Origin of the sequence: Brevundimonas sp. UBA7664, assembly GCF_002483305.1 — a bacterium.
Lineage (GTDB): Bacteria > Pseudomonadota > Alphaproteobacteria > Caulobacterales > Caulobacteraceae > Brevundimonas.
On sequence record NZ_DLHQ01000045.1, the window covers coordinates 116,919 to 162,656 of the forward strand.

At 70.0% G+C, this 45,738-nt stretch carries 48 protein-coding genes; 27 read left to right on the forward strand and 21 right to left on the reverse strand.

The annotated features are described in order from the left end of the window. Positions 1–102 precede the first annotated feature (102 nt). Together B2742_RS10770 and B2742_RS10775 are read left to right on the forward strand one after the other, a co-directional pair. On the forward strand, positions 103–513 hold the full coding sequence (locus B2742_RS10770; RefSeq protein WP_292066076.1) for a hypothetical protein: 411 nt from the start codon (positions 103–105) through the stop codon (positions 511–513). A gap of 31 nt (positions 514–544) precedes the next feature. Next, the gene (locus B2742_RS10775; protein WP_292066077.1) at positions 545–1,003 is read left to right on the forward strand and encodes a hypothetical protein; all 459 of its coding nucleotides are present in this window, start codon (positions 545–547) and stop codon (positions 1,001–1,003) included. Here the strand turns inward: B2742_RS10775 and metC are convergent. Continuing rightward, positions 996–2,168 (reverse strand): cystathionine beta-lyase, encoded by a 1,173-nt coding sequence (gene metC, locus B2742_RS10780; RefSeq protein ID WP_292066079.1) that lies wholly within the window; start codon positions 2,166–2,168, stop codon positions 996–998. The genes B2742_RS10775 and metC overlap by 8 nt on opposite strands. 89 nt (positions 2,169–2,257) lie before the next feature. Between metC and B2742_RS10785 the strand changes: the two genes are divergently transcribed. Together B2742_RS10785 and B2742_RS10790 are read left to right on the forward strand one after the other, a co-directional pair. Next, complete coding sequence (locus B2742_RS10785; protein ID WP_292066083.1) at positions 2,258–3,385, forward strand: amino acid ABC transporter substrate-binding protein; 1,128 nt, start codon at positions 2,258–2,260, stop codon at positions 3,383–3,385. A gap of 28 nt (positions 3,386–3,413) precedes the next feature. Beyond that, positions 3,414–4,727 (forward strand): dicarboxylate/amino acid:cation symporter, encoded by a 1,314-nt coding sequence (locus tag B2742_RS10790; protein WP_292066085.1) that lies wholly within the window; start codon positions 3,414–3,416, stop codon positions 4,725–4,727. Here the strand turns inward: B2742_RS10790 and B2742_RS10795 are convergent. The 4 genes from B2742_RS10795 to B2742_RS10810 all read right to left on the reverse strand — a co-directional run bounded on the left by B2742_RS10795 (position 4,724) and on the right by B2742_RS10810 (position 8,902). Next, on the reverse strand, positions 4,724–5,206 hold the full coding sequence (locus tag B2742_RS10795) for a hypothetical protein (protein WP_292066088.1): 483 nt from the start codon (positions 5,204–5,206) through the stop codon (positions 4,724–4,726). The two genes, B2742_RS10790 and B2742_RS10795, sit on opposite strands and share 4 nt — an antisense overlap. Positions 5,207–5,320: 114 nt before the next feature. After that, a complete protein-coding gene (locus B2742_RS10800) occupies positions 5,321–6,157 on the reverse strand; it encodes a sulfurtransferase (protein WP_292066092.1) in 837 nt (278 codons plus the stop codon). A 30-nt stretch (positions 6,158–6,187) separates the two neighbouring features. Then, on the reverse strand, positions 6,188–7,408 hold the full coding sequence (locus B2742_RS10805; RefSeq protein WP_292066095.1) for an SAM-dependent methyltransferase: 1,221 nt from the start codon (positions 7,406–7,408) through the stop codon (positions 6,188–6,190). 33 nt (positions 7,409–7,441) lie between these two features. After that, positions 7,442–8,902, reverse strand: coding sequence for a cryptochrome/photolyase family protein (locus tag B2742_RS10810; RefSeq protein ID WP_292066098.1), 1,461 nt, complete (start codon positions 8,900–8,902; stop codon positions 7,442–7,444). Between the two features lie 111 nt (positions 8,903–9,013). Here B2742_RS10810 and kdsA point away from each other — a divergent pair, with 111 nt between their 5' ends. The 4 genes from kdsA to B2742_RS10830 are packed head-to-tail and all read left to right on the forward strand — an operon-like array spanning position 9,014 to position 13,451. Continuing rightward, a complete protein-coding gene (kdsA, locus tag B2742_RS10815) occupies positions 9,014–9,877 on the forward strand; it encodes a 3-deoxy-8-phosphooctulonate synthase (protein WP_292066102.1) in 864 nt (287 codons plus the stop codon). Positions 9,878–9,895: 18 nt separating this feature from the next. Then, entirely contained in the window at positions 9,896–11,350 is a 1,455-nt protein-coding gene (gene rfaE2, locus B2742_RS10820; protein WP_292066104.1) for a D-glycero-beta-D-manno-heptose 1-phosphate adenylyltransferase, read from the forward strand. After that, positions 11,347–12,348 (forward strand): ADP-glyceromanno-heptose 6-epimerase, encoded by a 1,002-nt coding sequence (gene rfaD, locus B2742_RS10825; protein WP_292066107.1) that lies wholly within the window; start codon positions 11,347–11,349, stop codon positions 12,346–12,348. Before rfaE2 ends, rfaD begins: the two co-directional genes overlap by 4 nt. An 11-nt stretch (positions 12,349–12,359) precedes the next feature. Then, positions 12,360–13,451 (forward strand): DUF3089 domain-containing protein, encoded by a 1,092-nt coding sequence (locus B2742_RS10830; RefSeq protein ID WP_292066110.1) that lies wholly within the window; start codon positions 12,360–12,362, stop codon positions 13,449–13,451. On the opposite strand, the gene recG is transcribed toward B2742_RS10830, so the two are convergent. After that, positions 13,448–15,535, reverse strand: a complete 2,088-nt coding sequence (gene recG / locus B2742_RS10835) for an ATP-dependent DNA helicase RecG (protein WP_292066113.1) — start codon at positions 15,533–15,535, stop codon at positions 13,448–13,450. The two genes, B2742_RS10830 and recG, sit on opposite strands and share 4 nt — an antisense overlap. 85 nt (positions 15,536–15,620) lie before the next feature. Between recG and B2742_RS10840 the strand changes: the two genes are divergently transcribed. From B2742_RS10840 to B2742_RS10850, 3 genes are all read left to right on the forward strand, one after another. Then, positions 15,621–15,926, forward strand: a complete 306-nt coding sequence (locus B2742_RS10840) for a succinate dehydrogenase assembly factor 2 (RefSeq protein ID WP_292066117.1) — start codon at positions 15,621–15,623, stop codon at positions 15,924–15,926. Next, positions 15,926–19,381, forward strand: a complete 3,456-nt coding sequence (gene mfd, locus B2742_RS10845; RefSeq protein ID WP_292066120.1) for a transcription-repair coupling factor — start codon at positions 15,926–15,928, stop codon at positions 19,379–19,381. Before B2742_RS10840 ends, mfd begins: the two co-directional genes overlap by 1 nt. Before the next feature lie 79 nt (positions 19,382–19,460). Next, on the forward strand, positions 19,461–20,864 hold the full coding sequence (locus tag B2742_RS10850) for a dicarboxylate/amino acid:cation symporter (protein ID WP_292066123.1): 1,404 nt from the start codon (positions 19,461–19,463) through the stop codon (positions 20,862–20,864). Positions 20,865–21,199: 335 nt separating this feature from the next. On the opposite strand, the gene B2742_RS10855 is transcribed toward B2742_RS10850, so the two are convergent. Further along, positions 21,200–21,343, reverse strand: coding sequence for a VOC family protein (locus B2742_RS10855; protein ID WP_292066127.1), 144 nt, complete (start codon positions 21,341–21,343; stop codon positions 21,200–21,202). Between the two features lie 102 nt (positions 21,344–21,445). Between B2742_RS10855 and B2742_RS10860 the strand changes: the two genes are divergently transcribed. Then, positions 21,446–21,793 carry an arsenate reductase gene (locus tag B2742_RS10860; RefSeq protein WP_292066129.1) on the forward strand — a complete coding sequence of 116 codons (348 nt, stop codon included), beginning with the start codon at positions 21,446–21,448 and terminating at the stop codon, positions 21,791–21,793. Here the strand turns inward: B2742_RS10860 and B2742_RS10865 are convergent. Further along, on the reverse strand, positions 21,790–22,029 hold the full coding sequence (locus B2742_RS10865; RefSeq protein ID WP_292066133.1) for a hypothetical protein: 240 nt from the start codon (positions 22,027–22,029) through the stop codon (positions 21,790–21,792). The genes B2742_RS10860 and B2742_RS10865 overlap by 4 nt on opposite strands. 188 nt (positions 22,030–22,217) lie before the next feature. Here B2742_RS10865 and B2742_RS10870 point away from each other — a divergent pair, with 188 nt between their 5' ends. The 3 genes from B2742_RS10870 to B2742_RS10880 are packed head-to-tail and all read left to right on the forward strand — an operon-like array spanning position 22,218 to position 23,514. Further along, the gene (locus tag B2742_RS10870) at positions 22,218–22,640 is read left to right on the forward strand and encodes a hypothetical protein (RefSeq protein ID WP_292066134.1); all 423 of its coding nucleotides are present in this window, start codon (positions 22,218–22,220) and stop codon (positions 22,638–22,640) included. A 21-nt stretch (positions 22,641–22,661) separates the two neighbouring features. Further along, positions 22,662–23,201: an RNA polymerase sigma factor gene (locus B2742_RS10875; RefSeq protein ID WP_292066135.1), complete on the forward strand. Its 540-nt coding sequence runs from the start codon at positions 22,662–22,664 to the stop codon at positions 23,199–23,201. Further along, positions 23,191–23,514: a hypothetical protein gene (locus B2742_RS10880; protein WP_292066137.1), complete on the forward strand. Its 324-nt coding sequence runs from the start codon at positions 23,191–23,193 to the stop codon at positions 23,512–23,514. The genes B2742_RS10875 and B2742_RS10880 overlap by 11 nt, the downstream gene beginning before the upstream one ends. Here B2742_RS10880 and B2742_RS10885 read toward each other — a convergent pair. After that, entirely contained in the window at positions 23,501–24,310 is an 810-nt protein-coding gene (locus tag B2742_RS10885) for an endonuclease/exonuclease/phosphatase family protein (RefSeq protein ID WP_292066139.1), read from the reverse strand. The two genes, B2742_RS10880 and B2742_RS10885, sit on opposite strands and share 14 nt — an antisense overlap. A 153-nt stretch (positions 24,311–24,463) precedes the next feature. On the opposite strand from B2742_RS10885, the gene B2742_RS10890 reads away from it, so the two are divergent. The 8 genes from B2742_RS10890 (at position 24,464) to B2742_RS10925 (ending at position 31,186) form a co-directional block, all read left to right on the forward strand. Then, positions 24,464–24,880, forward strand: a complete 417-nt coding sequence (locus tag B2742_RS10890; RefSeq protein WP_292066141.1) for a DUF6249 domain-containing protein — start codon at positions 24,464–24,466, stop codon at positions 24,878–24,880. Between the two features lie 26 nt (positions 24,881–24,906). Then, a complete protein-coding gene (locus B2742_RS10895) occupies positions 24,907–25,467 on the forward strand; it encodes an RNA polymerase sigma factor (protein ID WP_292066142.1) in 561 nt (186 codons plus the stop codon). Next, positions 25,457–25,870 (forward strand): hypothetical protein, encoded by a 414-nt coding sequence (locus tag B2742_RS10900; protein ID WP_292066143.1) that lies wholly within the window; start codon positions 25,457–25,459, stop codon positions 25,868–25,870. The genes B2742_RS10895 and B2742_RS10900 overlap by 11 nt, the downstream gene beginning before the upstream one ends. 78 nt (positions 25,871–25,948) lie before the next feature. Further along, complete coding sequence (gene panB / locus B2742_RS10905) at positions 25,949–26,785, forward strand: 3-methyl-2-oxobutanoate hydroxymethyltransferase (protein WP_292066145.1); 837 nt, start codon at positions 25,949–25,951, stop codon at positions 26,783–26,785. A gap of 91 nt (positions 26,786–26,876) precedes the next feature. Next, complete coding sequence (locus B2742_RS10910) at positions 26,877–27,662, forward strand: tetratricopeptide repeat protein (RefSeq protein WP_292066148.1); 786 nt, start codon at positions 26,877–26,879, stop codon at positions 27,660–27,662. A gap of 23 nt (positions 27,663–27,685) precedes the next feature. Then, positions 27,686–29,107 carry a PQQ-like beta-propeller repeat protein gene (locus B2742_RS10915; RefSeq protein ID WP_292066150.1) on the forward strand — a complete coding sequence of 474 codons (1,422 nt, stop codon included), beginning with the start codon at positions 27,686–27,688 and terminating at the stop codon, positions 29,105–29,107. Positions 29,108–29,140: 33 nt separating this feature from the next. Next, complete coding sequence (gene der, locus B2742_RS10920; protein ID WP_292066152.1) at positions 29,141–30,763, forward strand: ribosome biogenesis GTPase Der; 1,623 nt, start codon at positions 29,141–29,143, stop codon at positions 30,761–30,763. Between the two features lie 60 nt (positions 30,764–30,823). Continuing rightward, a complete protein-coding gene (locus B2742_RS10925; protein WP_292066154.1) occupies positions 30,824–31,186 on the forward strand; it encodes a hypothetical protein in 363 nt (120 codons plus the stop codon). 64 nt (positions 31,187–31,250) lie between these two features. Here the strand turns inward: B2742_RS10925 and B2742_RS10930 are convergent, their stop codons facing one another. The 6 genes from B2742_RS10930 to radA are packed head-to-tail and all read right to left on the reverse strand — an operon-like array spanning position 31,251 to position 36,349. Continuing rightward, the gene (locus B2742_RS10930; protein ID WP_292066156.1) at positions 31,251–31,646 is read right to left on the reverse strand and encodes a hypothetical protein; all 396 of its coding nucleotides are present in this window, start codon (positions 31,644–31,646) and stop codon (positions 31,251–31,253) included. A 2-nt stretch (positions 31,647–31,648) separates the two neighbouring features. Beyond that, on the reverse strand, positions 31,649–32,401 hold the full coding sequence (locus B2742_RS10935; protein ID WP_292066158.1) for an SDR family NAD(P)-dependent oxidoreductase: 753 nt from the start codon (positions 32,399–32,401) through the stop codon (positions 31,649–31,651). Between the two features lie 36 nt (positions 32,402–32,437). Further along, positions 32,438–32,782 (reverse strand): VOC family protein, encoded by a 345-nt coding sequence (locus B2742_RS10940; RefSeq protein WP_292066160.1) that lies wholly within the window; start codon positions 32,780–32,782, stop codon positions 32,438–32,440. 29 nt (positions 32,783–32,811) lie between these two features. Continuing rightward, positions 32,812–34,326, reverse strand: coding sequence for an amidophosphoribosyltransferase (gene purF, locus B2742_RS10945; RefSeq protein ID WP_292066162.1), 1,515 nt, complete (start codon positions 34,324–34,326; stop codon positions 32,812–32,814). A gap of 27 nt (positions 34,327–34,353) precedes the next feature. Further along, on the reverse strand, positions 34,354–34,950 hold the full coding sequence (locus B2742_RS10950) for a CvpA family protein (protein WP_292066164.1): 597 nt from the start codon (positions 34,948–34,950) through the stop codon (positions 34,354–34,356). A gap of 28 nt (positions 34,951–34,978) precedes the next feature. After that, entirely contained in the window at positions 34,979–36,349 is a 1,371-nt protein-coding gene (radA, locus tag B2742_RS10955) for a DNA repair protein RadA (RefSeq protein WP_292066165.1), read from the reverse strand. A 132-nt stretch (positions 36,350–36,481) separates the two neighbouring features. Between radA and B2742_RS10960 the strand changes: the two genes are divergently transcribed. Then, entirely contained in the window at positions 36,482–38,368 is a 1,887-nt protein-coding gene (locus tag B2742_RS10960) for an ABCB family ABC transporter ATP-binding protein/permease (RefSeq protein WP_292066199.1), read from the forward strand. Here the strand turns inward: B2742_RS10960 and B2742_RS10965 are convergent. The 4 genes from B2742_RS10965 to B2742_RS10980 all read right to left on the reverse strand — a co-directional run bounded on the left by B2742_RS10965 (position 38,356) and on the right by B2742_RS10980 (position 41,446). Then, on the reverse strand, positions 38,356–38,829 hold the full coding sequence (locus tag B2742_RS10965) for a chemotaxis protein CheE (RefSeq protein WP_292066168.1): 474 nt from the start codon (positions 38,827–38,829) through the stop codon (positions 38,356–38,358). The genes B2742_RS10960 and B2742_RS10965 overlap by 13 nt on opposite strands. Continuing rightward, entirely contained in the window at positions 38,826–39,425 is a 600-nt protein-coding gene (locus B2742_RS10970) for a response regulator (protein WP_292066170.1), read from the reverse strand. The genes B2742_RS10965 and B2742_RS10970 overlap by 4 nt, the downstream gene beginning before the upstream one ends. A gap of 86 nt (positions 39,426–39,511) precedes the next feature. Beyond that, positions 39,512–40,462, reverse strand: coding sequence for an acetyl-CoA carboxylase carboxyltransferase subunit alpha (locus B2742_RS10975; protein WP_292066172.1), 951 nt, complete (start codon positions 40,460–40,462; stop codon positions 39,512–39,514). 84 nt (positions 40,463–40,546) lie between these two features. Next, complete coding sequence (locus tag B2742_RS10980; protein WP_292066174.1) at positions 40,547–41,446, reverse strand: site-specific tyrosine recombinase XerD; 900 nt, start codon at positions 41,444–41,446, stop codon at positions 40,547–40,549. Between the two features lie 110 nt (positions 41,447–41,556). On the opposite strand from B2742_RS10980, the gene B2742_RS10985 reads away from it, so the two are divergent. Together B2742_RS10985 and aroB are read left to right on the forward strand one after the other, a co-directional pair. After that, positions 41,557–42,114, forward strand: a complete 558-nt coding sequence (locus B2742_RS10985; RefSeq protein ID WP_292066176.1) for a shikimate kinase — start codon at positions 41,557–41,559, stop codon at positions 42,112–42,114. Continuing rightward, a complete protein-coding gene (aroB, locus tag B2742_RS10990; RefSeq protein ID WP_292066178.1) occupies positions 42,111–43,217 on the forward strand; it encodes a 3-dehydroquinate synthase in 1,107 nt (368 codons plus the stop codon). The genes B2742_RS10985 and aroB overlap by 4 nt, the downstream gene beginning before the upstream one ends. 30 nt (positions 43,218–43,247) lie before the next feature. Here aroB and B2742_RS10995 read toward each other — a convergent pair whose 3' ends face one another. Beyond that, positions 43,248–43,655 (reverse strand): MliC family protein, encoded by a 408-nt coding sequence (locus B2742_RS10995; protein ID WP_292066180.1) that lies wholly within the window; start codon positions 43,653–43,655, stop codon positions 43,248–43,250. 40 nt (positions 43,656–43,695) lie between these two features. After that, entirely contained in the window at positions 43,696–44,181 is a 486-nt protein-coding gene (tadA, locus tag B2742_RS11000; protein WP_292066182.1) for a tRNA adenosine(34) deaminase TadA, read from the reverse strand. On the opposite strand from tadA, the gene B2742_RS11005 reads away from it, so the two are divergent. Continuing rightward, positions 44,170–45,702, forward strand: a complete 1,533-nt coding sequence (locus B2742_RS11005) for a pseudouridine synthase (RefSeq protein WP_292066185.1) — start codon at positions 44,170–44,172, stop codon at positions 45,700–45,702. The two genes, tadA and B2742_RS11005, sit on opposite strands and share 12 nt — an antisense overlap. Positions 45,703–45,738: the final 36 nt, after the last annotated feature.

The window sequence follows — 45,738 nt, forward strand, 5'->3', positions numbered from 1 at the left end:
CGAGTCCTGCTGGGCGCGCCACGGCCGGTCGAGCGCTTTTTGCGCTGTCGACGGCCTCACCAACCGCTAAGGTTCCCGGGCATGTTCTGGAGGGGACGTCCGATGCTGAGAACTATCCTGGGGATCGTGGCCGGCGTGGTGCTGGCGTTTGTGGTCATCATGGCGCTGGAGATGGTGAGCTACGTTGCGTTTCCGCCGCCTGCCGGACTCGACCCGGCCGACCCGGAAGACGTCAAACGGATCGCGGCCGCTGCGCCCATGGCGGCGAAGGTCTGGGTGGTGTTCTGCTGGTTCGCCGGCGCCCTGGCCGGCGGCTGGCTGGCGCGGCGGCTGTCGCGGACGGGCTGGGCCGGGTGGGTGATCGCGGGACTGATCGCGGTCGGCGGAATCGCCAATGTGCTGATGATCCCGCATCCCCTTTGGATGCAGATCGCCGCCGTCGCCGCGCCGCTGCTGGGCGGCTGGATCGTCACGCGGCTGCCGGTCGGCGGCTCCGCGCCCGCCGCCGGATAGAACCCGACGGCCCGCCAACCGTTGGGGGCGCATGCCGCGCGCCCTCAAGGTCTTCCGCTATTCCGACGGCTTCCACGCCTGGACCGTGGCGGCGCCCTCGCGCGCCGGGGCGCTCACGGCCTGGGGCATGAAGCGCGACCTGTTCAAGGACGGCGCGGCGGAGGAGATCGACAGCGGACCTGATCATGCGGCGGCGCTGGCGGCGCCGGGCACGCTGATCGAACGCGGGCTGTCGGTCGATGTGGGCAAGGTAGAGAAGGCGAAGCCGCCAAAGGCCCAGGCCGGATCGAGCGCGAAGGACCGGGCGCGGGTCGAGGCGCTTGAGGCTGAACTGGCTGCCCTCGACCAGGTGCAGGCCGGGGAGACGGCGGCGCTGGAAGCCGAGCGCGAGGCGCTGGAGCGGAAGGCGGCCGATCTGACGAAGCGGCAGGCGCGGAATCGGGATGCGCTGAAGACGAAGCTGAAGGCCGCGCGGGCGAAGCTCAGCTGACGGCGGCGCGCCAGGCGGCCAGTCCGGCCTCGAGGTCGGCGATCAGGTCGGCGGGGTCCTCGAGCCCGACGTGGAGGCGGAGCAGCTGGCCGGGCAGGGTCGGCGGCGATTTGCGGAAGGTGAGCTGGCCGGTTTCATGGGTGATCAGGCTCTCGAACCCGCCCCAGGAATAGCCGAGGCCGAACAGGTCCAGCGCCGACATCAGGGCATGGGCGGCAGCCTCGTCGCCGCCCTGCATGACGACGCCGAAGATCGAGGCGGCGCCCGTGTAATCGCGCGCCCACAGGGCGTGTCCGGCCGAGCCGGGCAGGGCGGGGTAGAGGATGTCGGCGACCTCGGGCCGCTCACGCAGCCAGCCGGCGACGGCCAGCGCGGACCGGGCCTGCTCCTGATAGCGCAGCGGCATCGTCCGGAGGCCGCGCAGGGCCAGCCAGGCGTCGTCGGGCGAGACCCGCCAGCCGAGGTCCTCCAGTGTTTCGGCGATGGGCCGGCCGACGGCGGGATCGGCGACGGCGATCGAGCCCATCAACAGATCGGAGTGACCGGCGACATATTTGGTCACGGCCTGGACGCTGACGTCGACACCGTGGGCCAGGGGCCGGAAGGCGAGCCCGGCGGCCCAGGTGTTGTCCATCACCGTCAACACGCCCCGCGCGCGGCAGGCGGCGGCCAGGGCGGGGACATCGAGCATCTCGAAGGTCAGGGAGGCGGGCGATTCGATCAGCAGCAGGCGGGTGCGGTCGGTGATCGCGGCGAGGATGTCGTCGGTCGAGGCTTCGGGCGCGTGGAAGGCCGTGGTCACGCCGCGCGCGCCGAGATGCCGCCGGAGGAAGCGGCGGCTGGGGCCATAGAGGGCGTCGGTGGTGAGGACCTCGTCGCCGTGACGGAGCAGGGCGGTGAGCGGCACAGTGACGGCGGCGAGACCCGACGGGACCAGCCAGGCGTCGGCGGCGCCTTCGAGTTCAGCCAGCAGGGTGCGGAGTTCGCGGGCCGCCGACAGGTCCTCGATGCCATAGACCGGCCCCTGGCTCTCGTCGCGCATGGCCGCGGGCGAATCGTTGAGCAGGGTCGAGGCGCGCTCGACCGGCGGGGCGACCGGGCGACGGCCTTTTCCGCGGCGGGTGGCGGAGGCGATCAGGCGGGTGCGGTCGGTTCGATCGGTCATGCGCGCCGGAACGGAGGGTTGCGGTTCAGGCCCCAAAGGCCTCTAAAGCAGGCGGGGCGCAAGGTCTGACGAATTTCGGCGAGGCGCTAATGCGGGCACGATCGGTGGGGCGGAAGACGGCGGTCGGCGCCGTGATCGCGGGGTTGACGGGTCTGGTCCTGAGTGTCGCGGCCTGCGGGCGGGACGACCGCCCGGCCGACGTCGACGACGGCGCGGACCCCGCCGCCCAGGCCCAGGCGGCCGCGCCCGAATTCGCCAGTCCGACCCTGGCCGCCGTCAAGCGGCGCGGACGATTGAACTGCGGCGTCCACGAGGGGCTGGTCGGCTTCGCCTACACCGACAATCGCGGCGAATGGCGCGGCTTCGACGCCGACTTCTGCCGCGCCCTGGCGGCGGCGGTGCTGGGCAATGCGAATGCGGTCCGCTTTGTGCCCCTGACCGGCAGCCAGCGGTTCGAGGCGGTGCGCAGCGGCCGCGTCGATGTGCTGTGGCGCTCGACTTCCTGGACCCTGACACGCGAGGCGCAGGAAGGCGTGCGGTTCGCAGGGGTCAACTATTACGACGGCCAGGGTTTCCTCGTGCGGCGGGCGCTGGACCTGGCCACGGCGGCCGAGCTGAACGGCGCGAGGGTGTGCGTGCAGCGGGCCTCAACCTCCGAGTTGAACGTGGCGGACTGGTTCCGGGCGCGCGGGCTGGAATATACGCCGGTGGTGGCGGCCAATGAAGAGGCCGCCCGGGCCGCCTATGCGCGCGAGGACTGTGACGCCCTGAGCGCGGACATCTCGGCCCTGGCGGCGGCGCGGACCACCCTGTCCAATCCCGAACAGCACGCCATCCTGCCCGAGGTGATCTCCAAGGAGCCGCTGGGACCCGCGGTCCGGCGCGGGGACGAGGCCTGGACCTCGATCGTGCGCTGGACGCTGAACGCCCTGATCCTGGCCGAGGAACTGGGTGTGACCCGCGAGAATGCGGCCGAGCTGGCCGAGGATTCGCCCAATCCGCAGGTGCGCCGCCTGCTGGGCGCCGAGGGCGACGTCGGGCCGATGCTGGGCCTGCGCAAGGACTGGGCGAAGGCGGCGATCCAGGCCGGGGGCAACTATGGCGAAATCTTCTCGCGTAACGTCGGGACGGATTCGACGCTCGACCTGACCCGCGGGCTTAACGCACAATGGAACGCAAGACCGCGCGGGCTGATCTACGCCCTGCCGATTCGATAGGACGCCGGGACAGGCGCCAGGGGGAAAGATGGAAACGACGAAACGCGGCGGGATTCCGCTCTATGTCTGGATGCTGGTCGGCTTTGCGGTCGGCATGGGCGGCGGGCTCTACGTTAACCTGAACGGGCTTGAAGTCCTGCCCTGGGTGATGGACCTCATCCAGGCCGTCGGTCAGATCTTCCTGCGTCTTCTGTTCATGCTGGTCCTGCCTCTGCTGTTCGCGGCGCTGGCGGTCGGGGTCGCCGAGATGGGCGATCTGAAGTCGCTGGGCCGGGTCGGCTTCAAGACTCTGGTCTTCACCATCCTCGTCTCGGCTATCGCCGTCGGCATCGGCCTGGGCATGGTCAACTATTTCCAGCCGGGCGCCGGCGTCGATCAGGCCCTGGCTCAGAAGCTGCTGGCCGACGGGGCGGAAGGCGCCGCGACCATCGTCGGCAATGCGCCCAAATCGATCGAGGCGGGCCAGTTCTTCCTCGACATGATCCCGTCCAACGTCGTCACCGCCGCGGCGGAGAACCAGATCCTGCCGGTGATGGTCTTCGCCCTGATCTTCGGCATCGGCATGGTCATGGCCAAGTCGCCGGCCACGGACGCGCTTCAGCAGACGCTTCAAGGCCTGTTCGAGGTGATGATGAAGCTCATCAATCTGGTCATCAAACTGGCCCCGATTGCGATCGCCGCCCTGATGTTCAATCTCTCGGCCGTGTTCGGCTGGGAGCTTCTGGTCAAGCTTGGCGCCTATGCGGGCGTGGCGGTGGGCGCGATGGCGATCCACATGTTCATCGTCTATCCGCTGCTGGTCTGGATCTTCGGCGGGATGAACCCGTTGAAATTCGCGAATGGCGTCCGCGAGCCCTTCGTCGTGGCCTTCTCCACCGCCTCGTCCAACGCCACCCTGCCGATCGCCATCAAGGCGGCGGAAGAGAAGCTGAAGCTGCCGCGCCGCATCTCGCGCTTCGTGCTGACCGTGGGGGCTACGGCCAACCAGAACGGCACGGCCCTGTTCGAAGGGGTCACGGTCCTGTTCCTGGCCCAGTTCTTCAACATCGACCTGAACCTGCAGCAGCAGCTGGTGGTGATGCTGGTCTGCATCCTCGGCGGCATCGGCACGGCCGGCGTGCCGGCGGGATCGCTGCCGGTCATCGCCCTGATCCTGGTCATGGTCGGCGTGCCGGCCGAAGGCATCGGCCTGATCCTCGGCGTCGACCGCTTCCTCGACATGTGCCGCACCACCCTGAACGTCACCGGCGATCTGGTGGCGGCGACGGTGGTGTCGCGCGGCGAGAGCGATGACATCGTGCCGGACGATCTGCCGCTGCCGGCGGTCGCGCCGGCGAACTAGGAAGCGACGAAGCGGGCCGCAGCATCGCTGCGCGCCCGTGCGTCCTCGCTCATGTGTTCGAGCATGTGGCCAAGGAAGCGCTTCTCATCCGCGACCGAGGAGAAGAAGCGACGGGGCAGATAGAAGGGCCAAGCGTCCGCGATGACGACCCAGTAGGGCCCCACGGGAAAGAGATCGCTCACCGAGGTCCACGGAGCCCGGGTCTCGACTGACCCGGTCAGGCTCGAGATTCCATCTGGCCTCAGCTCAAACCGGTTGTGCGTCGGATTCCTCAATCCCCGCTTCGCCAGTTCACGCCGGGCTATGCGAAGCGCGAAGGCGCGTCCGATACGGGTGCTGATCATGGCGGCGAGGATCACGCATGTGACGATGGCCGGCAGAAACAGCCAACCCGGCCAGCCGAACGCGCCCTGCAGCGCGGTAAATATCAGCATGAGCGACAGCCCGGCGACGAACGTGATGACGCCCGAGAGGATCATCGGCTTCGGATGGCCATTGATCCGCGATGTCGCCCGGGCCGCATGGGGCGCCGCTTCGCCGACCGCGATTTCACCTTCGATATGCATGATGATCCCTGGAAGCCGGCGACAACCCTATCGAGTTTCGATCTCCGTGTCCGCGCGCCCGCCCCATTCGGCCCAGCTGCCGTCGTAGAGCCGGGACGGCTTGCCGAGGACGGCGAGGCCGAGGCTGAGGATGGCGGCGGTGACGCCGGAGCCGCAGGTGGTGACGACGGGGCGGTCGAGGTCGAGGTCGACGCCGGCGGCGCGGAAGGCGGCTTCCAGCTCGGCGCCCCGCTTCATCGTTCCGTCCGCATTCAGCACGGTGGGGAACGGCAGGTTCAGGGCGCCCGGCATGTGGCCGGACCGCAGGCCGGGGCGGGGTTCGGGCGCGCGACCCTCGAAGCGGTCCGCGGCGCGGGCGTCCAGCACCTGTTCGCCGTCGCGCAGGGCGGCGCGGACGGCGGCGAGATCGGCGACCAGACCGGGTTCCGGCGCCGCCGCAAAGGTCGCGACCGGCAACGGTGAAGCCGGGCCGGACCCGACCGGACGTCCCTCGGACAGCCATTTCGGCAGGCCTCCGTCGAGGACCCGGACATCGCGGGCTCCCATGGCGCGAAACATCCACCAGACCCGGGCCGAAGCGCGGATGCCTGTCGTGTCATAGACCACGATCGCATCGGTCCGGCCGATGCCCAGTTCGCCCATGCGGGCGGCGAAGGCCGTCGGCGTGGGCAACATGTGGGGCAGGGGGCTGTCCTGATCGGAACTGGCCTCAAGATCGAAGAAGACCGCGCCGGGGATACGCGCCGCCGCGAAGTCCGGTCGCCCGTCACGGCCGTCCAGATGCCAGCTGCCGTCGATGACGCGCAGGCCGGGTCGGCCGAGACGGGCGGCGAGGTCGGCGGTGGAGATCAAGGGCGAGTCCATGCCCCAGCCTAGCACCGCCGCGCCGACCGGTCAGGCGCGGGTGAGCGACAGCTGGATCACATCGGTGCGGGCCGAGCGGAAACCGGCCTCGCAATAGGCCAGGTAGAACCGCCAGAGCCGCCGGAACCGCTCGTCGAATCCGCCCATGCGGCGAATGTCGTCCCAGGCGGCCTGGAAGCGTTCGTCCCAGAGCTTCAGCGTGTCGGCATAGTCCTGGCCGAACCGCTCGACGGCGCGCCAGCCAAGTCCGGCGCTGTCGATCACCGGCTTCAACCGCTCTTCCGAAGGCAGCATGCCGCCGGGGAAGATGTATTTCTGGATGAAATCGGTCCGGCGGTTGTAGTCGTCGAACAGGGCGTCATCGATGGTGATGATCTGCAGCCCGGCCATGCCGCCGGGTGCGAGCACGTCGTGGATCTTGCTGAAATAGGCCGGCCAGTATTCCTGGCCCACCGCCTCGAACATCTCGATCGAGGCGACGCGGTCGAACCGTCCCTGGACGTCGCGGTAGTCGATCAGCTGGATATCGACGCGCTCGGCGAGGCCGGCGTTGAACATCCGCCGGCGGGCGAAGTCGAACTGCTCCTGCGAGATGGTGACGGCGGTGACTCGGGCGCCGACGTCCCGGGCCGCGAATTCCGCGAACCCGCCCCAGCCGCAGCCGATCTCGAGCACCGACTGGCCGGATTGCAGCGCCATCAGTCTGGCGAGGGCGGCGTATTTCTCGCGCTGGGCCGCGTCGAGCGCCAGGCCGGCCCTTGTGAAGCGGGCCGACGAATAGGTCATCGTCGGGTCCAGCCAGGACGCATAGAAGGCGTTGCCGAGGTCGTAGTGGGCGTGGATGTTCTTCTTCGATCCCGACCGGCTGTTGCGGCGGCGCTTGTGCGACAGCCAGTTGATCGCCCGCATCAGCGGATTGCCGTCGGCCAGCCGTCGGATGTGGTCATAGTTGTGGGCGAAGGACTCCAGCAGGGCGGCCAGATGCGGGCTTTCCCATTCGCCGGCCATATAGCCTTCGGCGAAACCGATATCGCCCGAGGCCAGAACGCGCCGGGCGAAGCGGTAGTCCTTGATGTCGAAAATCGCCGCAGGACCGGGTCGGGTCCCGTCAAGCTGGTGGATCTCGCCGTTGGGCAGCAGGACCGTGAGCCGGCCGAAGGTCCAGTTGTTGGCCAGCAGGCGCAACAAAAGGGTGAACCCGCGCGGCGTGCGGGCGGCGGTCTGGATGCGCTCGGCGGTGACCGACGTCATGACGGGAAATGTGGGGCGCGGGCCGGGACCGCGTCAATCCCTTTCGGCGGCGCCGGCTGCGATCGCGGCGAGGGCGTCGAGGGCGCGCTTGCGGGCCAGGTCATGGTCGACCAGCGGGCGCGGATAGTCGGAGCCGAGGCGGACCCGGGCGTCGCGCAGGACCTCGGGCGGGGCCGTCCATGGGGCGTGGAGCCAGCGGTCCGGGACTCCGCGGAGCTCCGGGACCCACCGGCGGACATAGCGGCCATCTGCATCGAATTTCCGTCCCTGGATGATTGGATTGAAGATGCGAAAGTACGGTGAGGCATCGGCGCCGGATCCCGCGACCCACTGCCAATTCTGCACATTCGACGCGAGATCGGCGTCGACGAGGGTGTCGCGGAACCAGCGCTCGCCCTCGCGCCAGTCGATCAGCAGGTGTTTGACCAGGAAGGAGGCGACGATCATCCGCACCCGGTTGTGCATGTAGCCGGTGGCCCACAGCTCGCGCATGCCGGCGTCGACGACGGGATAGCCGGTCCGGCCACGCTTCCACGCTGCGAGTCCGGCGGGGTCATCGCGCCAGGCCATGGCGTCATATTCGGGCCGGAAGGCTGTGTCGGTGATCTGTGGAAAGGCGTGCAGCAGGTGGGCGGAGAATTCGCGCCAGCCGATCTCGGCCACGAATTTTTCGGCCTCGGCGGCCGGGACCCGGCCGTCGGCGGCGGCCGATCGGACGGCTCCGACCGCGCGCCACGGACTGATCTCGCCGAAATGCAGGTGGGGCGACAAGCGGCTGGTCGCGGCCTCGGCGGGGATGTCGCGACCGACGCTGTAGGACTTCAGGCCGCGGGCGAGGAAGGCCGACAGGGCCGCCTCGGCCCCGGCCTCGCCGGGCGTCCAGTCGAAGCCGCCGGACCAGTCGGGCCGTGTGGGGTGCAGGCCCCAGGCGTCGATGTCCTCCGAGGCCGGGCCGGTGGGGGTCGTCAGGCGGGGCGGCGCGGCCGTGGCCGGCGGGGGGACGGCGGCGGCCATCAGGGCGCGGTGGAAGGGGGTGAAGACCTTGTACGGCTGGCCCGATCCATTGAGCACCGATCCCGGCCGGGCCAGCAGGGTCCCGTTCCAGCCCTTGCAGGTAACGCCCTCGGCCTCGAGACCATGGGCGATGTCGGCGTCGCGGGCGAAGGCGTCGGGTTCGAACAGTCGGTTCATGAAGACGGCGTCGGCCCCGGTCTCGTCGATCAGGCGGCGTAGCTCGGCCTCGCTGTCGCCGCGGCGGAGGATGAGGCGCGATCCGCGGTCACGCAGCGACGCGTCGAGGGCGCGCAGCGACTTGTCCAGCCACCACAGCGAGGCCGCGCCGGTCGGCCGGAGGGCGGGGTTCCGGTCGAGGATGAAGACGGGGAGGACGGGCCGACCGGTTTCGACCGCATGGACCAGGGCCGGATTGTCCGCCAGCCGCAGGTCCTGACGGAACCACAGGATGACGGGACGGTCATCGGCCTCGGTGGTCATGCGCGGGGGCTCCGTGATAGCTTGCGAACCTATACGTCCGACGCCACCTGATGGCCGCATGAGTGCGGCATCAGCCGCGCGTCGCCAAGCCGCAAATCCGGGAAATCCGCCTTGTCCAAGCCAAACGCCATCATCGACATCAAGGACGGGCTGAAGCGCCCCGTTTCCATCGGCGGCGGCCAGCGCATCGTCTTCATCGCCGGCCCCTGCCAGTTGGAGAGCCGCCAGCACGCGCTGGAGATGGCGCATGCGCTGAAGGAGATCGGCGAGCGGCTGAATGTCGGCGTCATCTACAAGACCAGTTTCGACAAGGCCAACCGCACCTCGGCCAACGCCGCGCGCGGCTTCGGCCTGGAAGGTTCTCTGCCGATCTTCGCTGAAATCCGCGAGGTCACGGGCCTGCCGGTGCTGACCGACGTCCACACCGAGGAGCATTGCCGGATCGCGGCCCAGGCCGTCGATGTCCTGCAGATCCCGGCCTTCCTGAGCCGCCAGACCGACCTGCTGCTCGCCGCCGCGGCGACGGGCAAGGTGATCAACATCAAGAAGGGCCAGTTCCTCGCCCCCTGGGACATGAAGAACGTCATCGCCAAGGTCGTCGGCGCGGGCAATCCGAATGTCATGGCCTGCGAGCGCGGGGCCAGCTTCGGCTACAACACCCTGGTCTCGGACATGCGGGCCCTGCCGATCCTGCGCGAGATCGGTTGCCCGGTGGTGTTCGACGCGACGCACAGCGTGCAGCAGCCCGGCGGGCAGGGGACCTCCTCGGGCGGACAACGCGAGTTCGTGCCGGTGCTGGCGCGCGCCGCCGTGGCCGTGGGCGTGGACGCGGTGTTCATGGAAACGCACCAGGACCCCGACAATGCGCCCTCGGACGGGCCGAACATGGTGCCGCTGGACCAGTTCGAGGCCCTGTGCGCCGACCTGCTGGCCTATGACGACCTGACCAAGGCGCGGATGGCGAAGGCGGCCTGAATCCGATAGGCCAAGGGTATGGCTGAACGCACGCTCGATCTCGGACGGTTGCAGGCCCTGCTGGAGCGGGTGCGCGGGGTCAAGGTCGCCTGTGTCGGCGACCTGATGCTGGACCGCTATGTCTATGGCGAGGTCAGCCGGATCTCGCCCGAAGCGCCAATCCCCATCCTGCGCACCCGACGGACCCTCTCCATGCCGGGCGGGGCGGGCAATGTGGCGCGCAATGTCGCCGCCCTGGGCGGGGTGGCGCGGCTGGGCGCGGTGGCGGGCCGGGACGGGGCCGGGGACGAGCTGACGGCCCTGATCGCCGCCGAGCCAGGCATCGAGGACGCGGTCGAGCGCCGCGCCGGGGTGGCCACCATCGTCAAGACCCGCTTCGTCGCCGCCGGGCAGCAGCTGCTGCGCCTGGATGAGGAGGCGGCCGCCCTGATGGGTGAGGAAAGCGACGCCTTTACAGGCGCTTCGGTCTATTTGCTGTCGGATTACGCCAAGGGCGTCGTCAGCGATCTGGTGATCGCCCAGGCGGTGGCGGCGGCCGAGAAGAGCGGGGCGCCGGTGGTGGTCGACCCCAAGGGCCGCGACTTCGCCCGCTATGGCGCGGTCGACCTGATCAAGCCCAACGCCAGCGAATTGGCGGCCGCGACGGGCCTGCCGGTCGAGAGCGACGCCGAGGTCGAGGCGGCGCTGAAGGCGCTGCTGCACGCCACGACGGCGAAGGCGGTGGTGGTCACCCGGGCCGGCAAGGGCATGAGCCTGATGCGGCGCGGCGGACCGGTGCAGCATTTCCCGGGCCGGGCGCGCGAGGTGTTTGATGTCTCGGGCGCCGGCGACACCGGCCTGGCCGCGCTGGGGCTGGCGCTGGGGGCGGGGGCGTCGCTGGAGACGGCGGTGGAGTTCGCCATCCTCGCCTCGGGCGTGGTGGTCGGCAAGGCAGGGACGGCGGTGGTCACCCCGGCCGAGCTGATCGACGCCGAGATGAGCCAGCACGCCGCCGGGGCCCACGCCAAGGTCATGCCGCTGGAGGAACTGGCGTCCGTGGTCGAAGGCTGGAAGCGGCAGGGGCTGAAGGTGGGGTTCACCAACGGCTGTTTCGACATTTTGCACAGGGGGCACGTCGCCTATCTGGCCCAGGCGCGCGGCTGGTGCGACCGTCTGGTGGTGGCGCTGAACACCGACGCCTCGGTGCGGCGACTGAAGGGCGAGGGGCGGCCGATCAATGATCTGGACAGCCGCGCGGTGGTGATCGGCGGGCTTCAATCCGTCGATCGGGTGACGGCCTTTGACGATCCCACCCCGATCGCCCTGATCGAGCGGCTGCGGCCCGACGTCCTGATCAAGGGGGCGGACTATACGCGTGAGGGCGTGGTCGGCGGCGATCTGGTCGAGAGCTGGGGCGGCGTGGTCCGGCTCGCGACCTTCGAGGACGGCTATTCGACGACGAAGACGATCGAGAAGATGAAGGACGAGACATGAGCCGGCGTATGATCGTGGTCACCGGCGGCGCGGGCTTCATCGGCTCCAATATCGTCGCGCGGCTGTGCGCCGAGGATCGGCGGGACATCGTCGTCTGCGACCGGCTGGAAGAAGCGTCGCTCGGCAAGTGGAGGAACATCGCCAAACACCCGATCGCCGACTTCTGGCAGCCGGAAGAGGTGTTTGAACAGCTGGAGCGGCACGCGGATTCGATCGAGGCGGTCGTCCATATGGGAGCGATCTCGTCGACCACGGAGCCGGACGCGGACCTGATCCTGCGCACCAATTTCAGCCTGTCGCGCGACCTGTGGGACTGGTGCGCCCTGCGCGACGCGCGGCTGATCTACGCCTCCTCGGCGGCGACCTATGGCGACGGCGAGGCCGGGTTCGAAGACGACGACAATCTTGAGGCGTTGGCGTCGCTCAGGCCGCTAAACGCCTATGGCTATTCGAAAATGCTGTTCGACCAGTATGCCGCGCGCCAGTCGGACCGGGGACAGTCGCCGAGCCAGTGGGCGGGGCTGAAATTCTTCAACGTCTATGGCCCGAACGAGTACCACAAGGGCGGGATGAAGTCGGTCGTGTCCCAGATCTGGCCGAAGGTGGCGGCGGGCGAGCCGGTGACCCTGTTCCGGTCGCACAACCCCGCCTATGCCGATGGCGGCCAGATGCGCGACTTCGTCTTCGTCGACGACGTGGTCGATATGGTCGACTGGCTGCTCGACACCCCGGGCGTCTCGGGCGTGTTCAACGCGGGCTCGGGGCAGGCGCGGTCCTTCCTCGACCTGGCCCATGCGACCTTCGCGGCGGCGGGCAAGGAACCCCGGGTCGAGTACGTCGACACGCCCGAGAGCATCCGCGACAAATACCAGTATTTCACCGAGGCCCGGATGGAGCGGGCGCGGGCGGCGGGCTTTGAAGGACAGGCGACGCCGCTGGAGGACGGCGTGCGGCGCTATGTGCAGGACTTCCTCGCCGCGGCGGATCCGTATCGATGAGCGGCGGCCGGATGAGCTTGCGCCAATGGGCCGGCTGGACCGGCCTGACGGTGGTTCTGCTGCTGGCCACGGCCGTGGCCGTGTGGCGCGGGGACATTCTCAGGGCCGGACTGGATCCGCAGGTGCCGTTCCAGACCTATGCGCCGCCGCCGGCGCCCGACTACAACAATCCGACGGCCTGGGCGCTGCGCGACGCGCGTGGTCCGGATTCGGGACCGGCTTCGGTCTTCTTCGTGCATTCGACCACCTATGACGGGGGCCGCGAGTGGAACGGGCCGATCGGGGATCCGGACGCCGACGCCTGGCTGAAGCGGGTGGTGCTGCCCAACTACGCCGGACCGTTCGCCCGGGCGGGAGACATCAGCGCCCCGCGCTATCGCCAGGGCAGTCTCTACACGCGGCTGACGCTGCGCGACGACGCGCGCGAGGCGCGGGCCTTCGCCTGGCGGGATGTCGCGGCCGCTTTCGACGCCTGGATCGCCCGGCGCCCGGCGGGACCGATCGTCCTGGCCGGGGTGGAGCAGGGCGGAGAACTGGTCGAACGGCTGGTGCGCGAGCGCGTGGCCGTCGATCCCGCCCTGCGCGCCCGTCTGGTGGCGGTTTATCTGACGGATGTGGTGGTGGCCGCGGACGGACTGTCGCCGCAGGTACCGGCCTGCGTCGGGCGGGACCAGATCGGCTGCATCGTCGCCTGGTCGCCGGTCAGCGAGGGCAACGACGGAGCCGGCCAGCGGCGACTGCGGCGGGCGCTGGTCTGGGACGAGCGGGGGCGTCTGGTTGAGCTGAACGGCCGTCCCGCCCTGTGCGTGAATCCGGTGACGGGCTCGACCGATACGGCGGCGGTCGCGGCGCGGCAGCATCGGGGCGCGACCAACGCCACCGGGCTGGAATGGGGCGCGCGCCCCGCCCTGATGGCCCGCGAGGTCGCCACCCAATGCCGCGGGGGCCTGTTGCGCTACACCGAGGTGAAGACGGAGTCCTTCCGCGAGACGGGCGGATGGGCGGATCGAAGAAAGTCTCGTCCGTACAATCTGTTCTACGGCGATATTGAAGCGGATGTTCAGGCGCGGCTCGCGCTCTGGACAGGGCGCCGTTCGTCCTAGTCGATCCCTGGCCGGTCGTTGCGCCAGTCGAACAGGGCCTCCAGCACCTGGACCGCCTCGCCGCGCGGGGAGGTCAGGTCGGGATCGCGGCCGAGCACCAGACGGGCGTCGTCGGCGGCGGCCAGCAGCAGCGACCGGTGCCGGATCGGGTCCGCGAAGCGGTAGGCGGGAAAGCCGCTCTGTTTCAGGCCCAGGGGGTCGCCGCCGCCGCGCAGACGGAAATCCTCCTCGGCGATCTCGAAACCGTCCTCGGTGCGCCGCAGGGTTTCCAGACGGAGCCGCGCGGTCTCGCCGAGCCCGTCGTCCCCGCCGCCGTACAGCAGGATGCAGGCGCTGGCCTTGGCGCCGCGGCCGACGCGGCCGCGCAGCTGGTGCAGCTGGGCCAGGCCGAAGCGGTCGGCGTGTTCGATGACCATGATGGTGGCGTTGGGCACGTCGACCCCGACCTCGACCACGGTGGTGGCGACCAGCAGGGGGATGCGGCCGTCGGCGAAGTCGGCCATGACGGCCTCGCGCTCGGCGCCCGGCATCTGGCCGTGGGCGAGGCCGACCTCGACCTTGAGGATGCGGCGCAGGTCGGCGGCGCGGGCCTCGGCGGCGGCGAGGTCGGAGGCCTCGCTCTCGGCCACCAGCGGGCAGATCCAGTAGGCCTGCGCCCCGCTGTCGATCGCCGCCTTGAGCCGTTTGGCCACCTCGCCGATCCGGGCCAGGGGCAGGACGGCGGTGGTCACCGGCGTGCGGCCGGGCGGCTTTTCGGTCAGGCGCGACACCTCCAGCTCGCCGTACTGGGTCAGTTCGAGGGTGCGGGGGATAGGGGTGGCGGACATGGTCAGCAGGTGGACGCCGCCGGTGCGCGGATCCCCCTTGGCCTGCAGCCGCTGGCGCTCATTGACGCCAAAGCGGTGCTGTTCGTCGATGACGGCCAGCGCGAGGCGGTCGAAGCGGACGGCGTCCTGGAACAGGGCGTGGGTGCCGATGGCGACCTTCGCCTCGCCTGAAGCGAGGGCGGCGAGACGGGTGCGGCGTTCGGCGGGGGTGTCGCGGCCGGTCAGCAGGATGGTCGGGATGCCGGCGGCCTCCAGCATCGGCGCGAGCCGCTGCCAGTGCTGGCGGGCGAGGATCTCCGTGGGGGCCATGAGCGCGGCCTGGAAACCCGAGGCGGCCGTGTCGGCGAGGGCCAGTGCGGCGACCGCGGTCTTGCCCGAGCCGACATCGCCCTGCAGCAGCCGGCCCATCTGTTCGCCCGAGGCGAGGTCGCGGCGGATCTCGGCGACGGCCTGCGCCTGGGCGCCGGTGAGCTGGAAGGGCAGGGCGGCCAGAAGGTGGGCCGAGGCCTCCCCCAGGGCGATGCGCGGGCCGGGGGTGATCTGGCGGGCGCGGCGGCGGCGGGCGAGGGCCAGCTGGTGGGCCAGCAGTTCGTCATAGGCCAGCCGCTGGCGGGCCGGGGCGTCGGGCTCCAGCTCCGGCTCGCAGGTCGGCGCGTGCAGGGCCTCGAGCGCCGCGCGCCAGCCGGGCCAGCGGTTCTTCGCCATCCAGGCCGGGTCCTGCCACTCCGGCAGGTCGGGTGTGTGGGCGAGGGCGGCCTGAACCAGTTTGCGGACCACGCGTGATGAGAGGCCGGCGGTGGCCGGATAGACCGGCTCGATGGCGGCGATCTCGCCGGCCTGTTCGGGCGTGTAGATGTCCGGATGGACGATCTGCACCTCGGCGTTGAAGCGCTCGACCTTGCCGCTGACCAGCCGCTTCTGGCCCTTGGGCAGCAGGCGGTCGATGTGCTGGGCCGAGCCGCCAAACCAGATCATATGGACGAAGCCGGTGTCGTCGGAGGCCCGGACCTTGATCGGGGCACCGGGTTTGCCGGGCACGAACAGCCGGTCGATCATCACCTCGAATATGCCGACCTGTCCCTCGATCGCGTTCACCGCCGTCATCGGCCGCCGCACGATCAGGCTGGAGGGCGACAGGAAGGCCACGTCGCGGACCAGCGGCCCGGCCAGTTTCCGGACGAGCGGCAGGATCTTCGGCCCCACGCCCTTCAGGCTGGAAACCTCCGCGAACAGGGGAAAGAGAATCTGCGGCCGCATGCGACGACAGCATAGCTGGCGAAAGCGCGTCTGGAACGCTATCTCCGCTGCGCGATTGAACCTGACCGACCGGGCAAGGAACCTTGTGGCCGATATTGACGCACGTCTGAAGCAACGACTCGGCCGGATCACCTTCCGGGCATGGCGGCGCGGGTTCCGCGAGGCCGACCTGGTACTGGGCCCCTTTGTCGACCAGGTCGGGCCCTCGCTGGACGAGAGCGAACTGGATTCGCTTGAAGCCCTGCTGGCCGAAGACGACGATCACCGGATCTACGCCTGGATCACCGGGACGGAGCCCACGCCGGCGGTGCACGACACGCCCGTCATGATCAAGGTCCGGACCTTCATGCGCGACCATGTCGCCGCGGCCGTGGCCGAGGGGGCCGGCTGATGGACGGCGCGCTCCCCAAACGCGGCGATCAGGAGCTGGGCGGCGCGCCCGAGGGGCTGGACGCCCTGGTCGTGGCCGAGCGGCTGAAGGCCGACGGCGGCGTCGGCGTTTTCGTGGCCCGCGACTATGCCCGGATGGGCGAGTTCGTGCAGGCGTTCGGCTTCTTCGCCGACGGGATCGAGATCGTCGAGTTCCCGGCCTGGGACTGCCTGCCCTATGACCGGCTGAGCCCGACCTCGTCGGTGTCGGCCGAGCGGATGGCGGCCCTGACCCGGCTGGCGCAGCGCGCGCCGGGCGACCGCAAGCCGATGCTGCTGGTGACCACGGTCAGCGCCGCCATGCAGCGGACGCCGCCGCGCGAGGTGACCAGCGGGGCCGGTTTCCAGACCACGGTCGGGCTCGATCTCGAGACCGCGGCGCTGGAGCGGTATTTCGCGGCCAACGGCTATATGCGGGCCTCGACGGTGTCGGAGAAGGGCGAGTTCGCCGTGCGCGGCGGGGTCATCGACGTCTATCCGCCGGGCTTCGAGGAGCCGGTGCGGCTGGACATGTTCGGCTCGGAGCTGGAGTCGATCCGGACGTTCGACCCGGCGACGCAGCGGTCGACCGGCCAGCGGCGCGAAGTGCATCTGGCGCCGGTGTCCGAGGCCCTGCTCGACCCCGACAGCATCTCCCGTTTCCGCACCGGCTATCTCGGCCTGTTCGGGGCGGCGGGCGACGATCCGCTGTACGCCGCTATCAGCGAGGGCGCGCGGCGGCAGGGCATGGAGCACTGGCTGCCACTGCTCTACGACCGGCTCGAGACCCTGTTCGACTATCTGCCCGACGACGCGCGGGTCTTCCTCGACAACCAGGTCGAGGCGGCGCGGGGCGAGCGCTGGACCCTGACCCGGGACGCCTATGAGGCCCGTCGCGACGCCTCCATGGGCAAGGGCGGGGCCGCCTATCGCGCCCTGCCACCCGAGCGGCTGTACCTGGGCGAGAGCGATTGGAACAATGCCCTGGCGGGTCGCTGGGTGCGGCGGTTGTCGCCCTTCCACGGCCCCGGCGAGGACGCCGGCGGGCGGCTGGGCCGCAGCTTCTCGGCCGAACGGGCGCAGGACAGCGTCAACCTGTTCGAGGCGGTAGCGCGGCATGCCCAGGCCCTGAAGGCGGCCGGCAAGCGGGTTCTGTTCGCCTCCTGGACGGAGGGCTCGTCCGAGCGTCTGGCGGCCATGCTGGCGGACCACGGGCTGGAGCACGTCGTGGCGGTGCGCAACTGGGCCGATGTCCAGGCGGCGCCGAAGGATATCTATCTGCGCGGCGTCCTGCCGGTCGAGCACGGGTTCGAGACCGACGCCATCGCCGTCATCTCCGAGACCGACATGCTGGGCGACCGGCTGGCGCGGCCGAAGAAGAAGCGGCGGGCGTCGAACTTCCTCGCCGAGGCCTCGGCCCTGACGACCGGCGATCTGGTGGTCCACCTCGACCATGGCATCGGCCGCTATGAAGGGCTGAAGACGCTGGAGATCCAGCAGGCCCCGCATGACTGTCTGGAGCTGCTCTACGCCGGCGACAGCAAACTGTATCTGCCGGTCGAGAACATCGACCTGCTGACCCGCTACGGCTCGGAGTCCGACGGTGCCCAGCTGGACCGGCTGGGCGGCGCGGGCTGGCAGGCGCGCAAGGCCAAGGCCAAGGCCCGTCTGCGGGACATGGCCGAGGGGCTGATCGCCCTGGCCGCCAAGCGGTCGCTGCGGTCGTCCGACCCGATCACCCCGCCGCACGGCCTGTTCGACGAGTTCTGCGCCCGCTTCCCCTACGAGGAGACCGACGACCAGCTGAACGCCATCGGCGATGTGCTGGAGGACCTCGGCAAGGGTACGCCGATGGATCGGCTGATCTGCGGCGACGTCGGCTTCGGCAAGACGGAAGTGGCGCTGCGGGCCGCCTTCGTGGTGGCCATGACCGGGCAGCAGGTGGCCATCGTCTGCCCGACGACCCTGCTGGCGCGACAGCATTTCAAGACCTTCAGCGAGCGGTTCGCCGGCTGGCCGGTCAAGGTCCGCCACCTGTCCCGGATGGTGACCGCCAGGGACGCGGCCGAGACGCGGGCGGGGCTGAAGGACGGCTCGTTCGAGATCGTGGTCGGCACCCATGCGGTGCTCAGCGATCAGGTCGGGTTTAAGGATTTGGGCCTTGTTATCGTTGACGAAGAGCAACATTTCGGCGTCAAGCACAAGGAGAAGCTGAAGGGCCTCCGCGCCGACGTCCACCTGCTGACCCTGACCGCCACGCCGATCCCCCGGACGCTGCAGATGGCGCTGTCGGGCATCCGCGAGATGTCGATCATCGCCACCCCGCCGGTCGACCGTCTGGCGGTGCGGACCTATGTCACGCCGTGGGACCCGGTGCTGGTGCGCGAAGCCCTGCTGCGCGAGAAGTACCGCGGCGGTCAGGCCTATTATGTGGTGCCGCGCCTGAGCGACCTGCCGGACATCGAGCAGTTCCTTCGCGAGAAGGTGCCGGAGATCAAATTCGTCGTTGGCCACGGCCAGATGTCGCCGACCCAGCTGGAAGACGTGATGAGCGCCTTCTACGACGGCAGCTACGACCTGCTGCTGTCGACGACCATCGTCGAGAGCGGGCTGGACGTGCCGACGGCCAACACCCTGATCGTGCACAAGGCCGACATGTTCGGCCTGGCCCAGTTGCACCAGATCCGCGGCCGGATCGGCCGGGCCAAGGCGCGGGCCTTCGCCTATCTGACCACGCCGCCGAACAAGCCGATGAGCCTGTCGTCCGAGCGGCGGCTGCAGGTGCTGCAGTCGCTGGACAACCTCGGCGCCGGCTTCCAGCTGGCCAGCCACGATCTGGACCAGCGCGGCGGCGGCAATCTGCTGGGCGACGAACAGTCGGGCCATATCCGCGAGGTCGGGGTCGAGCTGTACCAGCAGATGCTGGAGGACGCGGTGGCCGAGTTGCGCCAGGCGGGCGAGGGCGGCGGGGTCGTCGACCGCGGCTGGTCGCCGGCGATCAATGTCGGGGCGGCGGTGCTGATCCCCGAGGAGTATGTGCCCGATCTGAACGTGCGCCTGAGCCTTTATCGGCGTCTGTCCGACGCTGAAAACAGCGAGACGCGCGAGGCGCTGGCCGCCGAGCTGATCGACCGGTTCGGCCCGCTGCCGGACGAGGCCAAACAGCTGCTGCGCATCGTCGGCATCAAGGCCAACTGCAAGACCGCCTGTATCGAACGCATCGACATCGGGCCCAAGGGCGCCGTGCTGACGCTGCGCAACAACGCCTTCCCCAATCCGATGGGGCTGGTCGGGCTGATCCAGAAGAACCACGCCTTCTGGAAGATCCGGCCGGACCAGAAGATCGTGGTCAAGGGCGAGTGGGACACGGCGGCGGAGCGGCTCAAGGTGGCCGAGCGGATCACCGCCGATCTGGCGCGGGTGGCGGGGGCGGGCTGAGGCTGTGAACCGGACGTCGCTCGCCCTAGGCTGACGCCCGCGAGTCGCGGCCAGCGGGCGGCGACGGGGAGGGACGGCCATGGCGCGCAAGCCCACGACATCCACAGGGGTTCGCAAACGCGCCCCGGCCGTGAAGAAGGCCGCACCGGGGGTCGCCGTTCCGGATGGTGCGCCTCTGCCGCCGCCGGTCCGCAAGCCGATCTGGACCCATCTGTATTTCCAGGTGCTGGTCGCCATCAGCCTGGGCGCCCTGATCGGGCATTTCTGGCCGGTCTTCGGGGAGAGCCTGAAGCCGCTGGGCGACGCCTTCATCCGGCTGGTGAAGATGATCATCGCCCCTGTGATCTTCCTGACCGTGGCGACGGGGATCGCGCACCTGCGCGACCTCGGCAAGCTGGGCAAGGTGGTGGGCAAGGCCTTCGCCTATTTCCTGACCTTCTCGACCCTGGCGCTGATCGTCGGCCTGGTCGTGGCCAATGTGGTGAAGCCCGGCGCGGGCATGAACGTCGATCCGGCGACGCTCGATCCGGCGGCGGTCGAGACCTATGTCGCCAAGGCGCACGACACCGACATCGTCGCCTTCCTGATGAACATCATTCCCGAGACCGTGGTCGGCGCCTTCGCCGGCGGCGAAATCCTGCAGGTGCTGTTCTTCGCCATCCTGTTCGGCATCTCGCTGGCGATCATCGGCGAGCGGGCCCAGCCGGTGATGGCGGTGCTGGAGAGCGTGTCGGAGGCCTTCTTCAAACTGGTCGCCATATTGATGAAGGCGGCGCCGATCGGGGCGTTCGGGGCCTTCGCCTTCACCATCGGCCGGTACGGGATCGAGTCGGTGATCAACCTCGCCGCCCTGGTGGCCACCTTCTACCTGACCTCGGCCTTCTTCGTGGTCGTCGTGCTGGGCGCCGTGGCAAGGGTCAACGGCTTCTCGATCTTCAAGCTGATCCGTTACCTGAAGGAGGAGCTGCTGCTGGTTCTTGGGACCTCGTCGTCCGAGGCGGCCCTGCCCAGTCTGATCGAGAAGATGGGCCGGGCCGGTTGCGACAAGTCGGTGGTCGGGCTGGTCGTGCCGACGGGCTATTCGTTCAATCTGGACGGCACCAACATCTATATGACGCTGGCGGCCCTGTTCATCGCCCAGGCCTGTGGCGTCGAGCTGTCGCTGGGCGACCAGCTGCTGCTGCTGGCCGTGGCGATGCTGAGCTCCAAGGGTGCGGCGGGGGTCACCGGGGCGGGGTTCATCACCCTGGCGGCGACGCTGGCGGTGGTGCCGAGCGTGCCGGTGGCGGGCATGGCCCTGATCCTCGGCGTCGACCGGTTCATGAGCGAGTGCCGGGCCCTGACCAATTTCATCGGCAACGCCGTGGCCACGATCGTGGTGGCCCGATGGGAGAAGGGGCTGGATCGCGAGGCGCTGGATCGGGCGCTGGCGGGCGGGCCGACGCCGGTGGCCGTCGGCAGTCGGGAGGCCGACGACGATTGACCTTTCGTCCAGTTGGCCCCGCAAGCGAGCCGTTGCGTCCGGGGCCGTAAGGTTCATCACAAAGGACACGAAGGAGGCACGAAGGCCACGAAGAGACCGGAGACGCGGTTGGGGCGGTGGCGTCTTCCGCAATTGGTTCGCGGCGTACGCCGCATTCCCTTCTGACGGCATTGGCCGGAAGATCGGCGCTGTCAGCCGCACAGGTCCCTTGGCGTCCTTCGTGCCTCCTTCGTGTCCTTCGTGATGAACCTGCTCAGGTCGGGAGGAAGGGCGCGGAAGGCGCTATCCCGCCGCCGCCCGTTCCAGTTCGGCTATGTTGAGCCGCTTCATCTCCATCATGGCGGCGACGACGCGCTGGCGGACGTTGGCGTCGATGCGCGATCCGGCAGCACCGAGACGCAGAACTCGACGGCCTCCTCCGCCTGTTTGTCGAACCACAGGCAGGGCATGATTTTTTGACGGGGCGGCAGGTCGGTCATGGCGCGATCCTTTGCTGACCCGAGGGCTACAGTAAACTATCAGGTTAAATGCAAACACGGGCACCGCTTGCGGTTCCGCGGCCGGCTCGGCAAACAGGCCGCATGACCCTGACCCTCTACGGCATCCCCAACTGCGACACCGTCAAGAAGGCGCGCGTCTGGCTGGACCAGCACGGCGTGGCCTTCGATTTCCAGGACTACAAGAAGGCCGGGATCGACCGGCCGCGGCTGGAGGGCTGGGTGGCCGAGCATGGGTGGGAGACGGTGCTGAATCGCGCCGGCACGACCTTCCGGGCGTTGCCGGACGCCGACAAGACCGGTCTGGACGCAGGGAAGGCCGTCGCCCTCATGCTGGCCCAGCCGTCGATGATCAAACGGCCCGTGCTGGACCTCGGCGACCGGACGCTCGTCGGCTTCAAGCCGGAGCGTTACGCGGCGATCGTGACCTAGCCTTCGACGTCGACCTCGGGCCGGTCGTGGCCGTCGGCGCGTTCGGTGATCCAGTTTCCAGACGCGTCGGCATATTCGATCAGCGTGTTCTCGTCGGGCACCTTCTGCTCGCGCGAAACGGCGATCGCGGCTGCGCGGGCTGCGTCATGGTCAGGGTAGGTCTCGGAGTAGGTGCCGGCCAGCTGGTAGGCCCAGCCGCCGTCATGCTCGACGATGCGATAGGTGATCTGGACCATGGGGCGGGCTCCGGCTGCGGCTGGGAAGGGGTCTCGGTAAGCGAACGCGGGACGGGGCGGGCCGTTGCAACGGGCTGGGCGCCAGGGCGGGCGAAATCTCCGCATCCGGCGCATCCACTGGCGGGGCCGGCGGCGACTACCCTATGAAGGCGCGGGCGACAGGCCCGGCGCGACGAGGGGTGACGACGATGGAAGACCTGTTCCGTTCCTATTGGTGGCTGCTGTTCCCGCTGGCCTGGTTCATATCTTCGGGCTTTTCCAGCTTCCTCAACTACCGCCGGCAGAAGGATACGCTGAAGCTGATCCAGGCCTATGCCGAAAAGGGTCAGGAGCCGCCCGCCGCCCTGCTCAAGGTGCTCGATCGTCCGATCGACGCGGACACCGAGATGTGGCGCTCGGACAACAGCGGGCGCTCGGGCCGGCCCGGTGACGGTTCGTGGTTCTCGGTCGTGTTGTTCGGGGTCATGGCCGCCGGTTTCGCCTACGCCAGCTATGCCGACATCTACGGCGCGCAGGAGGCCTTCCTGATCGTCAGCTTCGTGCTGGGCGCCCTGTGTCTGGCCTCGCTGGTCTCGGCCCTGCGCAGCGGCGGGCGCGGTCCGCGGGACTGATGCCGGCCGGGACCGGGCGCCATGGGGGGACCTCAGACCGACGCTGAGCTGGTGGCGCGCGCGCTCGCCGGCTCGGACGCGGCCTTTTCGCGGCTGATCGAGCGGCACCAGGCGGCCGTGCGCGGCTTTCTGCGGCGGATGCTGGGCGGCGGCTGGGCCGAGGCGGACGATGTGGCCCAGGACGCCTTCGTCGCGGCTTGGGGCGCGCTGCGCTCGCTCAGGGACGCCGCCGGCGTCCGCGCCTGGTTGTGCGGCATCGCCTGGCGCAAGGCCCAGGACCGCATCCGCTCCGCGCGTCGCGGCGCCGCGCGCGACAACATCTGGCTGGAGACGGTCGAGACCCCGCCCGGCGTGTCGCCCGAGGACCGGATGTCCGTGACGGCGGCCATGGCCGAACTGCCGCCCGACGTCCGCGCCTGCGTGGCCCTGTGCCTGGCCGACGGCTGGTCGCACGGCGAGGCGTCCATGGCCCTGGGCTTGCCCCTTGGCACCGTGAAGTCGCATGTTGCGCGGGGACGGGCGAGTTTGCTCAAGGCGCTGGGAGGTCCGGATGACGCCTGAACAGAAACTGGCCGCCCTGTTCGCCGCCGAGGCTCCGCCGGCGCGGGACTATCTGTTCCAGGCGCGGATGGCGCAGGCGATCGCCCTGCGCCGGGCGTGGATGACCGTGGCCGCGCTCGTGCCGTGGGTCGTGGCCGCCATCGCCGTGCTGTGGGCCCTGATCCCGGTGGTCGGACCGATGAGCGACAGTCTGGGCGCCGCGCTCCAGCCCGCCGCCGCCATGCTGGCCGGGGCGGCGGTCACCGCCGTCGCGGCCCTGTGGCTGTCGCGCCGCTTCAACGGCGGCATCCGGGGTCCGTTCAGCGCAGGCTGACGGTCGCCGCCACGCCGAAATGGTCTGACGGATATTCGCCGTCGATCGGCGCGGAGCCGATCACCGCGGCCCGAACCGGCGCGAAATGCGCGGTCTCGGCGAAGATGTGGTCGATGACCCGATGCGGGTGGCCTCTGGCCGGATTCAGGGTGGTTTCGGCGGCTCCACGGGGCAGGGCGCTGAAGAAGCGCGGTCCGGTCAGGGCGGCGAGGCCCGCGTCCGCCTGCACAGCGTTGAAATCGCCCATGACGATCAGGGGCGTGCCGTCCAGCGGCAGCATGGAGACCAGGTCGGCGATCTGGCGCGCGCGGACGGCGGCGGCGTCCTCCTGCCAGGCCAGGTGGGTGTTGACGACGTCCACCGCCCGCCCGCCCAGCGACACCCGGACCCGGATGGCGGTGCGGTAGTCGTCCAGAGGCTGGAGCTTGCGGGAATCAACCCCGGCGACCGGCAGACGGCTGAGCAGGGCGTTGCCGTAGCGGCGCGGGGCGCCCTCCGGATCGGTCGAGACGAAATGGACCGAATAGCCGCGCAGGGCGTCGGCGATCGTCTGCGCCTGGTTGGGCAGGCCGACAGCGGCGTCCGCCAGAACCTCCTGCAGGCCGATGACGTCGGGGTCCCCGGCGCGGAGGGCGGCGACCAGCAGGGGCAGGCGCGCGGCCCAGTCGCCCTGGTTGTGCCAGATGTTGAAGCTGACCAGTGTCAGGTCGCGGACGCCGCGGCTGCCAGGGACGGTGGCGCAGGCGGCCGTCGGCGCGGCGGCCAGTCCGGCCAGCAGGAGGCGGCGGTCGATCATGGCGGCTCCTCGCGTTCGCGGCCCCTTTACCGGGTTTCCCCCGCCTTACGAAAGTTTCACCTGCCGGTCCGCATCCGTACGGCCCCGCGGATGCCTCTTGTCGTCAGAAGGCCGAAGCATCACGCTCCGGTTTGAACGAGAGGGAACAACCCAATGGAAGACTTCATCCCGCTGGTGGCCATTCTGTCGATGTTCGGCACCATCACCGCCATCTTTTTCGGCCCGACCTATCTGAAATCCCGCGATCGCCGCGAGACCCAGGAGACCGTCCGCCGCGCCATCGACAAGGGCCAGCCGCTGCCGCCCGAAGTCCTCGACGCCCTGACCAAGGACGTCGTCAAGAACCAGCCCTCGCGGACCCGCGACATCCGCCGCGGCATCATCTGGATCGCGAGCGGCGTCGGCATCGCCGCCTTCGGCATCATCAACGAACTGAGCTGGGGCAACAGCGGCTGGGATCACGACGACGGCGCCATGATCAGCGGCGGCCTGCTGGGCTTCGCGGCCATCCCGTTCACCATCGGCCTGGCCTATCTGGTCCTGAGCTTCTTCAACAAGAACAAGGACTGAGGCCGGACGGACAGGGGGACTCCATCATGACCCAATCCCTGGTCGACCGGCACGACGTCGAGCTCGCCGCCCTCGCGGCGGCGGGCGGACGGCGGGAGTTCGGAGAGCTGGTGCGCCGCCACAGCTCGGCGGTGCGCGGCCTGCTGCGGCGGATGGGGGCCCAGCCCTCGCTCGCCGACGACATCGCCCAGGACGCCTTCATCCAGGCGTTCGAGCGGTGCGCCGAGTTCCGCGGCGAGGGCACCTTCGCCGCCTGGGTCAAGCGGATCGCCGCGCGCCTCTATATCAAGCGGGTCGCCAAGGAAGCCCGCTATGTCGCTGAAGTCGGGAATGAAGACGCCGCGCCCGCGCCGGATCATGCGGGCCTGGTCGATCTCGACGAAGCCCTCAAGGCGCTCAGCGAGCCCGAACGACTCTGTGTCTCCCTTTGTCACGGGGCCGGCATGGCGCATCCGGAGATCGCCACCGCCCTCAATTTGCCACTCGGTACGGTGAAGTCTCATGTCAAACGTGGTCTGGATAAACTCCGCGCGCGGCTCCAGCCGCAGGCCGGACAGCCCTTGGGGAGCACGCAGCATGTCGGCTGACGAGTTCGATCCCTTCGTGGAGCGTCTGTTCGCGCGCACCCCGCCGATGCCTGACGCGGTCCTGTTCAACGCCGAGGTGGAACAGCGGCTTCAGAAGGGCTCCCGCGTCCGCTTCCTCGCCCTCGGCCTCGCCGGCGTCATCGGCGGCGCCGTGGCGGTGCGCGAGACGGTGAGCGTCAACATCGGATCCAGCGACGGGATCGTGGCCGGCAATGCGCTGGGCCAGGGCATCCGCAGCGCCTCGCTCAGCACCCAGGGCGTGGTCCAGTCGGGCCTCGACCAACTGGGCCTGGCCAATCTGGAACTGGGCTCCATGGGCGGGATGCAGATGTTCTGGATCGCCGCCGGCGCCCTGATCGCCGTCGCGGCCGCCGGGGTGATGAGGTTGTCGCAGGACATCTGAGGCCCCGCCCCGTCGCCCCCAGGGATGACGGGGCGCACGCCCGCGACTATCTAGGGGTCCGAACAGGAGGACCTCCCCATGTCCAGCCAGAAGCAGGAAGCGGTCAAACGCATCGCCGCGCCCGACATCCGGGCGCGCAAGGGCGGCGAGCCGATCGTCTGCCTGACCGCCTATGACGCCCCCACGGCCGCCCTGCTGGACGATCACTGCGACCTGCTGCTGGTTGGCGACAGCGTCGGCATGGTGGTCCACGGCATGCCCAACACCGTCGGGGTGACGCTGGAGATGATGATCCTGCACGGCCAGGCGGTCATGCGCGGCTCGAAGCGGGCCATGGTGGTCATCGACATGCCGTTCGGCAGCTATGAGGGCGGCAAGGAGCAGGCCTACGCCAACTGCGCCCGCGTGATGAAGGAGACCGGCGCCCAGGGCGTGAAGGTCGAGAGCGGCCCGACGGTGGCCGAGACCGTGGCCTATCTGGTCCAGCGCGGCATTCCGGTCATGGGCCATGTCGGTCTGAGGCCCCAGGCCGTGCTGACCGACGGGGCCTTCAAGGCCAAGGGCCGCACCGACGAGGAGCGGCTGCGGGTCATGAGCGAGGCCGAGGCCACCGCCGACGCCGGGGCCTTCGCCGTGGTGATCGAAGGCGTCGCCGAGGGGCTGGCGGCCGAAATCACCCGCGCCATCGACAAGCCCACCATCGGCATCGGGGCGTCGTCCGCCTGTGACGGCCAGATCCTGGTCACGCCCGATATGCTGGGTCTGTTCGACTGGACCCCGAAATTCGTCCGCCGCTACGCCGATATGCGCGGCGACATCGACCGGGCCGTGGCCGCCTACGCCGCCGACGTGAAGGCCCGCCGTTTTCCTGCCGAAGTCGAGACCTACTTCTCGAAAAAGCCCGCCACGCCCTAAGCCGTGCGTTGCGGCGGCGAATGTGACCCTCTAGGGTCCGGCCGGATTGATATTCAGCGGCCTGAGAGCCGTTCTTTGGGGCGAGTTATCCGTGGTTGATGTCTTCGAGCAGGTCGAGGAGGAGCTTCGCTCCGACCGCTACAAGCGGCTGGCCCGCACCTGGCTGCCGGTTGTCGGCGGCGTGCTTCTGGTCGCCCTGATCGCGGCCCTGTCGTTCTGGGGCTGGGACAACTGGCAGACGTCCAAGGCCGACAAGGCCTCCATCGCCTATGACCGCGGTCTGGAATCGCTGGAGGCCGGCAACGCCACCGGCGCCGAAGCCGCCTTCATCCAGGCGGCCAGGGAGGGCAACAGCGCGTACAAGGCCATGGCCCTGAACCAGCGCGCCGGCCTGGCGCTCGCCGAAAATAACGTCGCCGAGGCGATCGCCCTTCTGGATGAGGCGGCCAAGGTGTCGCGCGATCCGCTGCTGGCCGACACCGCCGCGCTCAAGGCCGCCTATCTGGCCATGGACAGCGAGACCCTGGAACAGATCGAGGCCCGTCTGGAGCCCCTGGTCAAGGAGGGCCGCCCGTTCAGCGCCTTCGCCCTTGAAGCCCGGGCCTTGGCCTGGCTTCAGCACGGCAAGATCGCCGAGGCCCGCGAAGCCCTGGTGCTGCTCAAGAACGGTCTCGACACCCCCGACATCGTCACCCAGCGCGCCGATGTGGCGATCGCGGCGATTGATTCCGGCGCCGCCGCCGCGACCGGTCCGGCCGGCGCCGCGACCGGTCCGTCCAACCTGGCCGCGATCGTGCGCGCCCAGGGCGCCATTCCCGTCGCGCCGCCCGCTCGCGCTGCGCCGCCCGCTGCATCCGCCGCTCCGGCCCGCCCGTGATCCCCGCTTTCAGGACGTTCCCCATGAATCGCGTGCTTAAAGTCGCCCTGATGAGCGGTATCGCCGTCACCCTCGCCTCATGCGGCACGGTGCGCGGGATGATGCCGTTCGGTCTGGGCGGGGCCGAAGCGCCCCAGGCCACCGCCAGCGCGGGCCAGCGCATTTCGGTGCTGGAGTTCGAACAACAGCTGGCGCCGTCGGCCGCGCTGTCCGGCCGCGACTTCTTCATCCCCGGCCCGCAGGCGGCCATCGCCTGGACCCAGCCGGGCGGCAATGCCGAGAATTCGGTCGAGCATGTGATCGCCGCGCCGAACTTCGCCGTCGCCTGGCGCCGCGGCATCGGCGCCGGCTCGTCGCGGACCCGGCAGGTCATGGCCCCGGTCGTGGCCGACAACGGCCGGATCTTCGTGCTGGACGGCGAGGCCTCTGTCTCGGCGCTCGACGCCGGCACCGGCGCCCAGGCCTGGCGGACCGACATCAAGCCGGCCGAGGATACGCGCCGCACCGGTTTCCTCGGCCTCGGCGGCCGGTCGGACGGCGGCGGCTTCGGCGGCGGCGTCGCGGTGGGCGGCGGCAAGGTCTTCGTCTCGTCCGGCTACCGGACCGTGACCGCCATCGACCAGGCCTCCGGCGCGGTGATCTGGACCACGCCGGTCGATGTGCCGATCCATGGCGCGCCGACCGTCTCGGGAACCCGGGTCTTCGTGGTCGATGTCGAGAACCAGATCCAGGCCTTCGACACCGCGACCGGCCGGCAGGACTGGTCCTATCGCGGCATTCCCGAGCCGGCCCGCATGATGCGCGCCTCCAGCCCGGCGGTGATCGGCGACACGGTGATCGCCCCCTTCTCGTCCGGTGAAGTGGTGGCCTTGCGCGCCTCGACCGGCCAGTCGCTGTGGCAGCAGGTCCTGTCGCGCACCAGCCGCACCAGCGCCCTGTCCGAGATCCGCGATATCGCCGGCCGTCCGGTGATCAGCCGCGGCGTCGTCTATGCGGTCAGCCATTCGGGCGTGCTGTCGGCCATGGACCTGCGTTCAGGCCAGCCCAAATGGGCGCCCCTGCCGATCGCCGGCGTCAATGCGCCGCTTCCGGTCGGCGACGTGGTCTATGTCGTCTCCAAGGAAGGCGAACTGACCGTCATCAACCGCGAGAGCGGCCAGATCTACTGGACCCGCGATCTCAACGAGGGTCGCGTCCGCCAGGAAGGCGGCTTCCTCGGCTATTTCGACCGCACCGTGCGGCCGGACTGGTCGGGTCCGCTGATGGCCTCGAACCGGCTGGTGCTGACCAATTCGGACGGCGAACTGGTGGCCTTCGATCCCAAGACCGGCGTCCAGACCGCCTCGATCCAGTTGGGCGGCGGCGCCGTGTACATCGCCCCCGCGGCCTACAACGGCGCCCTGTACGTGCTCACCGATAATGGCGACCTCGTCAGCATTCGCTGACGTTTCCACCCCGAACTGCGTTAGAAGGCCGACATGGCTCTCAAAGTCGCCATCGTCGGCCGCCCCAATGTGGGCAAGTCGACCCTGTTCAACCGGCTCGTGGGCAAGCGGCTCGCGCTGGTCGATGACCGGCCGGGCGTGACCCGCGACCGCCGGTACGCTGATGGCAACATCGGCGACATGGACCTGACCCTGATCGACACGGCCGGCTATGAGGACGTCACCGACGACAGCCTCGAATCGCGGATGCGCGAGCAGACCGAGGCGGCGCTGGAAGACGGCGACCTGATCCTGTTCATGATGGACGCCCGCGAGGGTGTCACCTCGCTGGACCAGATCTTCGCCGACCGCCTGCGCAAACAGCACAAGCCCGTCATCCTGCTGGCCAACAAGTCCGAGAGCCGCGAGAGCGGCGGGGGCATCGGCGAGGCCTACTCCCTCGGCTTTGGCGAGCCGGTCGCCATCTCGGCCGAGCACGGCGAGGGCATGGCCGACCTGTACGCCGCCGTGGTCGCCGCCAGCGCCGACATCTTCATCGAGGAGGTCGACGAGCCCGACAAGCCGATCCGCATCGCCATCATCGGCCGTCCCAACGCCGGCAAGTCGACCCTGATCAACCGCCTGATCGGCGAGGACCGCATGCTGACCGGCCCCGAGGCCGGCATCACCCGCGATTCCATCTCGGTCGACTGGGAATACGAAGGCCAGAACATCCGCCTGGTCGACACCGCCGGCATGCGCCGCAAGGCCCGGGTGCAGGAGAAGCTGGAGAAGCTGTCGGTCGCCGACACCATCCGCGCCATCACCTTCGCCGAGGTGGTGGTGCTGGTCATGGACAAGGACGACGCCTTCGACACCCAGGACCTGCAGCTGGCCGATCTGGTCGAGCGCGAGGGCCGGGCGCTGGTCTATGTCGCCGCCAAATGGGACCTCGAGGAGAGCCCGCAGGCCAAGCTGGCCAAGCTGACCCAGATGGCCGAGGACAAGCTGCCCCAGCTGAAGGGCTCGCCCTTCGTGGCGCTCTCGTCGCACAGCGGCCGCGGCGTCGAGCGGCTGATGCCCGCCGTGCTGCAGGCCCATGCGACCTGGTCGGTCAAGGTCAAGACCAAGGACCTCAACACCTGGCTGTCCATGGCCACCCAGAGGCATCCGCCCCCCGCCGTCGACGGCAAGCGGATCAAGCCGAAATACATGGCCCAGACCAAGGCCCGGCCGCCGACCTTCGTGCTGATGGCCAGCCGCGCCGAGTCCATGCCGGAGCAGTACAAACGCTATCTGGTCAACAATCTGCGCGAGAGCTTCGACCTGCCGGGCACGCCGATCCGGCTGATCGTCAAGTCGGGCAGCGAGAACCCCTATGCGCCGGGCGGCTCCAAATCGGGGCCCGAACGCTACAAGGGCGACGCCAAGACCGCGCCGCGCAAGGTCATCAAGAAGGCCGAGCGCGCCGAGATGCTGTCCAACCTGCCCGGCAAGGCGCTGGAGCAGAAGAAGGCTGGCAAGACCAAGCTCAAGCCGTTGGCGGGGCTGAAGGCCAGCGCCAACAAGAAGGCCGGCTCGTCCGTGGCGGTCCAGAAGGGCGCACGGGGCGGGGCGCGGCAGGTGTCGCGGTCGGGGCGCGTGCGGACCGGGCAGAAGCATCTGCCGAAGAAGTAACTTCCAGTTGACTGGGGTCGGCGCAGTGGCACAGTGCGACGACCTCGGGGAGATACAGAGATGAAGTTGGCCGTCGCGCTTGTTGCTGGCTTGTTGTTTGTCGGGTCAGCATCGGCCCAGGACGCCGTCGCCGTCGTTCCGGCCTGCCCGATCCCGGAGGCGCCGGCGGTTGAGCGACCCACCAAACCGGAACGGCCAGCCATCCCCTCGTGCGTCAATGAGGCCCGCGGCACCCACACCTGCAACAACCGCGTGCTGAACGCTTTTGAAGCCGCCAACCGCGAATATCAGCAGGCCTTCACCGTCTATGTCGCCCAGGTGAACAGCTATCTGCAGAAGCTGCAGACCTTCACGCGCGGGGTCATCGCCTATTCGGAGTGCGAGCAGGCGGTGGTGGCGCCGACCTCCCTCATCAACGGCTGAGCCTGCGGATACTCGCCGGGCAGGCTGCGCGGACCGCCGTGCGCCTGCGGCCAGCACCGCCCGTTCAGCGGCGGCGCACGGCCAGAAGCGGTATGAGGCCATAAGCCGCCTGGGCGAGCAGGCCAATCGCGCCGGCGGCCGTGGCCCAGGCCGCGAACTGTTGCGCCAGCGGGCGGTCGAACAGGACAAGCGACATCGTTGTCTCGACGGTCATCAGGAGCAGGAAGGCGGCGAGCCCCATCGTGGCCCGGTCCGACGCCCGCGCCGTGACCGAAAACCGCCGGATGCTCCAGCCGGCGGCGCGCCAGCTGATCAGGAGGACGATCGGCGCCTCGATCAGCACGGCGACGAGTTCGCCGACCCGGGGCGCGACGAAGAGGGTGCGGGCCACCCCCAGAAGGAAGGCCAGGGCGAAGACAATGGCGAAATAGGCCGCCGCTGCTGCGAGCGCCCGGCGCATCGTCAGATCAGCGCCGCCACGCCCGGTCCCGCTGACCAGGCCTTGAAGCTGACCTCCAGCGGCGGCTCAAGATCCCCGCGCGCCAGCTCGACCATCAGCGGGCCGATCGCCGACGGATGGATCACCTCCTCGGGGTCCTCGCCCGGATACGCCTGGGCCCGCATCGCAGTGCGCATCCGGCCGGGATCGAGGATGGCCACCCGCACCGGGGTGGATTCAATCTCGTCGGCCCAGCATTTGACCAGGGCCTCGGCGCCGGCCTTGGTCGCGGCATAGGCGCCCCAGAAGGCCTTGGGCGCGGCGGCGACGCTAGTAGTCAGATAGACGGCGCGTCCGGCGTCGGACGCCTTGAGCAGCGGCTCCAGCGACCGGATCAGGCGATAGACGGCGGTGAAATTGGTCTTTTCGACCTTGGCCCAGACGCGGGGGTCGGCGTGGCTGACCGGGGTCAGGCCCGAGGCCCCCATGGTCGCCGCCGCCTGCACCCAGACGTCCAGCCGGCCGAACCGTTCGTAGATCGCCCCGCCCAGCCGGTCGATCGCCCCGCCGTCGACCAGGTCGAACGGGATCAGGGTCGCGTGCTTGCCGGTGGCGGCGAAGATGGCGTCGTCCAGCTCTTCCAGCCCGCCGACCGTGCGCGCCGTGGCGATGACGTGCGCGCCGGCCTTCGCCAGGGCGAGGGCGCTCTCATAGCCGATGCCGCGCGAGGCTCCGACGACGAGGGCGATACGGTCTTTCAGGGGGAGGTCGGTCATGGCGGCCTGATAGCCCGCCGGGCGACCCGGCGGAAGTCAGAAGCCGGGTGCGGGTTGCCACAGGCTGAAGCTGACGCCCTGGTCGTCGGCGACCACGGCCGTGATGCCGGACGGAGTCTCGGCCGGCACGGCCGCCTTGCCCCCCAGTTCGATGACCCGGGCGCACAGCCGATCGACGTCGTCGACGCGGAAATACAGATGGGGATTGCCCCTGGCCCGCTCCACCTTGGTGAAGCCGAAGGATGGCTGTCCGCCCGCCACATGGGCGTAGTTCGGATGCGATTCGGCTTCGTCGAAGGTCCAGCCGAACAGGGCGGAATAGAAGGCCCGCGCCTTTTCGACGTTCTCGGTGTCCATGGTGAAATAGCCGAGCTGGATCATGGCGCGTCCTGTTCCGAACGATATGGCGCTTAAGCGCTGACCAGCAGCGAAAGTTGCCGCGCGGCGACCTCGCGCCCGCCTTCCTCGATTTCTCGATCCAGCAGACGGGTCGGGTATTCGCCGGTGAAATAGTGGTCCGTGAACTGCGGATTGCGCGGGTCGCGGGGTCCCGCTTCCATGGCGTCGTACAGGCCTTCGACCGAGAGGAAGCCGAGGGAATCGACCTCGAGGTGGGCCCGCATCTCTTCCAGCGTATGATTGGCGGCGATCAGCTGGTCCCGTTCCGGCATGTCGATGCCATAGAAGTCCGGCCACAGAATGGGCGGCGAGGCGGAGCGCAGATGCACCTCGGTCGCGCCCGCGGCGCGCACGGCCCGCACCAGCTTCACCGAGGTGGTGCCGCGCACGATGGAATCGTCGATCAGCACGACGCGCTTGCCCTCAAGCACCGAGCGGTTGGGGCTGTGCTTCATGCGCACGCCCTTCTGGCGGGCGCCCTGGTTGGGCTGGATGAAGGTGCGGCCCAGATAGTGGCTGCGGATGATCCCCATCTCATAGGGAATGCCGCTTTCCTGGGCGTAACCGAGGGCCGCGGGCACGCCGGAGTCCGGCACGGGCACCACGACATCGGCCTCGACCGCATGCTCGCGGGCCAGCTTCATGCCCATCCGCTTGCGCACCCCATAGACCGAGCGGCCATTCACCACGCTGTCCGGGCGGGCGAAATAGACGTATTCGAACAGGCAGGGACGCGCCCCCCGGGTCGGGAAGGGCTTGAGCGACTTCAGGCCTTCGTGGTCGATGACGATGACCTCGCCGTGCTCGACGTCGCGCTCGAAAGTCGCGCCGATGGTGTCGAGGGCGCAGGTCTCGGACGCCAGCACCCAGGCCTCGCCCAGCTTGCCCAGCACCAGCGGGCGGATGCCCAGCGGGTCGCGCGCGCCGATCAGCTTGGAGCGGGTGGCGCAGACCAGGGCGTAGCCGCCCTCGATCCGGCCGATGGCGTCGATGAAGCGGTCGACGATCTTGGCCTTCCGGCTGCGGGCGATGAGGTGAAGGATGACTTCGGAGTCCGAGGTCGACTGGAAGATGGCGCCTTCGCCGACCAGCTGGTTCCGCAGGTAGAGGTGATTGGTCAGGTTGCCGTTGTGGGCGACGGCGATGCCGCCCTGGTCCAGATCCGCGAACATCGGCTGGATGTTGCGCAGGAAGCTGCCGCCGGCGGTGGAATAGCGGGTGTGGCCGACCGCCGCCGAGCCGGGCAGGCGTTCCGGCAGGTCCGTCCCGCCGAACGCCTCGCCGACCAGGCCCATGTGGCGCTCGGTGTGGAAGCGGGTATCGTTGACGCTGGCGATGCCGCACGCCTCCTGGCCGCGATGCTGCAGGGCGTGCAGGCCCAGGGCGACGATGGCCGAGGCGGCGTTCTTGTCCGCCCCCCAGACGCCGCAGACGCCGCACTCCAGCCGCGGCCGGTCGTCGTCGGCGTCGCGGTGATGCGCCCGGTGGACAACCGGGTCAGCGATGGAATGCACGGGACTGCTCATCGTGGGGCTCCGATGATGCGGGGAACGCTAGTCGGCGGCGGACGCGGGCGGAGTATTGTTTGTTTGGGGCGAGGGCAAGGCTTCTTCACCGGAAAAGCCCTCGTTCACGGACGAAGTCACGACCGGCGCCAGGGCGTCGGCGCCGCGGCCGATGCCGGGCAGGACGATCTGGATCACTCGCGCCGCGCCCGCCGTGACCGGCCGCAGGGCGGCCTCGCTGAGCCAGCGCGGCGTCCGCTCGCCCGGCATGGCGGCGACGATGACCAGGTGAATGGCCCCCAGCAGGACGAGCGATCGCGCCGCGCCGACGAAGACGCCTAGGAAACGGTCGACGCCGCCGAGGTGCGGATGCGCCTGGGCCCGCTTCGACAGGACCGAGCCGAAGATGCGGATGCCGAAATAGACCAGCAGGAAGGAGACGATGGCGGCGGCGATCGTGCCGGCCCAGTCCGGATCGACCATCGCCCGCCCGAGGGGCGCGGTCAGCGGCAGGGCGACCAGGGCGATGAAGGCCGCCAGCACGAAGCTCAGCAGGGTGATGATCTCGCGCGTGCCCCCGCGCACCCAGCCGGCCGCGGCGGAGGCGAGGATGACCAGAATGGCGATTACGTCGAAACCGGTCATGCGCGTCCGAACTGATGCCTGCGCGACCTCAATAGCGGTTTTGCGAGATTCGTTCGACCGCTTCGGTCAGGCGCGTCACCGAGGTCACGCCGACGCCCTTGTGCTTAACGGTCAGCGGCGGGGCCAGCGCCCGGTCGAAGCCCAGTTTCTGAGCCTCGCGGAGCCGCGCCTCGGCCCGGCCGACGGCCCTGACCTCGCCCGACAGGCTGATCTCGCCGAACACCACGCAGCCTTGCGGCAGGGGCACATCGGTCGCCGAACTGATCAGCGCCGCCGCCGCCGCCAGATCGGCCGCCGGTTCATTGATGCGCAGGCCGCCGGCCACGTTCAGATAGACGTCCTGATCCCCGAAGCCGAAGCCGCAGCGCGCCTCCAGCACCGCCAGGACCATGGCCAGCCGGCCGGTGTCCCAGCCGACCACCGCCCGCCGGGGCGTGCCATAGGCGGATTTCGACACCAGGGCCTGCATCTCGACCAGCACCGGTCGCGATCCCTCGATGCCGGCGAACACCGCGGCGCCGGGCGCGCGATCCTTGCCTTCGCCGAGGAACAGGGCCGAGGGATTGGCCACCTCGCGCAGGCCGGCGTCGCCCATCTCGAACACCCCGATCTCGTCGGTGGCGCCGAACCGGTTCTTGGCGGCGCGCAGGATGCGGAAGGGATAGCCGCGCTCGCCCTCGAAGCTCAGCACGGCGTCGACCATATGCTCGACCACGCGCGGTCCGGCGACCTGTCCGTCCTTGGTGACGTGGCCGACCAGGATGACGGCGACGCCCTGCGACTTGGCCAGCCGCACCATCTCTCCGGCGCAGGCGCGGACCTGGGTGACCGAGCCAGGACCGGCTTCATGAGCGTCGGACCACAGGGTCTGGATGGAGTCGACGATGACGATGTCGAACCGCTCGCGCTTCAGCGTGCCGAGGATGTCGCGCAGGGCCGTGGCCGAGGCCAGCTCCACCGGGGCCTTCTCCAGCCCCATGCGTTTCGCCCGCGACCGGATCTGCTCGATCGCCTCCTCGCCCGAGATATAGGCCACGCGCCGCCCCGACAGGGCCGCGCGGCCGGCCACGTCGAGCAGCAGGGTCGATTTGCCGACGCCGGGATCGCCGCTGAGCAATATGGCCGAGCCGGGCACCACACCGCCGCCGCAGACCCGGTCGAATTCGGTCACGCCGGTGATGATGCGGGGCGGTTCGGGCGTGTCGGACTGCAGGGTCTCGAACTGCACGCCCCGGCCCCGCGCCGCGGCCCCGGTCGCGGGCTTCATCGCGCCGGGCGGCGCCGAGCGGCTCTCCTCGACGATGGAGTTCCACTGGTTGCAGGCCCCGCACTGGCCCGACCATTTGCCATGGACGGCCCCGCAGGCCTGGCAGACATATATTGCGCCGTCACGAGCCATGGGATCGGCTTACAGGAGTCGGGCGCGGCGGGGCAGGGGGCGATCGCGGACCTGCGACCGAAAATGACGTGGGCAATACCAAGCTGTCCCTTTGCGCATCCGGCGGCGCGGTCCATATCTGCGCGCATGGCGATGCGAGGCGAGCGGGCGGGACGGCGGGGCGATTCGGTCGCAAAGGCGGCCCAGGCCGGGGCGCCGGCGCCGGTCGCCGATGGACCGCCGGCCTGGCGGGCCCTGGGCGATCTGATCCGGCTGGTCGGCCGCTCCAACGCACCCCAACTGCGCCTGCGCCTGATCGCCGCCATCGGCATGACCCTGGGCGGCAAGGGACTGGGCGTGCTGGGTCCGCTGGTCCTCGGCGCGGCGGTCAACCATCTGGCGGCCGGGCAGGGCGCGGCGGTCGCGGTCGGCATGGGCTTCGCCGGTTTCGCCGTGGGCTGGGCCTTCGTGCGGCTGCTGTCGGCCATCGCGCCCAATGCGTCGGACGTGGTCTTCGCCCCGGTGCGCTCGGCCGCCCAACGGCGGGCCGCCACAGAGACCTTCGCCCATGCGCTCAGCCTGTCGCTGGACTTCCACCAGACTAAGCGGTCGGGATCGCTGTCGCGCACCATGGACCGGGGCTCGCGGGCGGTCGATTTCCTGCTGCGCATCCTGGCCTTCAACCTGATCCCGACCGGCGTCGAGTTGGTGCTGGCGGCGGGCGTCCTGGCGGGGCGCTATGACTGGCGGTTCGGGGCCGTGGCGGTGGCCGTGGTCGCCGTCTACGCCGCCTCGACCTTCGCCCTGGCCAACTGGCGGCTGGAGCACCGGCGCGAGATGAACGCCGCCGACACCGAGGCCGCGGGCGTCTCGGTCGACGCCCTGCTGAACTATGAGACGGTCAAATCCTTCGGGGCCGAGGCCCGGGCGGCGGGCGCGTACGACCGGGCGCTGGGCGACTACACCCGCGCCGCCTTGAAGGCCAACAGCTCCCTGGCCCTGCTGAACATCATCCAGGCCGTGGTGATGAACGTCGGCCTGGCCGTGATGGCGGTCATGGCCGGGTTCGAGGCGGCGGCGGGCCGGATGGGCCCCGGCGACGTCATGGCGGCGGTGCTGATCATGATCTCCCTCTATGCCCCCCTGAACATCCTCGGCTTCGCCTACCGGGAAATCCGCCAGTCCTTCATCGACATGGAGGAGATGCTGAAGGTGACGCGCCAGACGCCCCAGGTCGCCGACGCACCCGGCGCGGTTCCGCTGCCCCGTCCCGCGGACGCCCGCGGCGCGGCCCTGGCCTTCGAACAGGTCGGCTTCCGCCACGACTCCCGGGCCAACGGGCTGGAGGACGTCAGCTTCACCGCGGCGCCGGGCACGACCACGGCGCTGGTGGGACCGTCCGGTTCGGGCAAGTCGACCATCGTCAAACTGGCCCTGCGGTTGCTGGACCCGCAGGAGGGGCGGGTGCTGATCGACGGACTGGATGCGCGCCAGGTGACCAAAGCTTCGCTTCGGGCCGCCGTCGCCCTGGTGCCGCAGGACGTGGCCCTGTTCAATGACAGCCTGCGCGCCAACATCGGCTTCGCCCGGCCCGACGCCGATGAGGCCGCCATCTGGGCGGCGGCCGAGGCGGCCGAACTGGCCAGTTTCATCCGGGAACTGCCCGAGGGCATGGAGACCCGCGTCGGCGAGCGCGGACTCAAACTGTCGGGCGGCGAGCGCCAGCGCGTCGGCATCGCCCGCGCCCTGCTGGCCGACCCCTGCATCCTGATCCTCGACGAGGCGACCAGCGCGCTGGACAGCCGCACCGAGGCCGCCATCCAGAAAACGCTGCGGAAGGCGCGGGCCGGCCGCACCACCCTGGTGGTCGCCCACCGGCTGTCGACCATCGCCGACGCCGACCAGATTCTGGTGCTCAAGGCCGGGCGCATCGTCGAGCGCGGCGCCCACCATGAGCTGGTGGCGCATCTGGGCGGAGAATACGCCGCCCTGTGGCGCAAGCAGACGCGGGGCGCGCGGACCGACCGTCAGCCGACCTGAGGCAGCTTTCTCTCGATAACCTCGCGGAGGCTTTCCAGGATGCGCTCGCGTTCGGCCGCCGCTTCGGGCGGCAGCTTCTGCAACAGCCGTAGCGAGCGGGCGTGGACGGTGACGATGCGCCAGTCGAACGGTTCGCCCGGGTCGACCGCGCCGATGAGATCGCACAGTCCGGCGGCGCCCCGGCACAGGTCCAACAGTTCGAACGGCCCCGCGGCGTCGATCAGGGCGGTCGCGGCCCGATAGGCCTCGTCGAGCCGCGCCGGCGCGTCTTCGGGGCCGGTCGGCGCGGGCAGGGCCTCGAGGGCGGTGATCTGGGCGTCGACGACCGTCAGGGCCCGGGCCCGCAGGGCCTCGATATTGGCCCGGGCCTGGGCCAGGGCGACGCCGACGCTGACCCCGCCGGCCGAGTCGATCATCCGGGCCAGGTTCGACTTGCGGCGGGGGTGGGTGATGACGGTCAAACGGCCTCTCCCTCCACCGCTGCGGACGCCTTGCGGCTTTCGAATTCCAGTTTCCGGATCAGGTCGGCGCGGCGCTCTTCGCCCGGGGCCGTTCCCTTCTTCCGGAACCGACGATCCGGTCCGAAATAGTCGCCGATCTCGAGGAACGGCCGGTCGTCCCGCGACACCCACACGATTCGCTCAAGCAGGGTGGTGGCGCTGAACGGCTTGGTGACCACGAAATTGGCGCCGCAGTCCCGGGCCTCGGCCACGCGGGAGCGCCGGATGTGCGCCGCGGTCATGATCACGGGCACGAAGGCGTTGGGATCCAGCCCGGATCGGCGCAGCCAGCGGACCAGCTCGTAGCCGTCGGTCCCGGGCATGTCGCAGTCGACCACCAGCAGGTCGATGTTCTGATCCTTCAGAATTTCCATCGCCTCGGCGGCGCCCAGGCAGACGTGGCGCGGACGGATGCCGAACCCCGCCAGGGCCTGGGTGGTCAGCTCGAGGGCGAACGGCGAATCGTCGACCACCATGGTGGACGCGGAGGTCAGATTAATGACTGCGCTGTCGCGGAGCGCCTCGCCGAGGCCGCTCACCACCGGAATTCTCGCCATGTCGGGGACCGGGACGCGCACATCCCATATAGCTCGCAGTTTCCGGTGGCGGAGTCGTTAACGCGCAGCCGAGGCCGGGTCGCCCGCTAGATCGCCCGCCCGATGGCGTAGAACCGATCCGCCCGGGCCTGGCGCAGCTGGTCCGGCGTGAGACCCGACAGGGCGGCCAGTTCTTCCGCCAGCACGTCGCCGACGGCGGCGATGGCGGCCTCCCGGTCTGCGTGGGCCCCGCCGACGGGCTCCGGGATGATCCGGTCGACGATCTTCAGCTCGACCAGGTCCGGCGCGGTGATCTTCATGGCCATGGCCGCGTCCCGCGCTCGCGCGCCGTCCCGCCACAGGATGCCGGCCGCACCTTCGGGCGAGATGACCGAATAGATCGAATGCTCGAGCATCAGCACGCGTCCCGCCGCGGCGATGGCGATGGCCCCGCCCGAGCCGCCTTCGCCCGTGATGGTGGCGATCGAGGGCACGCCCAGGGTCAGGCAGCGTTCGGTCGAGCGCGCGATGGCCTCGGCCTGGCCACGCTCCTCGGCGCCGAGGCCCGGATAGGCGCCGGCGGTGTCGACGAAGGTGAGCACCGGCAGGCCGTAGCGTTCGGCCAGATCCATCAGCCGCACCGCCTTGCGGTAGCCCTCGGGCCGGGCCATGCCGAAATTGTGCACCACGCGGGTCTGGGTGTCGTGGCCCTTCTCATGGCCCATCAGCACCACGGGGGCGCCCCGGAACCGGGCGAGGCCGCCCAGGATGGCCTGGTCGTCGCCGAATTGACGGTCGCCCTTCAGCTCGACGAAATCGGTGAACAGCCCCTCGACATAGTCCACGAAATGCGGCCGCTGCGGATGGCGCGCGACCTGGGTCTTCATCCACGGATCGAGGCTGGCGTAGGTCTTCCGCCGCAGCTGCTCGGCCTTCTTGCGCAGTCCGTCGACCTCGGCGTCGAACGAACCGGAGGTCGAGGAGAGCAGATTCAGCTCCTCGATCTTCGCCTCCAGATCGGCGATCGGCTTTTCAAATTCGAGGTAGTGCGTGGCCATAAGGCGTCCGGAGAAGGCGCGCGAGCGGTGCGAGCGGAAGGCGGCGGAACCTAGTGGGGTCAACGCCGGGGGGCAAGCGGGGGTTCATTCGTCCCGTCCGAGCGGATGCTTGTCGCGCACCACCTGGGCCAGCCGGTCGGTGGCGACGTGGGTGTAGATCTGCGTTGTGGCGATGTCGGCATGGCCGAGCAGGGTCTGGACCACGCGCAGGTCGGCCCCGCCCTCGAGCAGATGGGTGGCGAAGGCGTGGCGCAGGACGTGGGGGCTGACCCGGGCCGGGTCGATGCCGGCGTCGGTCGCCGCCTGATCCAGCAGCTGGGCGAAGCGGCGCGGGGTCAGGTGACCCTTGGCCGAGGCGGACGGGAACAGCCACGGACTGTCCGGGGTCTTCTCCGGCCGGGCGGCGTCGCGGGCGACCAGCCAGGTCCTCACCGCCTCGCGCGCCGAGGCGTTCAGCGGAGCCAGCCGCTCCTTGCCGCCCTTGCCGCGCACGATCAGGAAGGCGGGGTCGCGCCGCACGGCCTCGACCCTCAGGCCCAGCAGTTCGGACACCCGCAGCCCCGAGGCGTAGGCCAGTTCCACCAGCGCGACCAGCCGCAGCCCGGCCGCGCCGTCGTGGGCGGCGGCCGTCGCCAGCAGTCGCGCGATTTCGTCCCCGCTCAGGGTCCGGGGCAGGCTGCGACCCTGTTTCGGGGCGTCGAGCCGCCGCGAGGGATCGTCGGCGCGCCAGCCCTCGCCGAGAGCGAAGCGGTAGAACTGCCGCACCGCCGAGCGCCGTCGCGCCTGGGTCGCGGGGGACAGGCCGAGCTGTCCCAGACCGGCGTACCAGGCTTCGACCGCCGCCTCGTCGCCGCGCATCAGCCCGCCCGCGATCCCCGCCTCGGCGTCGGCCAGGTCACGGCCATAGGCGGACAGGGTGTGGGGCGAGGCGTCGCGCTCCACCGCCATCATCTCCAGAAAGGCCTCGACCTGGGGCGTGCTCATGCGCGTGGGCGCTTTGCGGCGGCGGCGCTTGGTGTAGAGGGTGGTGGGGTCATGCCGTGCCTGCCGCAACCCGTCCCGTCATCGTCCAGCCGCCTCGCGCGAGGCCGGTCGTGAGCGCTGACGGTCCGATTCCCGTTCATCGCCGCACCATAGCCCTGGTCGGGCTGATGGGGGTGGGCAAATCGACGGTCGGGCGCCGGCTGGCCAAACGATTGAACCTGCCCTTCGCCGACGGCGATATAGAGATCGAGGCGGCGGCGGCCATGACCGTTTCGGACATCTTCGCCGAACTCGGCGAGGCCGAATTCCGGGCCGGCGAGGCGCGGGTCCTGAAACGGCTGCTGCACGGGCCAAGGATGGTGCTGGCGACCGGCGGCGGGGCGGTGCTGAACCCCGAGACCCGCGAAGCGCTGAAGGCGCGCGCCGTGACGGTCTGGATGCGGGCCGACCTCGACACCGTGGCGGGCCGGGTCCTGCGCCGCGACACCCGCCCCCTGCTGCGCGGCCGCGATCCGCTGGAGGCCCTGCAGGCCATGGCCGAGGTCCGCTATCCGGTCTACGCCGCGGTCGCCGATGTGACCGTCGATGTGGCCAGCGGGGCCCATGCCGAGGCGGTCGGAGGCATCGTCCACGCGCTGGACGCCTACTGGGCGGGAGCCGAGGCATGAGCGCGGTCATCGGCGTCGCTGGCGGGAGCTTCCGACCGTATGAGGTCGTCATCGGCCGCGGCCTGATGCCGGAACTCGGTTCGCGGATCGCGGCCATGGCGCAGGGACGGACCGTCATCGTCACCGACGAGACCGTCGCCGCCCTGCACGGACCGGCGGTGCTGGCGGCGCTGGAGGCCGCCGGGGTTCGCGCCCGGCTGCTGACCGTACCGCCCGGCGAGGCCTCGAAATCCTTTGCCGAGCTGGAGCGGGTGATCGACCGGCTGCTGGCCTTCGGTCTCGACCGGCGCGACCTGATCGTGGCGCTCGGCGGGGGCGTGGTCGGCGACCTCGCGGGCCTGGCGGCGGCGCTCTACATGCGCGGCATCGACTTCGTCCAGGTCCCGACCACCCTGCTGGCCCAGGTCGATTCCTCGGTCGGCGGCAAGACCGCGATCGACACGCCGCGCGGCAAGAACCTGGTCGGGGCCTTCCACCAGCCGCGGCTGGTGGTGGCCGATATCGACCATCTGGCCACCCTGCCGCCGCGCCAGCTTCGTTCGGGCTGGGCCGAGGTGTTGAAGCACGGCCTGATCTGCGATGCCGCCTTCTTCGACTGGCTGGCGGGCGAGGGGGCCGTCGGCGCGAGCGGCGACCCCGCCGCCCTGACCCGGGCCGTGGTCCGGTCGGTCGAGATCAAGAGCGCCATTGTCGGCGAGGACGAGAAAGAGGCCGGGCGGCGCGCCCTGCTGAACCTCGGCCACACCTTCGGCCATGCCATCGAGGCCGAACTCGGGTTCGACGAGGCGCGGATCACCCATGGCGAGGCGGTGGCGCTGGGTGGCGCAATGGCCTTCCGCTTCTCCGCCTTCACCGGCGTTTGCGAAGCCGCCGAGGCCGAGCGGGTTGAAACCGCTATCGCAGCCGCCGGCCTGCCGACGCGGCTGGCGACCGTCGGGACCCTTTCCACGGAGGCCCTGATCAAACGCATGGCGGGCGACAAAAAGGCCGAGGGCGGTCGGCTGACCCTGATCCTGGCCCGCGCCGTCGGCGAGGCCTTCGTCGACAAGGCCGTGGACCGCCCCACGCTCGCGGCCTTCCTGAAGAGCGAAACCGCGGCCTGAGGCCTGCTTCGGCCGCGCTCGATGGTTTGCCTAGTCGACGGCCCGGCAATCGGTCGGCGGGCGGCCGTCCGACGTCCAGGTGGCCATGACGCCCTCGCCGCGCAGCTCATAGCCCGAGGCCTTGTACCAGATGCCCTCAGCGGCGCGCTCCTGGTACAGGTCCACGGCCTCGCCGCTGGAGTTGCGCACGGTCGCCATCCGGCGCGGATTGTCGAAATCGACCGACAGGCGCTCGCTGTTGTTGCACAGATAGACGGTGCGGATGACCTGGTTCAGGGCGCGATCCTGGGCCTCCGCCCCGGTGCGCCGGCGCGCCGTCTGGGCCTCCTGGGCCCGTTCGCGCACCGAATCCCCGTCCGTCGGCGCCTCGGCCGGCTTCTGCCCGCAGGCGGTGGCCGCGAGCCCGGCCAGGATCACGGCGAGGAGCTTGGATTTCATGCGGACTCTCGAACAAGCGGAGCCGTTACGGCTCCGCGGATTAACGTGCATCGGACGCCGCCGTTCCTTTGCGGCGGGCGCGGAAGAAGGCGCGCAGCAGGTCGCCGCCCTCGGCGGCCAGGACTCCGCCCTCGACGGACGGCTTCCAGTGGCAGGTCGGCTGTTCGAAGAACCGGGGGCCATGCGCCACGGCGCCGCCCTTGGGGTCGTCCGCGCCCCAGACCACCCGGCCGATGCGGGCGTGGCTGACGGCCCCGGCGCACATGGCGCAGGGCTCGAGCGTCACATAGAGGGTCAGGCCGGTGAGGCGATAATTTCCGAGTTTCGCCGCGGCGGCGCGCATCGCCACAATCTCGGCGTGGGCGGTCGGGTCATGGGCGCCGATAGGACCGTTGCGGCCCTCGGCGACGACCTCCCCGGTCGATTCGTCGACGATGACGCAGCCCACGGGAGTCTCTCCCGCGTCCGCCGCCGCTTGCGCACACGCCAAGGCCATGTGCATGAACCGCTCATCATGGCCAGCCATCCCCGAGACAACGACAAGAAGCCGCGCCCGCGTCAAGACGACAGCCGCGACGGCCCCCGCAAACCGTACGTCAAGCGCGTCGAGAGCAGCGACGATCGCGGCCCGCCGAGGGGCGACAAGCCCTTCGGCAAGCCGGGCGGCAAACCGTTCGCGAAGGACGGCAAGGCCGGTCCGAAAGTCGACGAGGCGCCCCGGCGCAGCGAGCGTATCGCCAAGGTCATGGCCCGGGCCGGGATTGCCTCGCGCCGCGAGGTCGAACGGCTGATCGGCCTCGGCAAGGTCGCCGTGAACGGCAAGATCCTCGATACGCCCGCCGTGCTGGTGACGCGCGACGACGTCATCACCGTCGACGGCAAGCCGATCGGCTCGGCCGAGGCGACCCGGGTCTGGCGCTATCACAAGCCGGCCGGCCTGCTGACCTCGCACACCGATCCGGCCGGACGGCCGACCGTCTTCGACGCCCTGCCCAGCGGCCTGCCGCGGGTCTTGTCGGTCGGACGCCTCGACCTCAACACCGAAGGCCTGCTGCTGCTGACCAATGACGGCGAGCTGAGCCGCGCCCTTGAACTGCCGTCGACCGAATTGGTGCGCCAGTACCGCGCCAGGGCCCGCGGCCGGGTCAGCCAGCTGCAGCTCGATTCGCTCAAGGACGGCGTCACCGTCGACGGGATCCACTACGGCCCGATCGAGGCCACGCTGGACAAGGCCAAGGACAGTGAGGGCAACGCCCCCGCCAACCTGTGGATCAGCGTCTCCATCACCGAGGGCAAGAACCGCGAGGTCCGCAAGGTGCTGGAGCATCTCGGCCTGACCGTGAACCGCCTGATCCGCCTGGCCTACGGTCCGTTCCAGCTGGGCACCCTGCCGGTCGGTTCGGTCGAGGAGGTGGGGCCGCGGGTGATCCGCGAGATGCTGGCCGACCATATCCGGCCCGAGAACCTGCCGACCGGCAATACCGTCTCGACGCCGGCGCCGATCCCGGGCCGCCGCACCTCGGCGCCGATCCACAAGGGCGCCTCGGGCTCGGCCATCTCGGATCCCTCGCGCAAGCCCAGCCGCGTCCGCGCCGCCGGAGCGGCCGCCGACGCCGCCGCTGACCGCGCCGCCCGGCCGCAGAAAAAGCCGGGCTGGGCCAAGGCCGCGCCGAAATTCGAGCATCCGAAGAAGAATTTCACCCCGCGCGCCCGGCCCGAAGGCGCCGAGGCGACCGCCGAGCGGCCGAAGCGCGTGTTCGAGCCGCGCGAGGACCAGTTCATCGATCGTCCGCGCGGCGACGCCCGGACCGGCGCGCGGCCTGCGGCGCGATCTGACGACCGGTCCGGCGACAAGCGGCCGTTCGACCGGAAGCCGGGCGGCAAGCCGCCGTTCGCGGCCAAGACCGGCGACCGACCCGGCGGATTTTCGAAGCCCGCCGGCCCCCGCACCGGCGCTGGCCCAGCCGGCGGACGCGGCAGCCCGCGTCCGGGCGCGGGGCCTGCCGGCGGGCGCGGTTCGCCGCGCGGTCCCCGCTCCAAGGGCTGATCCGTGCGGATTGTCGCCGGCAGTCTGAAGGGGCGG

What these genes read in the sequence shown, in the direction of transcription:
- B2742_RS10790 (WP_292066085.1), top strand. Translation starts at nt 3,414, where the DNA reads ATGGAAACGACGAAACGCGGCGGGATTCCGCTCTATGTCTGGATGCTG.
- B2742_RS10785 (WP_292066083.1), top strand. Translation starts at nt 2,258, where the DNA reads ATGCGGGCACGATCGGTGGGGCGGAAGACGGCGGTCGGCGCCGTGATC.
- B2742_RS10935 (WP_292066158.1), bottom strand. Translation starts at nt 32,401, where the DNA reads ATGACCGACCTCCCCCTGAAAGACCGTATCGCCCTCGTCGTCGGAGCC.
- B2742_RS10930 (WP_292066156.1), bottom strand. Translation starts at nt 31,646, where the DNA reads ATGCGCCGGGCGCTCGCAGCAGCGGCGGCCTATTTCGCCATTGTCTTC.
- B2742_RS10925 (WP_292066154.1), top strand. Translation starts at nt 30,824, where the DNA reads ATGAAGTTGGCCGTCGCGCTTGTTGCTGGCTTGTTGTTTGTCGGGTCA.
- B2742_RS10895 (WP_292066142.1), top strand. Translation starts at nt 24,907, where the DNA reads ATGACCCAATCCCTGGTCGACCGGCACGACGTCGAGCTCGCCGCCCTC.
- radA (WP_292066165.1), bottom strand. Translation starts at nt 36,349, where the DNA reads ATGGCTCGTGACGGCGCAATATATGTCTGCCAGGCCTGCGGGGCCGTC.
- B2742_RS10865 (WP_292066133.1), bottom strand. Translation starts at nt 22,029, where the DNA reads ATGGTCCAGATCACCTATCGCATCGTCGAGCATGACGGCGGCTGGGCC.
- B2742_RS10795 (WP_292066088.1), bottom strand. Translation starts at nt 5,206, where the DNA reads ATGATCCTCTCGGGCGTCATCACGTTCGTCGCCGGGCTGTCGCTCATG.
- B2742_RS10880 (WP_292066137.1), top strand. Translation starts at nt 23,191, where the DNA reads ATGACGCCTGAACAGAAACTGGCCGCCCTGTTCGCCGCCGAGGCTCCG.
- tadA (WP_292066182.1), bottom strand. Translation starts at nt 44,181, where the DNA reads ATGGCTGGCCATGATGAGCGGTTCATGCACATGGCCTTGGCGTGTGCG.
- B2742_RS10860 (WP_292066129.1), top strand. Translation starts at nt 21,446, where the DNA reads ATGACCCTGACCCTCTACGGCATCCCCAACTGCGACACCGTCAAGAAG.
- B2742_RS10980 (WP_292066174.1), bottom strand. Translation starts at nt 41,446, where the DNA reads ATGAGCACGCCCCAGGTCGAGGCCTTTCTGGAGATGATGGCGGTGGAG.
- B2742_RS10900 (WP_292066143.1), top strand. Translation starts at nt 25,457, where the DNA reads ATGTCGGCTGACGAGTTCGATCCCTTCGTGGAGCGTCTGTTCGCGCGC.
- B2742_RS10950 (WP_292066164.1), bottom strand. Translation starts at nt 34,950, where the DNA reads ATGACCGGTTTCGACGTAATCGCCATTCTGGTCATCCTCGCCTCCGCC.
- B2742_RS10915 (WP_292066150.1), top strand. Translation starts at nt 27,686, where the DNA reads ATGAATCGCGTGCTTAAAGTCGCCCTGATGAGCGGTATCGCCGTCACC.
- B2742_RS10855 (WP_292066127.1), bottom strand. Translation starts at nt 21,343, where the DNA reads ATGACCGACCTGCCGCCCCGTCAAAAAATCATGCCCTGCCTGTGGTTC.
- metC (WP_292066079.1), bottom strand. Translation starts at nt 2,168, where the DNA reads ATGACCGATCGAACCGACCGCACCCGCCTGATCGCCTCCGCCACCCGC.
- aroB (WP_292066178.1), top strand. Translation starts at nt 42,111, where the DNA reads ATGAGCGCGGTCATCGGCGTCGCTGGCGGGAGCTTCCGACCGTATGAG.
- B2742_RS10875 (WP_292066135.1), top strand. Translation starts at nt 22,662, where the DNA reads ATGGGGGGACCTCAGACCGACGCTGAGCTGGTGGCGCGCGCGCTCGCC.
- recG (WP_292066113.1), bottom strand. Translation starts at nt 15,535, where the DNA reads ATGCGGCCGCAGATTCTCTTTCCCCTGTTCGCGGAGGTTTCCAGCCTG.
- B2742_RS10885 (WP_292066139.1), bottom strand. Translation starts at nt 24,310, where the DNA reads ATGATCGACCGCCGCCTCCTGCTGGCCGGACTGGCCGCCGCGCCGACG.
- B2742_RS10830 (WP_292066110.1), top strand. Translation starts at nt 12,360, where the DNA reads ATGAGCTTGCGCCAATGGGCCGGCTGGACCGGCCTGACGGTGGTTCTG.
- rfaD (WP_292066107.1), top strand. Translation starts at nt 11,347, where the DNA reads ATGAGCCGGCGTATGATCGTGGTCACCGGCGGCGCGGGCTTCATCGGC.
- B2742_RS10960 (WP_292066199.1), top strand. Translation starts at nt 36,482, where the DNA reads ATGCGAGGCGAGCGGGCGGGACGGCGGGGCGATTCGGTCGCAAAGGCG.
- der (WP_292066152.1), top strand. Translation starts at nt 29,141, where the DNA reads ATGGCTCTCAAAGTCGCCATCGTCGGCCGCCCCAATGTGGGCAAGTCG.
- B2742_RS10940 (WP_292066160.1), bottom strand. Translation starts at nt 32,782, where the DNA reads ATGATCCAGCTCGGCTATTTCACCATGGACACCGAGAACGTCGAAAAG.
- B2742_RS10850 (WP_292066123.1), top strand. Translation starts at nt 19,461, where the DNA reads ATGGCGCGCAAGCCCACGACATCCACAGGGGTTCGCAAACGCGCCCCG.
- B2742_RS10805 (WP_292066095.1), bottom strand. Translation starts at nt 7,408, where the DNA reads ATGACGTCGGTCACCGCCGAGCGCATCCAGACCGCCGCCCGCACGCCG.
- B2742_RS10975 (WP_292066172.1), bottom strand. Translation starts at nt 40,462, where the DNA reads ATGGCCACGCACTACCTCGAATTTGAAAAGCCGATCGCCGATCTGGAG.
- B2742_RS10770 (WP_292066076.1), top strand. Translation starts at nt 103, where the DNA reads ATGCTGAGAACTATCCTGGGGATCGTGGCCGGCGTGGTGCTGGCGTTT.
- purF (WP_292066162.1), bottom strand. Translation starts at nt 34,326, where the DNA reads ATGAGCAGTCCCGTGCATTCCATCGCTGACCCGGTTGTCCACCGGGCG.
- B2742_RS10800 (WP_292066092.1), bottom strand. Translation starts at nt 6,157, where the DNA reads ATGGACTCGCCCTTGATCTCCACCGCCGACCTCGCCGCCCGTCTCGGC.
- B2742_RS10890 (WP_292066141.1), top strand. Translation starts at nt 24,464, where the DNA reads ATGGAAGACTTCATCCCGCTGGTGGCCATTCTGTCGATGTTCGGCACC.
- B2742_RS11005 (WP_292066185.1), top strand. Translation starts at nt 44,170, where the DNA reads ATGGCCAGCCATCCCCGAGACAACGACAAGAAGCCGCGCCCGCGTCAA.
- mfd (WP_292066120.1), top strand. Translation starts at nt 15,926, where the DNA reads ATGGACGGCGCGCTCCCCAAACGCGGCGATCAGGAGCTGGGCGGCGCG.
- B2742_RS10995 (WP_292066180.1), bottom strand. Translation starts at nt 43,655, where the DNA reads ATGAAATCCAAGCTCCTCGCCGTGATCCTGGCCGGGCTCGCGGCCACC.
- B2742_RS10970 (WP_292066170.1), bottom strand. Translation starts at nt 39,425, where the DNA reads ATGGCGAGAATTCCGGTGGTGAGCGGCCTCGGCGAGGCGCTCCGCGAC.
- B2742_RS10870 (WP_292066134.1), top strand. Translation starts at nt 22,218, where the DNA reads ATGGAAGACCTGTTCCGTTCCTATTGGTGGCTGCTGTTCCCGCTGGCC.
- B2742_RS10775 (WP_292066077.1), top strand. Translation starts at nt 545, where the DNA reads ATGCCGCGCGCCCTCAAGGTCTTCCGCTATTCCGACGGCTTCCACGCC.
- B2742_RS10810 (WP_292066098.1), bottom strand. Translation starts at nt 8,902, where the DNA reads ATGACCACCGAGGCCGATGACCGTCCCGTCATCCTGTGGTTCCGTCAG.
- panB (WP_292066145.1), top strand. Translation starts at nt 25,949, where the DNA reads ATGTCCAGCCAGAAGCAGGAAGCGGTCAAACGCATCGCCGCGCCCGAC.
- rfaE2 (WP_292066104.1), top strand. Translation starts at nt 9,896, where the DNA reads ATGGCTGAACGCACGCTCGATCTCGGACGGTTGCAGGCCCTGCTGGAG.